Origin of the sequence: Mesorhizobium sp. AR07, assembly GCF_024746815.1 — a bacterium.
Classification (GTDB): Bacteria; Pseudomonadota; Alphaproteobacteria; order Rhizobiales; family Rhizobiaceae; genus Mesorhizobium.
The window spans coordinates 4,513,630-4,571,300 of sequence record NZ_CP080525.1; the positions used below are offsets into that span (position 1 = coordinate 4,513,630).

Here is a 57,671-nt window from a genome sequence, read left to right on the forward strand (position 1 = left end):
ACGGACGTTGCGTCTGCCCACGCGGAACCGCGCTTGAGAACGGCGCCTGCGTCAAGTCCTCCAAGCCGGGCTGCACCATACCGGGTTCCGTCCCGGCATCGGACGGCGGCGGCTGCTACTGCCCCAAGGGCACGCATCTCGACAGACAAGCCAATGCGTGTGCGCGGGACAGGCCGAAACCTGAGCAGTGCACCATCCGTGGCCAGGTCCACAATGCCGATGGCGATTGTGTCTGCCCGAATGGTACGGAGGTCAGGGGCAATGCCTGCCGACCGATCCGGCCGAAGCCCGACCAGTGCACCGTCCGTGGCCAGGTCCACAATGCCGATGGCAATTGCGTCTGCCCGAGCGGAACGGAAGTCAGGGGCAATGCCTGCCGACCGATCCGGCCAAAGCCCGACCAGTGCACCATCCGTGGCCATGTCCACGACGCCAACGGCAATTGCATCTGCCCAAGGGGTACCGAGGTGCAGGGCAATGCCTGCCGGCGCACGCAGCCGCCGGTGCAGCAGTGCGACATACGCGGCCAGGTCCACAACAAGCGCGGCGAGTGTGTCTGTCCGCGCGGGACCGAGGTGATCAACGGCGCATGCCGCAGGTCCAGGCCGCAGGTGGAGTGCGCGCCGGGCTCGCAGATGATCAATGGCCAATGCCAGCCGATCATCAGGCGGCGCTGCCCGGAAGGCACGGTTGGGCGCTATCCAAACTGCCGGCCGATGCGCGGCCAACCATCGCTGGAGCTCAACCCCGGCCTGTTGAACCCGAACGTCCTGCAGCAGCTTCTGCCGCGGCGCAGGCCGCAGAACGACCAGCAACTGCAGGACAATCCGGCTGGAAACATCCAGAACTTCAAGCAGTAATCATCCAGCTGACACTGACCAGGAACCCGCCGGAGCAATCCGGCGGGTTTTTGGTTTGGCTCCGAGCAACGGGTGGCACGCCGCGGCGTCGCGCCGGCCTGTGCAGCCGCCGCGCGCCTGCGCCCTCGACAAGTCAGCTGGAGCGCATTAGGCAGTCGATCCAGAGCGGCCGGATGAAAAGGGCGCTCGGAAAGGCCGCACGATGAGCAAGAAGACCTTGATCGCACCATCGGTGCTGGCGTCGGATTTTTCCAGGCTCGGCGACGAAGTCGAAGCGGTGGCGGCGGCCGGCGCCGACTGGATCCATCTCGATGTGATGGATGGGCATTTCGTACCCAACATCACCTTTGGCCCGCCGGTCATCAAGGCGATACGCAACCGCACCAAGGCCTTCTTCGACTGCCATTTGATGATTGCGCCGGCCGACCCCTATCTGGCCGCTTTCGCCGAGGCCGGCTGCGACGGAATGACCGTGCATGCCGAGGCCGGGCCGCATCTCGACCGCTCGCTGCAGACGATCAGGAACCTTGGCAAGAAGGCCGGTGTGTCGCTCAATCCGGCGACGCCGGAAAGTGCGGTCGAATATGTGCTCGATAGGCTCGACCTGATCCTGATCATGACCGTCAATCCCGGCTTCGGCGGCCAGGCCTTCATTCCGGCGATCGTCGACAAGGTGAAGCGAGTCAAGGCGCTGATCGGCAACCGGCCGATCCGCATCGAGATCGACGGCGGTGTGACGGTCGAAACCGCGCCGCTGGTCACTGCCGCCGGCGCCGACGTGCTGGTAGCGGGCGCCGCCATCTTCAGGGGTGGCAGCGCCGAGGCTTACCGGGCAAATATCCAGGCGATCAGGACGGCGGCCGACAACGCAGCCGGCTAGAGCTTTTCCTGGAATTGCTCTTACCCACGGGCGTTCATTCCAATTGCTTGCCAACGGCCTCTCATGGCGGGCACGGTCCGTCAGAGTCCGATGCGCGAAAGCATCGGACTCTGACGAGAGGCCTGATTCGATCAGGCAGCGCCCTGCTTTGCGCGCGACAGAAAGATAATGGCGCGCGCATACAAAAGAACAGATGATCTGGCGTGCATACAAAACACGTTAAGTTTCCATGGGTTGTGGAAGTGCGCAAATTTGCGTGATCGGAGGGGAGAGGTTGAGCATATTTCTTTGTTCTTAAGTATAATACCGGGTGTACTGCTTGAGCGTCTACAAATGCGGGCTATGTGGTGCATGTACGGAAAGGGGCTGTTTTTCGGACTCGAATTGCCCAAGAGAAGAATGGGGACAAGGAGTCGCTTTGACATATGGAGCTGCCAATCTGAACGACGACGGCGCAGGACCCAAGAGCACACTTGCCAGCACGGTCTATCAGCAGCTGCGGGATGACCTTCTCGGCGGCGCTCTTGAAGCCGAGAGTAAGCTGCGGGTCGAATGGGTGGTTTCCAAGTATGGAGCCGGCGCTTCCCCTGTCCGCGAAGCTCTCAATCGCCTCGCATCCGAGGGGCTACTCGGCCGGCACGACCAGCGCGGCTTCTTCATCATGCCGATCAGCGCGTCGGAGCTAGAGGAGCTGACGCGCACCCGCTGCTGGCTCGAGGAGCGGGCGCTTCGCGAATCCATCGCTCACCGCACCGCCGAATGGGAAGAACAGGTCGTGCTGGCGCTGCATCGCCTGGGGCGCGCGTCACGTCTTTCGCCACAGTCCCACTCCTCGCTCAATCCGGATTGGGAGCGGTTGCACCGCATCTTCCATCGGGTGCTGATTTCGGCCTGCCGGTCGCAATGGCTGGTGGGATTCTGCGAGCAGCTTTCCGATCACGCCCACCGCTACCGGCAAATGGCCAATGACGGCGAAAGCATCCAGCGCGACGATTTCGGCGAGCATCGCCTGATCGCCGAATGCGCTCTGGACGGCAATGCCGACGGTGCCGTCGAGGCGCTGATCAATCACTACCAGCTGACCGCGGCCATGTGCATGGAACGCTTTATGGAAGGCGAAGAGTCGAAAGCGGTCGCCGGCAAGGCCCAACGCGCCCGGCGATAGCCATCGTTTTCCGCCAGGTCGTTTGCTTGCAACCCGTTGGCGTGGCGGGCGTGGACCGCTGTCCGCGGTCTTGACGGCGCGGCCAAGAACCGCGAACTCTTCGCCGCCCATGCATGCCGCGCGTGTGCAAGGCCCGCCGTTCCGCCACCCAGGGAAGACTTCATGAGCAATCATCTGTTCGACGCGTTCCGGTCCCGGATGCCGGCGCCAGGGCGTCTGCTGATGGAAACCGATGACGGCCGCTCGCTCACCTATGGCGATATGCTGGCGCGGTCGGCGCAACTCGCGCATGCGCTCCTGCAATTGGGTGTCGAACCAGGCGATCGGGTCGCCGTTCAGGTCGAGAAGAGCCCGGAGGCGGTCCTGCTCTATCTCGCTTGCCTGCGTGCCGGTGCCGTCTTCCTGCCGCTCAACACCGCCTACACACTGGCCGAACTGGAATACTTCTTCGGCGACGCCGAGCCACGCCTGGTCGTCTGCGATCCGGCAAGAGCGGCCGACATCGGCGCACTGGCTGAAAAATCGGGCGCCGTCACCGTCACGCTCGGCCGCGATGGCGAGGGATCGCTGGCGGATCAGGCCTCCCGGCTGCCGTCCGACTTCCACGATGTGGCGCGCAAGCCGAATGATCTCGCGGCCATCCTCTACACCTCGGGAACGACCGGCCGCTCGAAAGGCGCCATGCTCAGCCACGACAACCTCGCCTCGAACGCGCGGATACTGGTCGAGCACTGGCGCTTCACGGCCGACGACGTGCTGATCCACGCGCTGCCGATCTTCCACACCCATGGCCTGTTCGTCGCCACCAATGTCATCCTGATGGCCGGCGCCTCGATGCTGTTCGAGCAGAAATTCGATCCGGCCCGTATCGTCTCGCTTTTGCCGCGCGCCAGCGTCCTGATGGGGGTGCCGACCTTTTACGTGCGCCTGCTGCAACGGGACGGCCTGGACCGTCAGGCAGCGAAAGCCATCCGCCTGTTCATTTCCGGCTCGGCGCCGCTGCTGGCCGAGACGCACAAGGCCTGGCGCGCGCGCACCGGCCACGCGATCCTCGAACGCTACGGGATGACCGAGACCAACATGAACACCTCGAACCCCTATGAGGGCGAGCGGCGCGCCGGCACGGTCGGTTTCCCGCTGCCCGGCGTCGCGCTGCGCATCGCCGATCCCGAAAATGGGAGGCCGCTTGCCCAGGGCGAGGTCGGCATGATCGAGGTCAAGGGCCCGAATGTCTTCAGCGGCTACTGGCGCATGCCGGAGAAGACCAAAGCGGAGTTCCGCTCCGATGGGTTCTTCATGTCAGGCGATCTCGGCCTCATCGACGCCGACGGCTATGTCCACATCGTCGGCCGCGGCAAGGACCTGATTATTTCCGGCGGCTACAACATCTATCCCAAGGAACTCGAAAGCGAGATCGACGCGCTTGACGGCGTCAGCGAAAGCGCCGTCATCGGCGTTGCCCATCCGGATTTCGGCGAAGGCGTCACCGCCGTCGTCGTGCGGGCACCGGCATCGCAAATCACCGGAGCCGAGATTCTCGGCGCCATCGCCGAACGCGTGGCAAAATACAAGCACCCGAAGCGCGTGATCTTCGTCGACGAACTGCCGCGCAACACCATGGGCAAGGTGCAGAAGAATCTTTTGCGCGATACCTACAAGGGTCTCTACACGTCCTAAGGCTGAAGCTCTTCAGCCTGGATACAGCAGCTCGACAACATCCTCGGCGATCGCCAGGCTAGCGGTGAGGCCGGGGCTCTCGATGCCGAACAGATTGACAATGCGGCCGGCGCATGGTCGGCCGGGCGCCATTGGAGTTCCCCGCAAGTGCTGAAGCTTGACCACATCACAATTATAGCGCCAACGCTGAGCGAGGGGGTGTCGCATGTCCAAAACTGCCTCGATCTCGAAGTGCCTTTCGGGACCCGCCACGATTACATGGGCACCCACAATCACCGGCTTCAGCTCGGGAACTCTGTCTATCTGGAGATCGTAGCGCTGGACCCTGAGGGAACAGCGCCTGGCCGGCCGCGTTGGTTCGGTCTCGACAATCAAGAAAAAGTCAGATCGGACTGGAACGAAGGTCGTCGTCTGCGAGGGTGGGTTGCCAGCACGGATGCGATTGATTCCGTCGTTTCAACCCACCGCGCGATCTTCGGCGACAAGGTTCCCCTTCCGCCGGCCAACCCGACTTTCGATTTCGCCATCCCCGGGGATGGCTCGCTCCCTCTCGACGGCGCGGCCCCCTCGATCATCGACCACCAAGGCGACCCCACCTCGATGGCCGCAATTCCCGATCTGGGTGCGCGCCTCCGTTCGCTCACCCTCGAGCATCCAGATTCCGCCGCCATCAAGGCGCTGTATCGGGAACTCTCCATCGATCATCCACCAGCGATCGTTCAAGCCCCCAAAATACGCTACCGGGCGCTGATCGAGACACCGGCCGGATTGAAGGAGCTGACCTGACCCAGTCGCGGGGTTGAGAATGTCCGCATGAGGCGCCTGATGCCGACGCTCTGAAAGACCGCTTTCTAGTGCAAAGCGGCTGCAAACACCTTGGTGCCGCCGATCCAGACGCTCGCGATGTCGAGATCGTCCGACAGCGCAACGATATCGGCCGCCGTGCCATTGGCGAAGCGGCCGAGCCGGTGCGACTGGCCGATCGCCTGCGCCGGATAGAGCGAGGCCATGCGCAACGCCTCCGACAGGTCCAGTCCGACAACCCGGTGGACGTATCGAACGGCCGAGATCATATCGAGATCGGCGCCCGCCAGCGTGCCGTCGGCCAGCCGCAGGCTTCCATCCCTGCGATAGATCGTGCGGCCGTTGAGGGTGAACGAGGTCATGTCGGTGCCGATCGTCGCCATGGCGTCGGTGACCAGCACGATCCGGGCCGGTCCCTGCTTGGCCCGCAGCGCGATCTTGATGGTGGCCGGATCGACATGGATGCCGTCGGCGATGATGCCGGCCGACAAGGAGCCGATGTCGATGGCCGCGCCCGCCAGCCCGGGCTCGCGGTTGCCGATCTGGCTCATCGCGTTGAACAGATGGGTGACCATCGAGGCGCCGGCCGCGGCAAAGGTGCTGGCGGTGGCGTAGCCGGTGTCGGAATGGCCAAGGCTGACGATTACGCCGGCCTTGGTGAGCGCCGCGACGCGCGCCGGTTCGACGGATTCCGGTGCGATGGTGGTGAGCAGCACCGGCAGCTTTTGCCGCGCCGCGATCAGCATCGCCTGGTCGGCGTCAAGCATCGGCCGGATCAGCGCCGGATCATGCGCGCCCTTGCGGGCGATCGACAGATGCGGGCCTTCGAGATGCAGGCCGAGGAAACCCGGCACTTTCTGTTGCATTGCGGCTTCGCCGGCGGCGACGGCCGCGGCGGTGATCTCAGGCGTGTCGGTAATCAGTGTCGGCAGCAGCGCCGTGGTGCCGAAGGGCGCATGCGCCCGGCAGATGGTTTCGAGCGAGGCGACATCGGGATGGTCGTTGAGCATGACGCCGCCGCCGCCATTGACCTGGACGTCGACGAAGCCCGGCGCCAGCATGCCGCCGCCGGTCTCGACGACGCGGACATCGGAGGCAACGGCCCCTCGGGGCAGGATGGCCTCGACGAGACCGTCACGAACGACGAGCGCGTGGCCGTCATGCCAGTCGTCGCCGTCGAAAATCCGGGCGCCAGTCAGGGCAAAGCGGTCGCTCATACTGTCTCCGTCACCTTGCGAAGATTGCGTGGCGTGTCCGGGTCGAGGCCGCGATGACGGGCGAAGGCCTCGACGAACATGTAGAAGGAGACGATCAGCGTCAGCGGATCGGTCAGCGGGTTGCCGGTGGCGACATGCGGCAGGCGCACGGCGCGCTGGGCAAGCGCGGAGGTGACGAACACCGGCGCGCCCTTGGCCGCCAGGCTGTCGGCGGCTTCGGCGACGGATGGTTCGGATGCATCGCGCGCGGCCAGAGCCAGCACCGGAAAATCGGGGCCGATCAGCGCCAGCGGGCCGTGCATGACTTCGGCGGCGCTATAGGCCTCGGCATGCATGCCGCAGGTCTCCTTGAACTTCAGCGCCGCCTCGTTGGCCATCGCCGCCGATGGGCCACGGCCGAGGATGAACAGCGACTTCTGCTTCTCGATCGTTTCGGACAGCACCGTCATCCAGTCGCAGGCGATCGCCTTGCCGAAATGCTCGGGCAATTGGAAAAGGGCGGCCAGCAGCGCCTCGTCGCCGGTGGCATGCGCCATCAAGGCGAGGCCGGCAACGGCGGAATTGATGAAGGTCTTGGTCGCCGCCACGCTGCGCTCCGGCCCGGCCAGGATATCGATTGCGTAATCCGAGGCACGCGCCAGCGGCGAATCGGCGGTGTTGGTGATGGCGATGGTCAGCGAGCCGCCGGCTCGTGCCGTCTCGGCCATGGCGACGATGTCGGGGCTCTTGCCCGACTGCGAGATCGCCAGGCAGGCCGAGCCGCCGAGCCTGAGCTTGGCGCCGTAGATCGAGGCGATCGAAGGCCCGACCGAAGCGACGGCAAGGCCGGCGGTCAACTCGACGGCATATTTCATGAAGGTGGCGGCGTGATCGGACGAGCCGCGCGCCACGGTGACGACAAACTGCGGGTCGCGTTCGCGAATGCCGCGCCCGGCCTCGGTCAGCACCGCGCCGGAGCCGTCGAGCAGGCGGGCGACGGCCTGCGGGATCTCCTCGATCTCGCGCCGCATATGGGTCATGTCAGTCGTCATGGTCGGCCCTCTTCGCTCGGCCCTGTCAGCCGCAGTTCGGCGACGAAATCATAGGCGTCGCCCCGGTAGATGGAGCGGGTGAATTCGATCACCTTGCCGCTCGCCAGATAGGAAATGCGTTCGATGTGCAGGCCGGCAACGCCCGGCGGCACTTCGAGCAGGCGCGCATCGCCGTCGCCGAGATTGGCGGCGGAAATGCGCTGCACCGCCCGCACCGGCCGGTTGCCGGTCGTTTCCAGCGCCGCATAGAGCGAGGAGCCTATCCCTGCCGGGTCGGGCAGCACGCTGGCCGACAGCGAGGCGCGTTCGATCGCCAGCGGCGTGTCATTGGCAATGCGCAGGCGCGCCACGCGCGCCACCAGTTCGCTCGACGACAGGCCGAGCACCATCATCTCGTCGGGCGAGGGCGCGTAAAGGCCGCGATCGAGCCAGGCCGAGCGCACCGCCATGCCGCGCCGCGCCATGTCCTCGGTGAACGAGGTCAGCCGCGACAGCGACTGCTCGACGCGCTCCATGCGCGGCGCCACGAACGTGCCGGAGCCATGGCGTTGCACCAGGATGCCGCCCTTGACCAGGTCCTGCACCGCCTTGCGCACGGTGACGCGCGAAATGTCGGCCTTGGTGGCGATGTCGCGCTCCGAGGGCAGTGCGTCGCCTGGGCCGATCAGGCCGCGATTGACGGCGTCCTCGATGCTCTTGCGCAGTTGCAGATAGAGCGGCGCGCCGCTTTGCGACGACTGTTTCAGCGTGGCGAAGATCTGGTCGGCGGCGTCGCTCATCGAGCCGCCTCCGCTGTCCCGGCGAAAAGGCGGGCGGCCATCTGCACGGCGCCGCCCAGCGCGTCGTCGAGCGGCGGCTTCAGCAGCGCCCGGTAGCGCGCGGAAAGGCGCGGCGCGTAAAGCGGCGCCAGCCCGCCGAGCAGGCAGAGCGGCGCGTCGTCCGAGAGGTCGAGCGCGCCGAGCGAGGCCTCGACATCGGCGACCACCCTGTCGAGAATCCAGTTGGCAACGCTGTCGCCCTTTTCGGCATGCTCGAACACTTTTGGCGCGAAGCCGCCGAAATCGCCGGGCTTGGCATTGGTGGTGAATTCGACCACGTCCTCCGGATTGTTGCGGAAAACCGCCAGCATGCTCTGCGTCAGCGGCGAGCCTTCGCGGACGCCGTCATAGGCAAGCAGCGTCTGTTCGAGCAGGTCGCGGCCGATGCGCGCGCCGCTGCCCTGGTCGCCGACCTGAAAGCCCCAGCCGCCGATGGCGCGCGATGTGCCGTTCTTGCGCGCCATATAGGCGGTGCCGGTGCCGAGGATCGCCATGGCGCCGTCACCGGAGCCGACAGCCCCTTCCAGCGCGATCTCGGCATCGGTCTCGACGCGGCTGATGCTGAACGGCAGGATGGCCTCGAGCTGCTGCCGGTAGGTGCCGACATTGGCGCCGGCGAGGCCCAGAATGGCTGGTGTTTCCGGGATCAGCTCCGGGTCCTGCCCGGCGGCGATGAACGCTTGCCTCGCCGCTTCGACGATGTTCGACCGGGCTCCGGTCAGATCGGTGCGGATGTTGGCGGCGCCGCTCTTGGCGCGACCAATGACGCTGCCGTCCGCTGTTGCCAGCGCCGCCCTGCAGCTGGTGCCGCCGCCATCGATACCGAGCACGAAATTCACGTGATTTCTCCTCCGGACGGATAATACCAATAAAATACCAATAGCCAAGGATTAATTTCCGTTTCAAAAAGATTAAGCCGCATTTTATTGAAAAGCCTACACATTTCGTCGGCTCAGCGATTTCTGGCCCGCGAATCCGTTAATGCGTGTGGACAAGTGGTATTTTTTTGGTATTGTTTCCACATTGGAGGAACCGGGATGGCCGAAACGCGCACCGAAGCGCTTCACCAGAATGCCGAGGGGCTGGATATCCAGACCCCGGACGCCATCCTTTCCTATTTGGCCGATGCGCAGATCGAGGCCGCAAAGGTCGTGCGCAATGCCATTCCCTCCATCGCCAGGGCCGCCGAGATCATCGCCGGCCGGCTGAGGGGCGGCGGCAAGCTCGCCTATGCCGCGGCCGGCAGTTCCGGCCTGATGGCGCTGGCCGATGCGCTGGAGCTTCCGGGCACCTTCGGCATTCACCGCGACCGCATCGCCATCCTGATCGCCGGCGGCGACGAGGCTTTCAGGATGCTGGCCGGCGGGCCGGAAGACGACACCGAGGAGGCCGCGACGGCGATAGCCGATGCCGGGATCGGCAAGGGCGACTGCCTGATCGCCATTTCCGCCAGCGGCACGACGCCCTATGCGGTGCGGGCCATCGAGGAAGCAGCCCGTCGCGGGGCCGCCACCATCGGCATCGCCAACAACAGGGGCTCGGCTCTGCTGCGGCAGGCTGAAACCGCCATCCTGCTCGAAACGCCGCCGGAACTGATCGCCGGCTCGACGCGCATGGGTGCGGGCACCGCCCAGAAGATCGCGCTCAACATGCTGTCGACGCTGACCGCCGTCCATCTCGGCCATGTGCATGACGGCTACATGGTCAACCTGATGGCCGACAACATCAAGCTGCGCGACCGCGCGGCGCGCATCGTCGCCGCCGTCAGCGGGCGCGGCAGGGACGAGGCGGTGCGGCTGCTGGAGAAGAGCGGCGGCGCGGTGAAGACCGCCATTCTGCTCGCCGCCGGCGCCGACAGCGCCGATGCGGCCGAGAAACTGCTGGAAGGAACCGGCCAGAAGCTGCGGCCGGCGCTTTCCGCGATCGAGGGGAGCAAGGGGCGCAAAACCCCTGTTCTCATCAAAACCGAACCTGAAAAAGGTCAACAGGGAGACTGAGCATGACAACGAAACTACTGACGGCACTGCTTCTGGGCACCAGCATTCTCGGCTCGGCCGGGGTGGCTTATGCCGGCGACGTAACGCTCAACATCGAAAGCTGGCGCGGCGACGACCTTGCCATCTGGAAGGACAAGCTGATCCCGGCCTTCGAAGCCAAGAATCCCGGCATCAAGGTGGTGTTCGCACCATCGGCGCCGACCGAATATGACGCCGCACTCGGCGCCAAGCTCGCCGCCGGCTCGGCGGGCGACCTGATCACCTGCCGCCCGTTCGACAAGTCGCTTGAACTGTTCAAGAAGGGCAACCTTGCCGATCTCTCGGCACTGCCCGGCATGGAGAACTTCTCGCCGGTGGCCAAGTCCGCCTGGCAGACCGACGACGGCAAGGCGAGCTTCTGCGTGCCGATGGCCTCGGTCATCCATGGCTTCATCTACAACAAGGACGCTTTCGACAAGCTCGGCATCAAGGTGCCGCAGACCCGCGACGAGTTCTTCGCCGCGCTCGACAAGATCAAGGCCGACGGCACCTACATCCCGATGGCGATGGGCACCAAGGATCTCTGGGAAGCCGCGACCATGGGCTACCAGAACATCGGCCCGAACTACTGGAAGGGCGAGGACGGCCGCGCCGCGCTCATCAAGGGCACGCAGAAGCTGACCGACAAGGACTGGGTCGCGCCTTATGCAGAACTTGCCAAGTGGAAGCCTTATCTCGGCGACGGCTTTGAAGCGCAGACCTACCCGGACAGCCAGAACCTGTTCACGCTTGGCCGCGCCGCCATCTACCCGGCCGGTTCATGGGAGATCGGCCTGTTCAACACCCAGGCCCAGTTCAAGATGGGCGCCTTCCCGCCGCCGGTCGAGAAGGCCGGCGACACCTGCTACATCTCCGACCATACCGATATCGGCATGGGCCTGAATGCGGCGTCGAAGAACGCCGATGCGGCCAAGACCTTCCTGTCCTGGGTCGCCTCGGCGGATTTCGCCACCATCTACGCCAACGCGCTGCCGGGCTTCTTCAGCCTGAACTCCTCGCCGGTGAAGATGGCAGACCCGCTGGCGCAGGAATTCGTCTCCTGGCGCGGCAAGTGCAAGTCGACGATCCGCTCGACCTACCAGATCCTGTCGCGCGGCACGCCGAACCTTGAGAACGAGACGTGGGTTGAATCGGCCAACGTCATCAACGGCACCGACACGCCGGAAGCTGCCGCCAAGAAGCTGCAGACCGGCCTCGACAGCTGGTACAAGCCGGCGAAGTAAGAGCTCAGGCAACGAGGCCGGCCGGGCGTCTGCCTGGCCGGTCTCGGATTATCCTGTCTTCAGATTGCGCCTATTCAGATAGCGATTGTCGGCACCGCCTCTCGGCCTTACCCTTGCTCTTCTTGGGGAAGGCTAGCTGATCAGTCGCAGGCCTTTATTCTTGCCGCACCGGGCAAGAATGTTCGGGCCGTGCATCGAGGCATCATCTAGATCAACACCCTTTGCAACCGAGAGACGGCGGGGACCGAACTCATGGCCGCAGATATCAGACCGAAACGACCGTTCCGCTGGCACATAGGCGTCTTCCTGGCGCCGGCGGTGCTTGTCTACACGGCAATCATGATCCTGCCGCTGGCCGGCACGCTGCAGCTGTCGCTGTTCCGCAACATCGAGCAGCACCAGGTCTTCGTCGGGCTGCAAAACTTCCGCACGCTGTTCGGCGACCCCAACTGGTCGGTGGGTTTCTGGAACGCGCTCAGGAACAACACCTGGTTCTTCATCATCCACATGCTGGTGCAGAACCCGATCGGCGTCATGCTGGCGGCCTTGCTGTCCAGCCCGAGGCTCAGATTTGCGGCCTTCTACCGCACGGCGATCTTCGTGCCGACCATCCTGTCCTTCGTCATCGTCGGCTTCGCCTGGAAACTGATCCTGTCGCCGCTATGGGGCGTGGCGCCGCACCTAATGGATCTTGTCGGCCTGAAAAGCCTGTTCACGCCGTGGCTCGGCAAGGAAGAATACGCGCTGACGGCGCTCAGCCTGATCTCGGTGTGGCAGTTCGTCGGCATCCCGATGATGCTGATCTATGCAGCCCTGCTGTCGATCCCCGAAGAGGTGATCGAGGCGGCCGAATGCGACGGCATTACCGGCCTGTCGCAGTTCTGGAAGATCAAGCTGCCGCTGATCCTGCCGTCGATCGGCATCATCTCGATCCTCACCTTCGTCGGCAATTTCAACGCTTTCGACCTGATCTACACCGCGCAAGGCGCGCTCGCCGGGCCGAACTATTCGACCGATATTCTCGGTACCTTCCTCTACCGCGCCTTCTTCGGCTTCCAGCTGCAGGTCGGCGACCCCAACATGGGTGCGGCGATCGCCACGATGATGTTCCTGATCATCCTTGGCGGCGTCTGCGTCTATCTCTTCCTCGTGCAGACGCGCCTGCGTCGCTACCAGTTCTGAGGGAGCCAATGTCAAGCTTGAGCACCCCCTTGTCGCCCGCAGCTCGTCAGGAGACTTTCCAATGAGCACGGCCACCCGTTCCCTGCCCCGCACCATCGGCGCCCACGCGATCCTGCTGACCTACACGGCGATCGCGCTGTTTCCGGTGATCCTCGTCATCATGAACTCGTTCAAGTCGCGCGCGGGCATCTTCGGCGCGCCGCTGACGCCGCCGACGCCCGGGACATTCGACCTGATCGGCTACACCACGGTCATCGGCCAGGGCGATTTCATCCATTATTTCCAGAACAGCCTCGTCGTCACCGTCGCTTCGCTGTTCTTCGTGCTTCTGTTCGGCGCCATGGCGGCGTTCGCGCTGTCGGAGTACCGCTTTCGCGGCAACTCTCTGATGGGGCTCTATCTGGCGCTCGGCATCATGATCCCGATCCGCCTCGGCACCGTCGCCATTCTGCAATTGATGGTGGCGAGCGGGCTGGTCAACACGCTGACGGCGTTGATCCTGGTCTACACCGCGCAAGGGCTGCCGCTCGCCGTCTTCATCCTGTCGGAATTCATGAAGCAGGTGTCCGACGATCTGAAGAACGCCGGGCGCATCGACGGCCTGTCCGAATACACCATCTTCTTCCGGCTGGTGCTGCCGCTGGTCAGGCCATCGATGGCCACGGTCGCCGTCTTCACCATGATCCCGATCTGGAACGATTTGTGGTTCCCGCTGATCCTGGCGCCATCCGAAGAGACCAAGACGGTGACGCTCGGTGCGCAGCTGTTCCTTGGCCAGTTCGTCACCAACTGGAACGCCATCCTGGCCGCGCTCTCGCTGGCGATCATGCCGGTGCTGATCCTCTACGTCATCTTCTCGCGGCAATTGATCCGCGGCATCACCTCCGGAGCCGTCAAGTGAGTTCGCAGACACCTCTTCGCGTCGTCGTCGCCGGTCTCGGCAATATGGGCCGCAGCCATGCGCTGGCCTATCACACCAATCCGGGCTTCCAGATCGCAGCACTGGTCAACCGCTCCGATGTACCGCTGCCGGACGGGCTCTCCGGCTATGGCATCAGGCGTTCCTTCGACGAGGCTTTGCGCGACGAAAAGCCTGATGTCGCCTGCATCGCCACCTATTCCGACAGCCATGCCGACTATGCGGTGAAGGCGTTCGAGGCCGGTTGCCATGTCTTCGTCGAAAAGCCGCTGGCAACGACGGTGGCCGATGCCAGGCGCGTCGTCGCGGCGGGCAAGGCCAATGGCAGGAAGCTGGTGATCGGCTACATCCTGCGCCATCACCCGTCCTGGATCAGGCTGATCGCCGAGGCGCGCAAGCTCGGCGGCCCTTACGTCTTCCGCATGAATTTGAATCAGCAGTCCTCGGGCCATACCTGGGAGACGCACAAGCAGTTGATGCAGACGACCTCGCCGATCGTCGACTGCGGCGTGCACTATCTCGACGTGATGCTGCAGATCACCGACGCCAGGCCGGTCGAGGTGCGCGGCATGGGGCTGCGGCTGACCGAGGAGATCGCGCCCACGATGTACAATTACGGCCATCTGCAGGTGCTGTTCGATGACGGCTCGGTCGGTTGGTACGAAGCCGGCTGGGGGCCGATGATTTCGGAAACGGCCTTCTTCGTGAAAGACGTGATTTCGCCGAATGGCTGCGTGTCGATCGTCATGAAGGAGGGCGTCAAGTCCGACGACATCGACACCCACACCAAGACCTCGACCATTCGCCTGCACAGTGCCGCGACCGGTCCCGACGGCAAGTTCGTCAAGCCTGACGAAATGCTGTCGATGGCAGGCGAACCCGGCCATCAGGATCTCTGCGATCTCGAGCAGGCCTTCGTGCTGAAGGCGATCCGCGAGGACCTGGATCTCACCAAACACATGGACGACGCGGTGAAATCGCTCGCCGTCTGCCTTGCCGCCGACGAGAGCGTGCGCAGCGGAAAGGCGGTGCGATTGTGACCAGGGAACTGTCGTCGGGGGGTGCATCCGCGCCCACATTCCAATCCGGAGGAACAAAGTGGGCTCGCTGAACATCGAGAACGTGAAGAAGGCCTTCGGGCCGGTCGAGGTGCTGAAGGGCATCAACCTCGAAGTGACGGACGGCAAGTTCGTCGTCTTCGTCGGCCCGTCGGGCTGCGGCAAGTCGACCTTGCTCCGGGTCATCGCCGGGTTGGAGGATTCGACCTCGGGGCGGGTGGTCATCGACGGCCAGGACGTTTCCGCCACGCCGCCGGCCAAGCGCGGCATCGCCATGGTGTTCCAGACCTATGCGCTCTACCCGCATCTGACGGTCAAGAACAATATGGGCCTTGGCCTCAAGCAGGCCGGCACGCCGGCGGCCGAGATCGAGCGTCGCATCGGCATCGCCTCGTCGATGCTGTCGCTGGAACCCTATCTCGAAAGGCGTCCGGCAGAACTCTCCGGCGGCCAGCGCCAGCGCGTCGCCATCGGCCGCGCCGTGGTGCGCGAGCCAAAACTGTTCCTCTTCGACGAGCCTTTGTCGAACCTTGATGCGGCACTGCGCGTCAACACGCGGCTGGAGATCGCGCAACTGCACCGCCGGCTCAAGGCGACGATGATCTACGTCACCCATGACCAGGTCGAGGCGATGACGCTGGCCGACAAGATCGTCGTGCTGAATGCCGGCCGGATCGAGCAGATCGGCGGCCCGATGGAGCTCTACAACTCGCCGGCAAATGAATTCGTCGCCGGCTTCATCGGCTCACCGAAGATGAATTTCGTCGACGGCGCCCGTCTCGGCGAAACCGCCAAGACCATCGGCGTGCGGCCGGAACACCTGACCGTCGATCCGAAGTCCGGCGCCTGGAAGGGCACGGTCGTCCATGCCGAACATCTCGGCGCCGACACCAATCTCTATCTCGACTGCGAGAAGGCCGGGCTGATCACCGTGCGCATCTTCGGCGTCTACGACGCCGAGCCGGGCGCCACGCTCTATGCGACGCCGGATCCGGCGAGGACTTATAGGTTTGGCGCGGATGGGAAGACGATCAAGTAACTGGGCGCAGCGGCGGGTCTTGCCTTCTCCCCTTGTGGGAGAAGGTGGCCGAGCAAAGCTCGGTCGGATGAGGGGTGTTGGAAGGATCGCCACCTTGAAGAGGTAAGCGCCTCAAATCCTTCGATGTTTTTAACGCCGCGTTTCGTCCAGCACCCCTCATCCGTCTTGTCGCTGCGCGACAATCCACCTTCTCCCACAAGGGGAGAAGGTAAGGAGCGGTTGCCTACACGTCAGCCTTGAACGTCTGCTTCTGCTGGCCGAGCCCTTCGATGCCCAACTCCACCACATCACCAGCCTTCAAGAACACCGGCGGCTTCATGCCGAGGCCAACGCCGGGCGGCGTGCCGGTGGAAATGATGTCGCCGGGGTGCAGCGACATGAACTGGCTGAGGTAGGACACCAGGAAGGCGACGCCGTAGACCATGGTCTTGGTCGAGCCGTTCTGCATCGTCTTGCCGTTGACCGTCAGCCACATCTTGATGTTCTGCGGGTCGGCGACCTCGTCCTTGGTCACCAGCCACGGGCCGATCGGCCCGAACGTGTCGCAGGACTTGCCCTTGGTCCACTGGCCCTGGCGTTCGGTCTGGAAGGCGCGCTCCGACACGTCGTGGGCAACGCAATAGCCGGCGACATAGTCGAGTGCGTCGGCTTCGCTGACATATTTTGCTGTCTTGCCGATAACCACGCCGAGCTCGACTTCCCAATCGGTCTTCACCGAGCCGCGCGGGATCAGCACGTCGTCGTCCGGCCCGACAATGGCCGAGCTTGCCTTCATGAAGATGATCGGCTCCGGCGGCACGGTGGCGCCGGTCTCGGCGGCGTGGTCGGAATAATTGAGGCCGATGCAGATGAACTTGCCGGTGCCGGCAACGCAGGCGCCGATGCGCGGGCTGCCGGAAACCGCCGGCAGCGACTTCGGATCGAGCGTGGCCAGCGTCGCCAGCGATGCCGGATCGAGCGCCTTGCCGCCGATATCGGCGACATGGCCGGTAAGATCACGGATCGTTCCATCCGCATCGAGCAGGCCGGGGCGTTCGCTCCCTGCCTCGCCATAGCGCAGCAGCTTCATGGTATGCTCTCCTCAGTCAGTTTGGTTCAGATCGACCAGCCGCCGTCGATATTATAGGCCTGTCCGGACGTATAGGTGGCGCCGGCCAGATAGACGGCAAGGTCGGCGATTTCTTCGGGTGTGCCGAGCCGGCCCATAGGCTGGCGGGCGATGAAGGCGGCGCGGGCGGCGTCGTAATCGCCTTGCGCATGCATGCGGTCCTGCAGCGACGGGCTTTCGACTGTGCCGGGACAAATAGCGTTGCAGCGTATGCCCTTGGCGACATAGTCGGCGGCAATTGCCTTGGTCAGGCCGATGACGGCGGCCTTGGTGACGCCATAGGCGAAGCGGTTCGGCACGCCCTTGCCGGCGCCGGCGACCGACGACATGTTGATGATCGATCCGTCGCCGCGTTCCAGCATGCCGGGCAGCACCGCCCGTATGGTGCGGATCATGGCGCGGACATTGAGGTTGAAGGCGAAGTCGAGATCGGCGTCCTTCATCTCCAGGATCGAGCCGGAATGGACGAAGCCGGCGCAGTTGAACAGCACGTCGACCTTGCCGATCTCGGCAAAGGCGGCATTGACGGCCTCGTCGTTGAGCACGTCGAGCTTGCGGGTCTTGATATCGGAGGTCTTGGCGAGTTCGGCCAGCAGCGCCTCGTTGATGTCGGTGGCATGGACGGTGGCGCCTGCCTTGGCGAAGGCCAGCGCGCTCGCCTTGCCGATGCCTTGCGCCGCTGCCGTGACGACAACGACCTTGCCTGCCAGATCCGCCATGCTCTTCTCCTCGCCTGCTTTGGATCGTCCGGGTCTATCGGCAACCGGCCAGGGCGTCATGTGCCAGTAAGGCACCATCGTGCGGCCTGCGTGCCTGTCAGCCCCCGGATAAAGATGTTTTTTCTCGTTAAAGAACACGCATCCGTGCGTCAAGCCCGAACACGATCACCATCGCGGCAATCGCTTTAGGCTTCGAACTCGCCCGTCACCTTTTGCGGACGTTGGCGCCGCCCCTTGTGTGTTTGGAATATGCATAATGGAGGGTGCCACGAACCGGTGGATGTTCCGGTTCGTGGCGGCGGTCGAGAGCCCGTCGCCCCTCAGGTGGCCTAAACCGTAGGTGAGCTGGGGCCCGACCGCCTTCTTTGTGAACCCGAACAGTTGCAAGGGGCAAGCCCCCGCACACAAGGAAGGGATTGAGGAGATGGCTGAAGAGACGGTTCAGGACGTCGGTATTGACGTCGCCAAGTGGTGGCTCGATGTGTCGGTGTTTCAGACGCTAGAACGAGCCCGTTTCGACAACGACAAGGACGGCTGGGCCGAGCTGATCAAGTGGCTGACGGGTCGCAATGTGCGCGCCATCGGCATGGAGCCGAGCGGCGGCTATGAGCGCGGTGTGGCCAAGGCGCTGCGCAAGGCGAACCTGCCGGCCAGGAACGTCAATCCGCACAAGCTGCGCCACTATGCCCGCGCCCTTGGCCGGCTGGCCAAGAACGATCGCATCGATGCGCTGCTGATTGCGCGCTACACCGCCGAACTGCCGACCCGGCCGGTGCGCTGTGACCCAATCGCCGAGCAACTCGCCGATCTGGTCGTTGCCCGCAGGCAGCTCAGCGACGACAAGGTCAGCCTCGCCAACCAGCTCGAGCAGATACGCGAGCCGACGGTCAAGCGCATGTTCACCCGGCGGCTGCGGCGCATCGAGCTCGATATCGCTCTGCTTGCCAAACGGATGGCCGAACTCGTCGCCAGCCAGCCAGCGCTCGCGGCCAGGGATCGCCTGATCCAGTCCTTCTGCGGTGCCGGCCCAGTGTTCAGCCACACCGTGCTTGCTCTGGCTCCCGAGATTGGTGAGGCCTCGCGACGAGAGATCGCAGCCCTTGCCGGCCTCGCGCCCTACGACTTCGACACCGGCACTTTCCGAGGCAAGCGCAGCATCTGGGGTGGCCGTCATGACGTGCGCAGGGTGGTCTACATGGCAGCACTCACCGCCAGTCGCTCCAATCCTGTGCTCAAGGCTTTCCATCAGCGCCTCATTGCAAACGGCAAGGCGCCGAAAGTCGCTCTCATCGCCGTCGCGCGAAAGATACTGACCATCCTCAGTGCCATGATCCGAAACAACGAACCGTGGAACCCAGCCCGACCCTGACAAACACAGTTGCTCACCTGCCTGCCGGCATCCTCTCCCCGTATAGTGACGGGGAGAGGGGCGCTCTCATCGGCAGTTTCGCCAATCACCCGCGTTGCAAGAAGGGCACCAAGGTTGCGGCCAGCCCCCTTCTCCCCGTCACTATACGGGGAGAAGTGCCCGGCAGGGCGATGAGGGGCGGCGCCAGCTTCCGCAACTGATGGTCTCCGCCGAGTCGGAACCTGTCGTTGGGCCTGAAGCGATTGCCCTGACGATCACCATCGTGGCAGCGGCATACAAACGATCAGGCGGCACCAAAACCGCTGCGCACCCCCGGTCAAGCCCGAGGGCATGCTTTTGGGCGACATGCATTAATCACCGTAAGGCGCCCAGACGTTCTTCACTTCCACGGCGCGGCGCAGGAAGGCATCGCCGGCCGCTTCGTCGGACGCCCAGTCCAGCCCGCGGCCATTGCCGCTCCAGACGCGCTTGAGGTTGCCGATCGACTCGGCCTCCGCCTTGGCGCAGGTGTCGGCATCGGCGAACACCCAGAGCCCGTCGACATCGTCATGCCTGGCCAGCACGCCGGCAAGTTCGGCCGTGCTGCCGGTGACGATGTTGATGGCGCCGGCCGGAACGTCGGAATATTCGATCACCTGGTAGAGATCGGTTGCGACCAGCGGATAGCGTTCGGACGGCACCGCGACCACCGTGTTGCCCATGGCCAGCGCCGGTGCGATCAGCGAGATCAGGCCAAGCAGCGGCGAGGCGTCGGGTGCGACGATGCCGACGACGCCGACCGGCTCGTGCAGGGCCAGCGTCACGGTGCGGGCCGGCGGCTGGTGCACGCGGCCCTCGAACTTGTCGGCAAGGCCGGCATAGAGGAACAGCCGCTCGATCGACTGGCCGACCTCGTCGCGCGCGGCCTTGGCCGTAGCGCCGGTCAGCTCGGTGAGACGGGCGGCAAACTCGCCGGCGCGGCCGGAGAGGTTCTCGGCCAGATAGTAGAGCACCTGGGACCGGTTGTAGGCGGTCGCCTCCGGCCAGGCTTTGCAGGCCCGCGCCGCCGAAACGGCGTCGCGGATATCCTTGCGGCTGCCAAGCCCGACTTCGCCGGCGAGCTTGCCCTTGGCGGTGGCGACAGCCAGCGAATAATTGCCGTCAGGCCGAATTTGCTTGCCGCCGATGAACAGCTTTGCCGTGCGATCGATCGCGTCGCCATCTGATTGCTCGGCGGGCTGCGCGGAAGATATCGCCGGTTTGATGACCGGGCCGAGCGGCAGTTTCGCCGCCAGATACTCGAACATGCCTTCGCGCCCACCCTCGCGGCCGAAGCCGCTTTCGCGGTAGCCACCAAAGCCGCAGGCGGCGTCGAACATGTTGGTGCCGTTGACCCAGACGACGCCGGCCTTCAACTGCGGCGCGACGTGCAAAGCGAGGTTGACGTTTTCGCTCCACACCGAGGCGGCGAGCCCATAGCGCGTGTTGTTGGCCAGCTCGATCGCTTCCTCGGTGTTGCGGAAGGTCATGGTCGCCAACACCGGGCCGAACACCTCTTCTTGGGCAAGGATATTAGCCGGCGAAACACCTGTAGCGAGCGTCGGCAGGTGGTAGTAGCCAGAGGGCGGTAGTGCTGCGTCCGGCTGCCAGCAGATGGCGCCCTGTCTGGCGCCTTCGGCGACCAGTCCCTTGACCCGGTCAAGCTGGGTCAAATCGACCAGCGGCCCGATATCGGTGTTCTTGTCGAGTGGGCTGCCGACGCGCAGCCGGCTCATCCGCGTCTTGACCTTGGCGATCAAGGCATCGGCAATGCCTTCCTGCACCAGCAGCCGGGAGCCGGCGCAGCAGACCTGGCCCTGGTTGAACCAGATGCCGTCGACCAGCCCTTCGACGGCGCTGTCGAGATCGGCATCCTCGAAAACGATGAAAGCCGATTTGCCGCCAAGCTCCAGCGACAGTTTTTTGCCCGACCCGGCAGTCGCTTTCCTGATGATCTTGCCGACTTCCGATGAGCCAGTGAAGGCGATCTTCTGGATGCCGGGGTGATTGACGATCGCGGCTCCCGCTTCCGGACCGCCCTGGACGATGTTGACGACGCCCTTCGGCACGCCGGCGCGCTCGCAGATCTCGGCGAACAGGATGGCGGTCAGCGGCGTGAACTCGGCCGGCTTCAGCACCACGGTGCAGCCGGCGGCAAGCGCCGGCGCGATCTTCCAGGCCAGCATCAGCAGCGGAAAATTCCACGGAATGATCTGGCCGACGACGCCGACACCCTTCTGGCCGGGGAAATCCCTGTCCAGCGCTTGCGCCCAGCCGGCATGGTGGATGAAATGGCGGATGGCCAGCGGCACGTCGATGTCGCGGCTTTCGCGGATCGGCTTGCCATTGTCGATCGATTCCAGCACCGCGAACAGGCGCTGGTGGCGCTGCATGGCGCGGCCGATGGCATAAAGCACCTTTGCGCGCTGGTAGCCGGTGCTGGCGGCCCATTTCGGCAGCGCCTTGGTGGCGGCCAAAACCGCAGCATCGATGTCGGCGGCATTGGCATCAGACACTTTGGCCAGCAGCTTGCCGGAAGACGGCTCGCTGGTCTCGAAGGTCTTGCCGCCGGAAGCGGCTTTCCAGTCGCCGCCGATGAACAGCGCCTTACCGAAATCACGCGCGGCAAGCCAGGCATCGGCCTCGTTGCGGGCTTCCGGCGCCGGGCCGTAATCCATGGCGTGATAGCGGTCGAGGATGTTCATGGGGCGCTCCAGATAGTTGTCGCGGAAGGCATTCTTTCGCGCCCCCCTCTGGCCTGCCGGCCATCTCCCCCACAAGGAGGGAGATCGACCTTCGCGCCTGTCAGCTGACATTCTGCAACGCCGGCGATTGGCGAAATCATCGACGACAGCCAATCTCCCCACAAGTGGGGGAGATGGCCGGCAGGCCAGAGGGGGGCGCGAAGGAACTCCACGTTCAAGGCCTCACGCGCCTCAAGCCATCGCGTGGCGGTGATTGGCCGAATAATGGCCCGTCAGATGATGCTCGAGCTGTCGCTCGATGTCGGTCAAAAGGCTCGAGGCGCCGAAGCGGAACAGGTCGGGCTCCAGCCAGGGCCGGCCGAGTTCCTCCTTCATCAGCACCAGCCAGTCGAGCGAGGCCTTGGCCGTCGAGATGCCGCCGGCCGGCTTGAAGCCGATGAGATAGCCGGTCTCCTCGAAATAGGCCCTGATAGCGCGCACCATGGCGAGGCCGACGGGCAGCGTCGCATTGACGCTTTCCTTGCCGGTCGAGGTCTTGATGAAGTCGGCGCCGGCCATCATCGCCACCATCGAGGCCAGCATGACATTGCGCAGCGTGGCGAGGTCGCCGGTGCCGAGAATGACCTTCAGATGGGCGTCACCGCAGGCGGCACGCATCGAGACGATCTCATTGTAAAGCTCCCGCCACTTGGCGCCGAACACCAGCCCGCGCGGAATGACGACGTCGATCTCGTCGGCGCCGTCACGCACCGAAGCCTCGATTTCCTGCAGGCGGGTCGACAGCGGCGCGAGGCCGTGCGGAAAGGCGGTGGAGACGGCGGCGACATGGATGCCGGTGCCGCGCACGGCGTCGACGGCGGTGGCGACGAAGGGATGGTAGACGCAGACCGCCGCCGGGCGAATGATCTCGCCTGCAATACCGAGGCCCTCGACAATGTCGCGGCGGAACGGATTGATCGCCTTGGCGCAGAGCCGGCGCACGCGCTCCTCGGTGTCGTTGGAGTTCAGCGTCGTCAGGTCCATGCAGGCGACGGCGCGCAGCAGCCAGGCCGCCTGGTTGTCGGCCTTGATCGAGCGCCGTTTGGTCAGGCTGGCGACGCGACGTTCCAGCGCCGAGCGGTTAACGCTGCGCACCGATTCCATGAAGCCGAGGTCGAGCTTCATGCCGGGGTTGCGGGCAATGCGATGGTCCAGCGGGACGGGGGTGTTGGCGGCGGCACGCGCTGGCAGCGGCGTCACCTTGGAGGCGCTGGCGCCAGGCTCGGCTTCGCGGATTGTGCTCATCTCCTGCCCTTTCATTCGGCGATCGCCCCGAAGATAGCCCGTGAAGTCGTACTTCACGAGTCCTTCAGCGGATCATAGCCGAAAAGGCTGGTCAAAAGTGCAGGTTTGAGGGCGTCGGCCTCAGCCGACGAAGGCGCGCTCGACCACGAAACTCGCCGGATGATGCAGCGAGCCTTCCTCGAAGCCGAGGCTTTCGGCCAGTTCCTTGACATCCTTGAGCATATGCATCGAACCGCAGATCATGATGCGGTCGGTCTCCGGATTGAGCTTGTCGATGCCGAGGTCGGTGTAGAACTTGCCGGACCCGATCAGCGCGGTGATGCGGCCCATGCGCGCTGACTCTTCGCGCGTGGTCGAATTGTAGAGGGTGACGCGGCCGCCGGTCAGCTCGCCGATCAGCGGGTCGCTTTCGAGCCCCGCCACCAGCTCCTGGCCATAGGTGAGTTCGGCATTGTCGCGGCAGGTGTGGGTCAGCACTACCTGCTCGAATTTTTCGTAGGTATCGGGGTCGCGCAGCAGGCTGGCAAAGGGCGCGATGCCGGTGCCGGTCGAGATCATGAACAGGCGTTTTGCGGGGGTCAGCGCGTCGACCACCAGCGTGCCGGTCGACTTCTGCCGCATGATGACGGTGTCGCCGACCTGGATCTTCTGCAGTTCCGAGGTCAGCGGGCCGTCCGGCACCTTGATCGAGAAGAATTCCAGCTCGTCGTCCCAGGCAGGGCTGGCCACCGAATAGGCACGGAACACCGGCTTTTCGGCATTGGGCAAGCCGATCATGACGAACTCGCCGGAGCGGAAGCGCAGCGACTGCGGCCGGGTGATGCGGAAGGAGAACAGCCGGTCGGTGTAATGCTTCACCGAGACGACGGACTCGGCATAGACATTGGCCGGTATAGGAAACTGCAGCGGGCGGGCGCCGGCGGTGTTGAGCGCGGATGTGGTGTTCATCAAGTCCAACCTTCTTGCCCAACCGTGGACGCGGGCACCAAAAATTTTCCTGCGCGCCCGAACCATTCAGGTCCCGGCGTGCTGCTCGCACGCTCCCAAGCGGTAAGCTCTTGTGTCCGGAATTTATTAGTATACAAACGATATTTGCGTCAAGATACCGCCGCGAAACACCTTTCCAAACTGTGACATATCCGTAGTCCGCGCATTTCGGGTTTCGACAATGAAAGAGAATTTTTCGGTGCAGCAGCCGGATTCCCTGGGCAGCGTCGTGGCCGGCATCGATGTCGGCGGCACCTTCACCGACCTGCTTTTGATCGATGGACGCGACGGCGGCCGGGTGCATATCGCCAAGACGCCGACCACGGTCGACAATCAGGCGTTCGGCGTGGTTTCGGCGCTCGGTGCCACCGGATTCGCCATCGGCGGCATCGACCTCATCGTGCACGGCACCACCACCACCACCAATGCCGTGCTCGAGCGCCGGCTGGCGAAAACCGGGATGATCACCACGCGCGGCTTTCGCGATGTGATCGAGCTCGGTCGGCGCACGCGGCCGCAGGCCTATGGCATGACCGGCAGCTTCGTGCCGATCATTCCGCGCAATCTCAGGCTCGAAGTGTCGGAGCGCGTCGAAGCGTCGGGCACGGTGCGCACGCCGCTCGACGAGGCCGAAATGCGCGCCGCGGTGAAGACGCTGATCGAGGCCGGCTGCGAGTCCCTCGTCATCCATTTCCTCCATTCCTACGCCAACCCGGCGCATGAGCGGCGCGCCGCCGAAATCGCCGCCGAGTTCTGGCCGAATGGCTACATCACCACGGGCCACGCGCTGCTGTCGGAAGCGCGCGAGTTCGAGCGCGGCGTCACCGCTGCGGTCAACGCCTCGGTGCAGCCGATCCTCGAGCGCTATGTCGAGCGGCTGCGCAAGGAGCTGGCGGCAAAAGGCTATGCCCGCGACTTCCTGATCATGAACGGCAATGGCGGCATGATCTCGGCCCGCTTCGTCACACGTGAGTCGGCCAAGACCGTGATGTCCGGTCCGGCCTCCGGCGTCATTGCCGCCGCCTATACGGGAAAACGCGCCGGCTTCGAAAACCTCGTCACCTACGACATGGGCGGCACATCGACCGACGTGGCGTTGATCCGCAACGCCGAGCCGGCGGTGTCGAACGAGATCGAGATCGAATATGCCATGCCGATCCACGTTCCGATGGTGGCGGTGCACACGGTCGGCGCCGGCGGCGGCTCGATCGCCCGCGTCGACGCGGCCGGCCTGATCCAGATCGGCCCGGAAAGTGCGGGCGCCAATCCCGGTCCGATCTGCTACGGGCGCGGCGGCCTCGAACCGACCATCACCGACGCCAATTTGGTGCTCGGCCGGCTGGCGCCGAAGAAGCTGCTGGCGGTCGAAAACCCGGTCACCGTCGAGCACGTCACCGGGATTTTCGAGAACAGGATCGGCAAGGCCACGGGCCTGTCCGGCGTCGAAGCGGCCGGCGCGGTGCTCAGGCTCGGCAACATGAAGATGGCGGGCGCCATCCGCATGGTCTCGGTGTCGCGCGGCCATGACCCGCGCGATTTCGCGCTGTTTGCCTTCGGCGGCGCCGGTCCGTTGCATGCGACAGCCCTGGCACGCGAACTCGGCCTGCCCAAAGTGCTGGTGCCGGCGCGGCCCGGCATCACCAACGCGCTCGGTTGCGTCGTCGCCGACCTGCGCCACGACTTCGTCAACACGGTCAACCAGCCGGTTGCCGTTCTCGATGAAACTCAGCTTCACGCTGTATTGGAACGGCACCGAAACGAAGGCGAGGAGCTGATCGGCAAGGAGGCGGTGAAGCCGGAGACGATCCGCGTCAGCCACTCCGCCGACATGCAGTTTGTCGGCCAGACGCACATCATCAACGTGCCGCTGCCGTCGTCGACGATGACCCGGCACGAACTGCAAGCCCTGTTCGAAAAAGCCTATTTCGCCCGCTTCAAGGTCGAGCTGCCGGAAATCCGCGCCAACCTCGTCAACCTCAACACCTCGGTCACAGGTGTGCGGCCCGCGATCGATCTGTCGCGATTGATCGACCCGGCCGGGCGCGCCAAAACGCTTGACGAGGCGCGCCGCGAGATCCGGCCGGTCTGGTATGGCGGGCGCTGGCACGACACGCCTGTGTACGTCAGGGAAAAGCTGCCGCTCGACGCGGTCATCGAAGGCCCTGCGATCCTCGAACAGATGGATGCGACGACCGTGCTCGAACCCGGCGACCGGGCGCACGGCGACGCCGACGGCAACATCATCATCGACATTGGCGAGGCCTGATATGGCAAAACTCGACGCCATCACGCTTTCGGTCCTCCAGGCGGCCTTGCAGCAGGTCTGCGACGAGATGGACCTGACGTTTTCGCGCGCTGCCTTTTCGCCTGTCATCGCCGAGGCCAACGATCGCTCCGACGGCATCTATTCGGCCGTCGACGGCTCGCTGATCGCGCAAGGCAGCCAGGGCCTGCCGGTGTTTGTCGGCGTCATGCAGTATTCGACCAGGACGGTGATCGAGATGATCGCCGACGGCCGCTGCCTACCGCCGGAGCCCGGCGACATCTACATCGTCAACGACCCCTATCTCGGCGGCACGCATCTGATGGATGTGCGCTTTGCCATGCCGGTCTACCGGGCAGGAAAGATCTTCTGCTGGCTGTCCAACACCGGCCACTGGCCCGATATTGGCGGTTCGGTGCCAGGCGGCTTCTCGGCCTCGGCAACCGCGGTCGAGCAGGAAGGCCTGCGGCTGCCGCCGGTCAAACTGTTCAAGAAGGGCGTGCTGGATCCGGAAATCTACGCCATCATCTGCTCCAACATCCGCGTCGCCGACCAGCGCATCGGCGATATCAGAGCCCAGGCCGCGGCATTGCTGATTGGCCAGGACCGGCTCAATGGAATCCTGGATCGTTACGGAGACGAAACTGTCGTCGAGGCGATCGCCGAACTACGCAGCCGCGCCGCCGAACAGATGCGCGCCAACATATCCGCCATCCCTGACGGCACCTACCGCTCGAAGGCCTTTGTCGATTCCGACGGGGTGGTCAACGAGCCGCTGACCATCGCGCTTGCCATCGAGAAACAGGGCGACACGCTGACCTTCGATTTCGCCGGCTCGTCAAAGCCCTGCGCCGGGCCGATGAACAGCGTGCTGGCGACAACCTTGTCCTCGGTCTATCTCGCCATGCGCCATATTTTCCCGGACGTGCCGATCAGCGCCGGCGCTTTCGAGCCGCTTGAAGTCAAGCGGCCGGAAGGCACCTTCCTCGACGCCAAATATCCGCGCCCCGTCTCGGGCTGCGCCGCCGAAGTGTCGCAACGCATCGCCGAAGCGGTGTTCGCGGCGATGGTGCAGGCGCTGCCGAACAAGGTGACCGCGGCGCCCGCCGGCTCCAGCGGCAATTTCGCGCTCGGCGGCAACGATCCGGCGCGCGGCCGCGACTACGTCATGTACCAGATCTCCGGCGGCGGTTATGGCGGCAATGCCGGCCATGACGGGTTGACCAATGGCTGCTCGACCATCGGCATCTCAAAGTCGCCGCCGGTCGAGATTATGGAACAGGCGTTTCCTGTGCTCTACCGCCACTATGCCTTGCGCGAAGGCTCGGGCGGCGCCGGCAAGCATCGCGGCGGTTTCGGCCTCGCCTATGAGGTCGAAATCCTGCGCGGCGACGCCCGCGCTTCCTTCGTCATGGACCATGGCCGTTTCGGCCCGCAAGGCGCGCTCGGCGGCAAGGACGGCGCGGTCAATACTGTGACGGTCTTCCGCAACGGCGAGGAGCACGTACCGCCGCATCTCTCTAAAGAGCAGGACATCGCGCTCAAGGCCGGCGACCGCGTGCGCGTCGGCACGCCGGGCGGCGGTGGTTATGGCGATCCGCTGGAGCGCGATCCCGATCTGGTGCTGCGTGATGTGGCGCTGGGATACTACACACCAGCGGAAGCCGGCGAAAAATTCGGCGTTGTCCTGTCGGCAGGCGAGTTCGCCGTTGATCGGAAAGCGACGGACAAGCAACGCGCCGGCTAACACTGCCGGCGGCTTGGATCGCTTGCCGCGCCGTGATCGGCGCATGACATGTCGTTTCCGTCTCCGCCGGAGTCACGAAAGACCGTAGACTTCTCGCTCAACGGAGATCTGGAGCATGCGTCTTTTCGGTCGTTTCGTGCTTGCCGCTTCCGTCGCTCTTGCCCTTGCCACCGGTGCTGCGTCCGCCCAGGACAAGAAGCTCAGGATCGGCACCGAGGGCGCCTATCCGCCCTTCAACTACGCCAATGCCGACGGCACGCTGGGCGGCTTCGACATCGACCTTGGCAAGGCGCTGTGCGCCGAGATGAAGACCGAATGCGAGTTCACCGTGCAGGATTTCGACGGCTCCATTCCGGCGCTGCAGGCTGGCAAGTTCGATGCGATCATCAACATCACCATCACGCCCGAGCGGGCCGAGAAGGTCGAGTTCACCCACAAATACTACCAGACGCCGCCAGCCATCGCGGTGCCGAAGGAGTCGACCATATCAGGCACCTCGCCGGACGATCTGAAAGGCAAGGTGCTCGGCGTGCAGACCGCGACCATCCACCAGAAATTCGCCGAGCAGAAATACGCAGGCTCGACCGTCAAGGCCTATCCGACCGGCGATGACGCCCGCACCGACATGGCCAATGGCCGCTTGGATGCGATGATGGATGGCTCGATCATCTTGACCGAATGGCTGAAGAAGCCCGACGGCGCCTGCTGCAAGCTGCTCGGCACCTTCACGGCCGACCCGGCCATTCATGGGCCGGGCGTCGGCATCGCGCTGCAGAAGGGCAACAAGGAACTGGCCGACAAGCTCACATGCGGCCATCGATGCACTGCGCGCCAATGGAAAGTACAAGGAAATCAACGATAAATACTTCTCGTTCGACGTCTACGGCAACTGAGACCGCCTCGGGATCGCAATGAACAATGGAGACTTTCTTGGCTGAGCGGCGCTCCCCCTTCTACAGCAGCATCGTTGGACTGGGCGCGACCATGGGTCGGGTCGGCGGCGATTTCATCTCGGCCAAAACCTATTCCGGCATCGCCGACGAGCACCTGAACACCCGCAGGAATGTCGGCGTCCAGGATCTCAGCACCATGGGCAAGATGGACATCAAGGGGCCCGACGCTGAGGCGCTGGTCAACCATGTCATCGTCAACGATGCCGCGGCGATGAAGCCGGGCCAGGTCCGCTATTCCACGGTCTGCCGCGAGGATGGCGGCATCATGGATGACCTCACCGTCTTCCGTCTGGCGCCGGAGCATTTCATGCTGGTCACCGGCTCGGTCAACCGCCTGAAGATGCTGCCCTGGCTGTTGCATCATGCGCAGGGCCGCAAGGCTTATGTCACCGACACCACCGCGGCGATTGCCTTCCCGACCATCCAAGGCCCGCGCTCGCCAGAACTCTTGAAGGCGTTGATCACGGATGCCGATCTGGATGGCCTCAAGCGCTGGTCTTTCACCTCAGGGCGTATCGGCGAAACGAAAGTGCTGATCTCGCGCACCGGCGTGACCGGCGAACTCGGCTTCGAACTGTTCGTGCCGGCCGACGAGGCGGCCTCGGTCTGGGACGCGTTGATGCGAACCGGCCGCGATTTTGGCCTCAAACCCTATGGCGTGCTGGCGATGTTCACGCTCGGGCTGGAAAAGGCCTATCCGGCGCATGGTATCGACATGGACGAGACCCGCACGCCGTTCCATGTCGGCCTCGACCGCTGGATCAAGTTCGACAAGGGCGATTTCGTCGGCCGCGAAGCACTGCTCAAGGTCCGCGACAAGGGCCTCGACGAGCAATGGGTCGGGCTGATCCTCGACGGCGACAAACCGGCGGCGACGGATGCCAGGGTTCTCGCCGATGGCGAGGATGCCGGCATCGTAACCTACAGCGACCACGGCTATTCCCTCGGCAAGGTGCTGGCGACGGCGCATCTGCGGCTGCCTTTCACCGCTGTTGGCACCGAGCTCAACATCGACATCGACGGCAAGCCGACCCGCGCGGTCGTTGCACCGATCCCGTTCTTCGATCCCGAGGGGGTCAGGTTGCGAGGCTAGACGCTTGCTTCGGAAATCGTTTTGGTCTCCCCTCCGGGCTTATGGTATGATCTCCAGATGAAATCTCCCAGCTCAAGAATCAGTCGTTCAGCCAAGACCGGCCAGTTCGTACTGACCAGTGTGCGCGGTGAGAAGATCAGCGCGGTGGAAGGCATGAAGCTGTCGCCGCGCATGAGCGAGGTCCTTAGCCAAGGTGCGCGCCGCGGGCTGTCCGGTGATGAGCGGCGTTCGCTCATCAAGGAAGAAATCCGCAGGAAATAGTCATACAGTGTCACTCTGGTCAGCCGTCGGCGCTGCCCCTCACCTGCCTGCCGGCATCCTCTCCCCGTATAGTGACGGGGGGAGGGGCGCTCTCATCGCCGATTTCGCCAATCACCAGCGTTGCAGGAAGAACGCCAACATTGCGGCCGGACATCTCTCCCCGTTCTACGGGGAGAGATGTCCGGCAGGACAGTGAGGGGCGGCGCCAACGGTAAGATTGTTTCGTGAGCAGGTCCGGCCAATCCGAATGTTCAGCCGGCTCATCATCTTCGATCCAGCCTCGCCACCAGTCGGTCGCCCGCCCATTGGATGCCGCAGACCAGGATAATCAGCACGATGACCACGGCGATCATGACGCTGGTCTCAAACCGCTGATAGCCGTAGCGGATGGCGAGGTCGCCGAGCCCGCCGGCGCCGATGGCGCCGGCCATGGCCGAGGCACCGATCAGTGTCACCAGCGTCACCGTGAAGCCGGCGACGATGCCGGGCAGCGCTTCGGGCACCAGCACCTCACGGATGATCGTCCAGCGATTGCCGCCCATGGCGCGCGCCGCCTCGATCAAGCCATGGTCGACTTCGCGCAGCGACACTTCGGCGATGCGGGCATAATAGGGCGTGGCGGCGATCGACAGCGGCACGATGGCCGCCCAGGTGCCGATCGAGGTGCCGACGATCAGACGCGTCACCGGGATCAACGCGACCAAAAGGATGATGAAGGGTACCGAGCGGAAGCCGTTGATGACGGCGCCGAGCGCACGGTTCACCCACGGGCTTTCGGCAATGCCGCCGCGATCGGTGGCGACCAGCGCAAGCCCGAGCGGCAGGCCGAAGACCAGCGAGATGAGGCCGGATGCGGCCGTCATCAGCACGGTTTCCCAGATCGAACGCAGCAGAAGCTCAAACAGGATTGGCGACATGGCCAAGCACCTCCACCCGCGCCTGGCGGGATTTCAGGAATGTGATGACTTCAGCGAGATGACTTGCATCGCTGCCCGAAACAGAAAGGAACAGCGTGCCAACGGGCTGCTGCTGGATATGGTCTATGCCGCCATGGACGAGGCGGAAGGAGCCTGGAACGGCAGTGGCGAGGTCGGACAGCAGCGGACCTCGCGCGGCCTCGCCGGCCACGTCCACGCGCAGGATCGTCTCCGTCCCGGCCGATGGCAGCAGCCGGGCTGCGAGTTCGGCCGGCAGCTGCGGCCGGATGGCGCCGAGCAGGCTGCGGGTGATGTCGGAACGCGGATCGGCGAAGACCGACCAGACCGGCCCTTCCTCGACAATGCGGCCGGCGTCGATCACCGCCACCCTGTCGGCGATCGAGCGGATCACCTCCATCTCATGGGTGATGAGCAGGATGGTTAGGCCAAGCTGCCGGTTGATGTCTTTCAGCAGGGCAAGAATGGAACGCGTCGTCTCCGGGTCGAGCGCTGAAGTGGCTTCGTCCGACAGCAGCAGCGCCGGCCGCGCGGCGAGCGCCCTGGCGATGCCGACGCGCTGCTTCTGGCCGCCCGACAGCGACGCCGGATAGGCCTTGGCCTTTTCCGACAGGCCGACGAGGTCGAGCAGTTCGGCGGCGCGCCGCAGCCGTTCGGCCTTCGGCCGGCCCTCGATCTTCAGCGGCAGCGCCACATTGTCCTCGACCGTCTTGGCCGACAGCAGATTGAAATGCTGGAAGATCATGCCGATGCGCCGCCGCAACGGCTGCAGGTCGCGCTCGCCGAGCCGGCTGATCTCGCGGCCCTCGATGAAGACCTCGCCGGAATCGGGCTGTTCCAGCCCGTTCAGGCAGCGGATCAGCGTCGACTTACCGGCGCCGCTGCGGCCGATGATGCCGAGGATCTCGCCCTTGCGCACCGTCAGCGAGACACCGTCGAGCGCCGCCGTCGCGCCGAAGCGGCGCTTCAGGTCGACAAGGCGCACCACGTCTCGCGGTGTTGCGCCTGGCTGATCCGTGGTCTCGACGGTTGCGGCAAAATGCTGGTTCATGCGCGGATCCCAAAATGCGATTGCGGCCCGCGCCTTGCGCGGACCGCTTTCCCAGTTAAAGCAGGCACGTTAGCGCCCACAGTCCTCAATAGGCGCTAAGGCCGGTGCCCTTGTAGACCTTGTCGAACTCGGCCTTCACCGCCTCGTTCTGATAGGAAGCCACCAGCGTCTTCACCCAGGCCTTGTTCTCGTTACCGACCTTGACCGCGATGAAATTGCGGTAGGGATTGTCGGCGATGGGCTCCTGCGCGATGCGGTTTTCCGGCGTCAGGCCGCTTTTCAGCGCCCAGTCGGTGTTGACCACCGCCGCATCGAGATCCTCGACCGAGCGGCCGACAATGCCGGCGTCGAGCTCCTTGATCACCACCTTCTTGGCATTCTCGGCGATGTCGGCGGTGGTGGCGAGAATGCCTGTGCCATCCCTGAGCTTGATCACGCCCTCGTGCTGCAGCACGCGCAGCGCGCGGCCTTCATTGGACGGATCGTTGGGCACGCCGATCACCGCGCCCTCGGGCAGGTCGGCGACCGCTTTGTACTTCTTCGAATAAAGGCCGATCGGCCAGACGCCGGTATAGCCGACGCGCACGATGTGGTAGCCCTGCGTCTTGATCTGGTTGTCGAGATAGGGCTGGTGCTGGAAGGCGTTGGCATCGATTTCGCCGCGCTCGAGCGCCTCGTTGGGCTGGGTGTAGTCGTTGAACACCACGGTCTCGATGGCGAGACCCTTTTCGGCAGCCTGCGCGACGACGACCCGCCAGACGTCCTCGTCCTCGCCGCTGATGATGCCGACCTTGATCGCCTTCTTGTCCTCGGCGAACGACACGCTGGGCGCCATCAGGCTGCCGATGGCGACGGCTGACGCGAACAGCAGAGCCAGGCCTCCGCGCCGGTTGAGGGTTGACCAAAGGGAAGAGGACAAAGTGTTTCCTGAGTCAGTCATGATTGATCTCTGCGGTTGTGAAGTCATGGCGGCCGGGCGGATTGCCGAGCCTTGATCACATCGTCAGAAATTCTATCGATTTTATCAAAGAAAGCGTTTCGCCGTTCCCGTCAAAGCCGGGAATATTCTCTCAAAATTTTCAAGAGAGTGAGCACAAGACGCCGCCGGACCGACCGCGGCGGCTGCGTTGCGATCCCGCATGCCTTAGCGAAAGGTCAGATTCGCAGATCGCCCGGCCCTGACCTCAAAGCGCGATCCAGGCGGTCTTCAGATCAACATATTTTTCCAGCGCGTGCAGCGACTTGTCGCGACCGAAGCCGGACTGCTTGACGCCGCCGAGCGGCACGGTGATGTCGGCGCCGCCATAGGTGTTGACGTGGACGACGCCGGCATTGATGGCGCGCACCATGCGGTGGGCGGTGGAAAGGTTGGCGGTCCACACCGCCGAGGCGAGCCCGTAGACGGTCGAATTGGCAAGCCGCACCGCCTCCTCTTCGGTCTCGAAGCGCATGACGCCGAGCACCGGCCCGAACACCTCTTCGCGGGCTAGCTGCATCTCTTGCGTCACGTTTTCGAAGATCGTCGGCGCCATGTAGCTGCCGCCGGTCTCGGCGAGGATGCGTTCGCCGCCGGTGACCAGCCGGGCGCCTTCGACCGCCGCCCGGTCGACGAAGCCGAGATTCTTGTCCAGCTGCTCGGCGCTCGACACCGCGCCGATGTCGCTGGCGAGATCGAGCGGATCGCCGACCTTCAGCCGCTTGGTTGCCGAGAGAAGCTCGTCCATGAAGCGGTCATAGACCGACGCCTGGACGAGCAGGCGCGAGCCGGCGACGCAGACCTGGCCGGAATTGCGAAAGATGCCATTGGCTGAGACGACGGCCGCCTGTTTCAGGTCGGGGGCGTCGGCAAAGACGATGTTGGGCGATTTGCCGCCGAGTTCGAGGAAGACACGCTTCAGATTGGAGCGCGCGGAATAGTCGAGCAGCCGCCGGCCGACCGGCCCCGAACCGGTGAAGGCGATGGCATCGACATCCATATGCAGGCCGAGCGCTTCACCAGTGACCGCGCCACGGCCGGTCACGACGTTGAGCACACCGGCGGGAAGCCCGGCTTCGCTCGCCAGTTCGGCCAGCCGCAGCAGGGTGAGCGAAGCGATCTCCGGCGGCTTGACGACCACGCAATTGCCGGCGGCGAGCGCCGGCGCGATCTTCCAGGCACCGATCATCAGCGGAAAATTCCACGGCACGATGACGCCGACGACGCCGAGCGGCTCCTTGTGGATCAGCCCGAGCACGTTCTCTGCCGTCGGCGCGATCTCGCCATAGATCTTGTCGATTGCCTCGGCATAGTAGCGGATGGTGCCTGCCGCCGAGAGCGGTTCGGCCTTGTAGGCCATGCCGATCTCGGTGCCGTTGTCGCGCACGCCGAGCACGGCCAGTTCGTCGGCATGCTTCTCGACCAGCTCCGCGAGCCTCGTCAGCACCTTCTTGCGAAAGGCAGGTGCTGAGCGCGACCACGATGCCTTGTCGAAGGCCTTGCGCGCCGACCTGACGGCACGGTCGATGTCGGCGGCATTGCCGTCGGCGATGCCGGCGAAGGGGCGGCCGTCGATCGGCGACGTCACCGTCAGGTTCTCGCCGCTCATGCCATCGGCCTGCACGCCATCGATGAACAGGCCCCGCGCGCCGATTTCCGTCTTGCGCAGCGTGTCGATGGCATTCTGGCTGATCATGAGTGGCTGACTCCCAGGGAAACATGCAATGTGGTTGGGGCGCGGAATTCCCAGCCGCGAAACACCGGCTCCTTGCCCGACACCAGGCCGAGATCGGGAAAGCGTTCGAGCAGCAGCCTTACCGCAAGGCACATCTGCTCGCGCGCGAAAAACCGGCCCGAACAGAAATGATGGCCAAAGCCGAAGGCGGCGTGGTTGCCTTCGTCGCGGTTGATGTCGAAACGGTCCGGATCGGCAAAGCGGCTCTCGTCGCGGCTGGCCGAGGAGACAAGCGCCGCGACTGGGGCGCCGGCCGGGATCGTGGCGCCGCCAAGCTCGACCGCCCGCGTCGTCTGCCGCGTCTGCGTGCCGATCGGCGCCACCCAGCGCAAGCCCTCGTCGACGGCCTTCGGCACGAAGGTTTCCAGGTCGTCGAGGACCTGCCGCAATTGCCCGGGATGCGAAAGCAGGCCGGCGAGGATCGAGCCGGCGCCATGTCCGGGCTCCTGCATGCCGCCGAGCAGGATCACCTTGATGCTCGGCATCAGGAAGTCGATCGGGCGCGTTGTGCCTTCCGGCATGCCGTCATGCAGCATATGCGACAGCGCGGAATCATCGGGCGCGCCGACAAGTCTCTCCAGCGTCGGCAGGATAGCGTTGCCGACCTCGGCGCTGATCGCATCGGCGATTTCCTGCCGCTTCGGATCGTTCTCGAAATTGATGGCGCCCTGGGCAAGGCCATAGAACCAGCGGCGCAGCGTCGGCATGTCGATGTCGGCAAGGCCGAGCGAGCGCGCAAGGCTGAGCGTCGACACCGGCTCGAAATAGTCGGCCATCAGCTCGGCGGCGCCCTGTTCGGCGATGCGGTCGAGATAGGGCTCGGCGATCGACCGCACGAGGTCGCCGGCATAGGCGGCGACGGTGCGCGGCCGGTATTTCGGGTCGACACCCTGGCGCAGCTGTTTGTGTGTCTCGCCATCGGTGGTCAGGATGGTCGGCTTGCCGAAGGAGCGCTCGACCGGCGATGAGCCGACGACGGCGGAAAAGATGTCGGGCGATTTCGCCACGCTCTCGACATCCTTCCAGCGGGTGACGAACCACAGATTGACCGCCGGCACGAAAGCCACCGGCGCGCTGCGCCTGAGCTCGGCATAGATCGGGTACGGATCGGCTTCCAGCGCCTCGACGGTGATGTTCTCGGCAAAGCTCAAAGCCGCCACTCCCTTGCGGTGTGAGGGGGCGGGCACCCCGCCCCCTTCTGCTTCGCTCAATCTTTCAACGGCTGACCGAGGTTTTCGAAAGCGACCGGATCGCGGCTCTTCAGCGCGCTCGCCAGCAGCAGTCCGATCACAGCCGCAATCAGCACCAGTCCCGGCAGCAGCACGCCGAGGAAGCCGCTGGCGCCCGACAGGCCGCCGAAATTGATGACGATCAGATAGATGATGACGACGAAGGCGATGAAGGTCAGTCCGGGCAGGATGGTGGTCTTCAGTGCGTTTTCGTGGGCCGCCGGGTTGGCCCGGAAGTACATCACCACGGCCAGCGAAGCCACCGCCATCATGACGATGACGCCGAGCGTCGCGACATTGGTCAGCCACGAAAACAGCGCCAGCACCGGATCGAGGCCGAGCGCGGCGAACAGCCCGACGACGATGGCCGCGAGCACGCTCTGGATGACCGAGGCGACATGCGGGCTCTGGTGCACGGAGTGCGTCACGCCGATCGTCTGCGGCAGAAGCTTTTCGCGGCCCGAGACATAGATGTAGCGGGCAACCGCATTGTGGAATGCCAGCACACCGGCAAACAGGCTCGACACGAACAGGATGCTCATCGCATGCGACAGCATCGTTCCGGCGTAACGGTCGGACAGGCCGAACAGGAAGGTCGTCGGATCCTGCAGTCCCTGCAGCGTCGGCAGCAGCTTGTCGACACCGGCGCCGACCGCCATCAGCCATGCCGTGAGCATGTAGAAGACGCCGATCAGCAGGACGGAGAAATAGGTGGCGCGCGGAACCGTGACCTCAGGATCGCGGGCTTCCTCGGCATAGATGGTCGTCGCCTCGAAACCGATGAAGGCGGCAAAGCAGAACAGGATGGCGATGGCCGGCGCGCCTGATGTGATTTGGCTCCAGCTGAACGGCGCCGCCGACAGGCCGCTATCGCCGCCGGTCTTGAGGATGGCGATGTCGAGGATCAGCACCACCAGATATTCGCACAGCACCAGCACCGTCAGGATCTTGGCCGACAGGTCGACCTGCCGGTAGCCGAGCACGGCGACCAGCGCGATGGCGATGAAACTCCACACCCACCAGGGCAAGTTGATGCCCCAGCCGGCGAACAGCCCGGCGGTCGCGGCGCCGAGCAGGCCCATGACGCCGATCTGCATGGCGTTGTAGGACAGAATGGCGATCAGCGCCGTGGCGCCGCCGGCTAGGCCGCCGAGCCCGCGCGCCGCATAGGCATAGAAGGCGCCGGCATTGCCGACATGGCGCGACATCGTCACATAGCCGACCGCGAACAACAGCAGCAGGATGGTCACGATGAGATAAGTGCCGGCAAAGCCGGCGCCGTTGCCCATCAGCATGCCGAGCGGCGTGCCGCCGGCGACCGCCGTGAGCGGAGCCGCCGCCGAAATCACCATGAAGGTGATGGCGCCGACGCCAAGACTGTTCTTGCGCAGCCTGTTGGCTGGCGCCTGTTCCGAAACTGCTGACATTGGTCCCTCCTGTTTGCAAACCGGATCAGTTTGCCGGCCAATCGGCCTGTCCCATGCGCTCTGGATGCCGGTTCATTATTTGAACCCTTATTTTGAATATAGACTTGCAAACAAAGCCGATGCCTGTCAAGTTAATTCACACGTTAAATGATTGCTGGGAGGCGAAATTGGGTACGGTTGGCAAGGCGATTTCGCTGCTGGAGCTGTTCACCGTCGGCGAGCCCGAGCTCGGGCTCGCCGACCTGGCGCGCCGGTCGGGCTTCGACAAGGCGACGACGCGGCGGCTGCTGATCGCGCTGACCGGCCATGGCTTCGTCGAGCAGGATGCCGGCACGCGGCACTATCGCCTCGGCGCGGGTCTGTCGCGGCTGGCGCGCATCCGCGAGGCGCGCTTTCCCTTCCTGCAGACAGCGGTTCCCCTGGTGCGCGACCTCGCGAGTTCGACGGCCGAGACCGTGCATCTGTCGGAATTCGGCGTCGATATGCTGGTCACCGTCCATGTCGAGCATCCGGCCTGGGCAAACCGGGTCAACATCGATATCGGCCAGCTTCTGCCCTTGCACTCCACCGCATCCGGCGTCGCCTATCTGGCCTTCGCTCGCGACGAGACCGTCAAGGCGTGCCTGACGGGTTCCCTCAAGGCCTTCACGGCGCACACACTGATCGAGCCGGCCGCCATTTCCAGATCGATCGGCGAGACGCGCGACCGCGGCTATTCGATCTGCGATCAGGGTTTTGAGGCAGGCGTGATCAGCGTCGCGGCGGCAATCCGCGCGGCCGACGGCTTTGCACTCGGCACCATCGCGGTCGCCGCGCCGAAGGCCAGGACGACGGCGGCTGATATCGCGGAGCGAGGGCTTGCGGCGATGGCCGCGGCACGGGAGATTTCGATGCGCCTCAATGGCGACAACCTGCAAACCCTGAGGAGGCAGGCGTGATGTCTGCAAAGACGGCAACAGCGCCCCGCATCCTGGTCATTGGCACGGGCGACACCAAGGCCGACGAGCTCCAGTTCATGAAGCAGTGCATCGAAGCGTCCGGCGGCAGCGCCGTGATGATGGATGTCAGCGTGCTCGGCGATCCGCCCTACAGCCCGGATCACGACAAGCATGCCGTTGCGCGCGCCGTGGATGTGACGATCGCCGAGATCGTCTCGAGCGGCGACGAGAACACCGCCATGACGCTGATGGCCGGCGGCGCCGTGCAGCTGACGCGCAAGCTTCACCAAAGCGGCGAGATCGACGGCTTCATTGCCATCGGTGGCTCGATGGGAACCGATCTGGCGCTCGACGTGGCGCTTTGCCTGCCGCTCGGCGTGCCGAAATTCGTCGTCTCGACCATCGCCTATTCACACCTCATTCCGCCCGAGCGCGTCGCGCCCGACCTGATGATGATCCTGTGGGCGGGCGGGCTCTATGGTCTCAACAGCATCTGCAAGGCAGTCCTGTCGCAGGCCTGCGGCGCGGTCGTCGGCGCGGCGAAGATCATGCTGGCGTCGCGCGCGGCGGGGCAGGCCACGGGACCGACCATCGGCATGACCTCGCTCGGCGGCAGCTGCCTGCGCTACATGAAGACGCTGAAGCCGGCGCTGGAACGGCGCGGCTATGATGTCGCCGTCTTCCACACCACCGGAATGGGCGGCCGCGCCTTCGAATCAATTGCCGGACAAGGGCATTTCTGCGCGGTGTTCGACTTCAGCCTGCAGGAAATCACCAACCATCTCGCCGGCTCCGTCGTCAGTTCCGGCGCCGACCGGCTGGAAAATGCCGGCGCCCGCGGCATCCCGCAGATAGCGGCACCCGGCGCGGTCGACATGGTCGATCTGCCGACCTGGCAGGATTTGCCGGCCAAATTCGTGCAACGCCCGTTCCACGCCCACAATAGGCTGATCGGCTCGGTCACCGTCGATGCCGACGATCGCCGCCAGGTCGCCAGAACCATCGCCGCCAAGCTGGGTGCGTCGAAGGGGCGCTCCGCTTTCATCCTGCCTGCCGGCGGCATCCAGGAATGGGACATGCAGGGCGAGCCGCTTTACGAGCCGGAGGCCCTCGCCGCCTTCGTCGACGAAATGCGCAAGGCCATGCCTGCCAGCGTGGAGTTCCACGAGATCGACGCCCACATCAACAGCGACGACTTCGTCGGCAAAGCGCTCGAAATCTTCGACCGCTGGGTCGAGGAAGGCATTGTTCCGCGCGGTGTTCCAGCCAAGGGAGTGGCCGCGTGAGCGCTGTTCCGGCCCAGGCGCTGGTCCTCGATTTCGGCGGCGTCGTCACCCGGACGCTGTTCGAGACGCATGCCTTGACCGAACAGGCGCTCGGCCTCACCGAGGGAACGCTGCAATGGCGCGGGCCGTTCGATCCGGACAGCGACCCGCTGTGGTGTTCGATGCAGGCCAGCGAGATCAGCGAGCGCGACTACTGGCGCACGCGTACTCGCGAAGTCGGCCGGCTCGTCGGCGAGGACTGGCAGGCGATGGAAACCTTCGTCCGGCGCGCGCGGGGCGCGGAGCCGGAAAAGGTGGTGCGACCCGAGGCCGACAATGCCATCCGCGCCGTCCATGCGGCCGGCTTTCGCCTGGCCATCCTGTCCAACGAGCTCGACCTGTTCTACGGCGCTGACTTCCGTCGGCGGCTGCCGCTGCTCGACCTGTTCGACGCAATCGTCGACGCCACCTATACCGGCATCCTCAAGCCCGACCCCCGCGCCTACGCCTTCGTCACCGAGGCGCTCGGCCTGCCTGCCGATGCTTGCGTCTTCGTCGACGACCAGCAGCGCAATGTCGATGGCGGCAGGGCAGCCGGCATGCGCACGGTTCATTTCGACGTTGCCCGGCCAGCACTTTCCTATGCCGAAGCCCTCGGCCATTTCGACCTCGTCACAGCCGTCTGAGACCATTTGCGGAGCCTGTCATGCGCGACATCAATTTCCTCACCGAGACAAACGCCAAGCCGATCTGGCATCCGATGGCGCATCCGGCCGAGATGCGGGCCAACCCGCCGAAGATCATCATGAAGGGCGAGGGCGTCACCGTCACCGACATCGACGGCAGAAGCGTGCTCGACGCCGTCGGCGGCCTGTGGAACGTCAATCTCGGCTACAGTTGCGACCCGATCAAAAAGGCGATCGCCGACCAGCTCGGCGCGCTGCCCTACTATTCCGGCTTTCGCGGCACCTCGACCGGACCGGCGATCGAGCTCGCCTACGAACTCAGTGAATGGTTCGAGCCGGAGGGCATGGTGCGGACGTTCTTCACCTCGGGCGGTTCGGATTCGGTCGAAACGGCGCTGCGGCTGGCCCGGCAATACTGGAAGATCCGCGGCCAGGGCGATCGAACCAAGTTCCTCGCCCTGAAGAAGGGCTATCACGGCACGCATTTCGGTGGCGCGTCGGTCAACGGCAACGCCAATTTCCGCCGCAACTACGAGCCGCTGCTGCCGGGCGTCTTCCACATCCCGGCGCCATGGACCTTCCGCAACCCGTTCGACGAGACCGATCCGGCGCGGCTGGCGAAACTCTGCGCCAAGGCGCTGGAGGACGAGATCGCCTTCCAGGGCGGCGACACCATCGCCGCCTTCATCATGGAGCCGGTTCTGGGTGCCGGCGGCGTCATCGTTCCGCATGAGAGCTTCATGCCGCTGGTGCGCGAAATCTGCGACCGCCACGAGATCCTGCTGATTGCCGACGAGGTGGTGACAGGCTTTGGCCGCTCGGGCGCCTGGTCGGGCTCGCGGCTGTGGGGTGTGAAGCCGGATTTCATGACCATCGCCAAGGCCATCACCTCGGGCTATTTCCCGCTCGGCGCCACCTTGATCGGCGCCAAAGTGGCCGACGTGTTCGAGGCCGACAAGACCAGCTTCGGCTCGATCGGCCATGGCTATACCTATTCCGGTCACCCGGTCGGCTGCGCCGCGGGGCTGGCGGCACTCGCCGAGACCAAGCGGCTTCGCCTGAACGAGAACGCGGCCGCGCGCGGGGTCGAACTCGCGACGGTGCTGGAAGGGCTGAAGGCCAGGCACGCTATCGTCGGCGATGTCAGGTACAAGGGCCTGATGGCGGCGCTGGAACTGGTTTCGGATCGCGCCACCAAGAAGCCTTCCGACAAGAAGACCATGGCCGTGGTTTCGGAGGCGGCCTATGAAGCCGGCGTCATGCTGCGCGTCTCCGGCAACAACATCATCCTGTCGCCGCCGCTGATCATCAGCGCCGCCGACGTCACCAGGATCGGCGAGGCGCTCGATGCAGGCCTGTCGAAGGTCTGACGAGCAAGCTGTCATAATGGAGTTTCGGTACGAAGATGGCCTATTCGCAGGAAAAAGTGGCTGAGCAGGCGCTGGTTAGCCGGCGCTCCCGCCTGCTCGGCGCGAAATCGCAATTGTTCTATGACGAGCCCGTGCATCTGGTGCGCGGCGAAGGCGTCTGGCTCCATGACGCCGACGGCCGGAAATATCTCGATGCCTACAACAATGTCGCCCATGTCGGCCACTGCCATCCGCATGTGGTCGAAGCCCTGTGCCGGCAGGCAAGCCTGCTCAACACCCATACGCGCTATTTGCACACCGCCATCCTCGACTATGTCGAGCGGCTGACCGCGACTTTCGATGCCAGTCTCTCCACCGCCATCCTGACTTGCACCGGCAGCGAGGCCAACGACATCGCGCTGCGCATGGCGCAGGCCGCGACCGGCCGCATGGGCATCATCGCCACCGACGCAACCTATCACGGTAACACGACAGCGGTTTCGCAGCTCAGCACCCGCATGCCGCCGGTCGGCGGCCGCGTCCGCCATGTCAAGCTGGTGCCGGCGCCGGACAGCTATCGCCATCCCGACGCAATGGCCAATGGCAAGGCGTTTGGCGACGCGGTGCGCGAGGCCATCGCCTCGCTGGAAAAGGACGGCATCGGCCTGTCCGGCATGATCCTGTGTCCGCTGCTCGCCAATGAAGGTTTTCCGGCACTGCCGTCCGGATTCTTCGACGACGCCGTGGCGGCGGTGCGCAAGGCCGGCAGCCTGGTCATCGCCGATGAAGTGCAGCCCGGCTTCGGCCGCATTGGCAGCCATTTCTGGGGTCATCAGCGCGCCGGCTTCGTTCCCGACATCGTCACCATGGGCAAGCCGATGGGCAACGGCCACCCGGTCGCCGCCGTGGTCACATCAAGGGATATATTGGCGACCTTCCGCAACGCCTTCCGCTACTTCAACACCTTTGGCGGCAATCCGGTTTCCTGCGCGGTGGCCAATGCCGTTCTCGATGTGCTGGAACAGGAAGATCTCGTTGCCAACGCACGCGACGTCGGCGCCCATGCGCTCGGGCTGCTGCGCCCGCTGGCCGATCGCCACGAATGCATCGGCGAGATCCGGGGCGCCGGCCTGTTCTTCGGCGCCGAACTGGTTCATGACCGCGGGACACGCGAACCCGCGCCCGACATTGCCGAGCAGGTCGCCAACCGCATGCGCCACCGCGGCGTGCTGATGGGCAAGACCGGCATCCACGGCAATGTGCTGAAGATCCGTCCGCCAATGCCGTTTTCCCGCGCCAATGCCGATTTCCTGATTGGCGTACTCGACGAGGTGCTTGGCGAAGTCGGCGGGGTGCCGGCGTGAACGCTGTTGCAACGCAATCCGAGCCGGAGACGGAAGCGGATGTCACTGAGCTTGCCAGGCGTGCGCTCGAACATTGGGGTGTTCGCGATGGCGAGCCGGAGCTGCTGAAATACCGCGAGAATGCCGTGTTTCGAGTCCGCTTGCCCGGCGGCCAACCGGCCGCCATGCGCATTCATCGGCTCGGCTATCACTCAGATGCCGCCTTGCGCTCGGAACTGCAGTGGACGGCTTTCCTGCAATCCGCCGGGGTCGCGACGCCGTCTCCGATAGCTGCGCTGAGCGGCGAGCTGTTCGTACCGGTCAGCAACTCTGCACAGACGACGTCCCGTCAGGTCGATTGTCTCTCCTGGCTGGAGGGCCGCGCCGTCGGCGCACGAGGCGTGCCGCTGGATTACACGCCCGAGCAGGCAAGGCAGGTCTTCACGGCGATCGGGCGAACCATCGCCCATATGCACACCATCACCGCCGCCTGGACCCCGCCCGCCGGCTTCGCCCGCCATGCCTGGGATTTCGACGGCTTTTTTGGCCCGAGCCCGATCTGGGGCCGCTTCGAGACCTCACCCTTTCTCGATGCTCCTCGCCTCGATCTGGTCCTCCAGGCACGCGAAAAGGCTGTGAAGGCACTGTCGGAGCATGAACGCAGCGCCCGCAATTTCGGCATCATCCACGCCGATCTGGTGCGCGAGAATGTGCTCATTCGCAACGGCGCGATCCGCATCATCGACTTCGACGATTGCGGCTATGGCTGGCACCTGTACGACCTTGCCGTTGCCCTCTACCAGAACCGTGAGGAACCGATCTATCCGTTGATCGAGGCCGCTCTGCTCGACGGCTATCGGCAGGAGCGGGAGCTGACGGCACAGGACATCGCCGCGCTGCCGCTGTTTTCGGCCTTGCGCGCCTTCGCCTTTCTCGGCTGGGTGCAGAGCCGCGTCGAAGGCGACATCACCAGGGATGTCGGCAAGCGCATGTCGGCCATCGCAGCCGATGTGGTGATTGCCTATCTGCGCGGCGCATAAACCGACCGCACGACGGGTGCAGGCAGGACCGTCAGCTCTTTGCGAAGTGAATGCTGACCGTGCCCGAACTGCCGAAATCGGCGACGATGGTGTCGCCGGGCCGCGCTTCGACCGGGCGCACGAACGATCCTGACAGCACCATTTCGCCAGCCGCGATCGACAGGCCGTAGCGGGCAAGCCGGTCCGCCAGCCAGACAATGCCCATCGCCGGATGGTTCAGCACGCCGGCGCCAAGCCCGGTCTCCTCGACCTCGGCGTTGCGCGAGACGATGGCGCCGATCCAGCGCATGTCGGTCTCCTGCGGCCGCTGCGGCCTGCCGCCGATGACGATGCCGGCATTGGCGGCATTGTCGGAAATCGTATCGAAGAAGGTGCGCGCCTTCTTCGTCTCCGCATTGACGCGCTCGATGCGCGTGTCGAGGATTTCGAGCGCCGGCGTGATGTAGTCGGTGGCGTTCAGCACGTCGAAGATGGTCACGCCGGGACCCTTCAGCGGCGCCTTCATGACGAAGGCGATCTCGGCCTCGACACGCGGCTGGATGAAGCGGCCGGCGGGGATCGTCGCGCCATCGCTGAAGAACATGTCGTCGAACAGCACGCCGGAATCGGGCGTGTCGATGGCGAGCGCGTACTGCATCGCCTTGGAGGTCAGGCCGATCTTCCAGCCCTTCGGCTTCAGCCCGGCGTCGATCTTGCGCCTCACCAGCGCCGCCTGGACGCGATAGGCGTCCTCCATCGTCGCTCCGGGAAAGTCGAGGCTGAGCAGCCGGATCTGGCGGCGCGAACGCTCGGCCTCGAACAGTCTAGCTGCGGCATCTTCAACCTGTTCCGGGGTCATGCTGTTCCCTCGTCGACGACGCCGTTTCTGAGAGTGCCGATGCCTTCGGCTTCAACCTCGATCACATCGCCAGGCTTCAGCCAGACCGGCGGGTCGAAGCGAGCGCCGGCGCCCGTCGGCGTGCCGGTGACGATGACGTCGCCGGGCACCAGCGTGGTGAAGGTCGAGACATAGGCGATGATCTTGCTGAACGAGAAGATCATTCGGCTGGTGCGGTCCTGCTGGCGCAGCTCACCATTGACGCGGGTGGTCAGCGCGATGTCGGCGATCTGCGCCTCGTCCGTGAACGGCACCAGCCACGGGCCGATCGAACCGCTGCGGTCGAAATTCTTGCCTTGCGTGACGTTGAACTTGGCATGCCGCACCCAGTCGCGGATGGTGCCCTCGTTGCACAGCGACAGCGCCGCGATGTGGCCGAGCGCGTCGGCTTGCGTGATGCGCCGGCCGGCCTTGCCGATGACGATGACGACCTCGCCCTCATAGTCGAGCTGCTGTGATTCAGGCGGCCGCACCAGCGGCGCGCCATGGCCGACGAACGAGCGGGGGAAGCGGATGAACAGCGACGGGTTCGAGGGTGCTGCCTGGCCGTCCTTATACTCCTCGTTGCGGTCGGGATAGTTGACGCCGACGCAGATGATCTTTTCCGGCGAAGGGATCGGGATGTCGTAGGCGATGGCGTCGAGCGCGAAATCGGCGGGGAAGGCGTCCGCCTCTTCCGCCAGCCGACGCAAGGCGCCGGCCTCGATGACTTCGCGCAGCGTCGGCCACTGGCCGTGGCGGGCCGACAGGTCGACGACGCCCTTGCCGGTGATCGCGCCATAACGCGCCTTGCCGCCGACGGTGAAGGTGGCCAGCCGTGCGGGACTCATGCTGGGACTCCGCCGTTGGTGGTGTTGGATGGACGCAGGTCAGGCGCTCTACGGCGCCCCCCTCTGTCCTGCCGGACATCTCCCCCACGAGGGGGGAGATCGGCTGACCGTTCGGGCGGCGCTTTTGTTCCTGCGTTGGAAATTGGCGAAGGCAGAGATGACATCCAATCTCCCCCCAAGTGGGGGGTGAGGAGTGGTCCGCGCAGCGGACGGGAAGCCAATTGCTTGGCTTTCCGAACGACGAACGCCCGGAGCGATAGCGAAGGGCCGGGTCCGGCAGGACAGAGGGGGGCGTGACGGAACGCAGACATCAACCAACCCATCACGGCGCAATGATCGGCGAAGCCGTCAAATCCGGCTGGCGCGCCGTGGCGCCTGCAAAGACGCTACCCTCCTCGAACCAGCTCTTCGGCGCCGGCGCGCCCCACAGCGTCTGCCGCTGCGGGTCCTTGAGGTCCCACTTGATCGGCTCGAGGTCCGGATCGACCGTCTGGTAGTCCGAACAATAGATCTCGATGCGATGATTGTCCGGATCGCGCACATAGAGGAAGAAGGCATTGGAAATGCCGTGCCGGCCGGGGCCGCGTTCGATGTTTGCGAGGTAGCCTGTCGTTGCCATCAGGTCGAGCAGGTCGATGATGTTGAGCGGCGTCGGCACCCAGAAAGCGACGTGATGCAGGCGCGGCCCAATGCCATTGGTGAAGGCGATGTCGTGGACGCCGCCCTTGCGGTGCGTCCACGCCGCCCACAGCTTTCCGGTTGCGGCATCCTCGGTGTATTCGGTGACGCGGAAGCCTAGCTCGTTGTAGAAGGCGACGGACTCGTCGACATTGGGCGAGAAGCAGTTGAAGTGGTCGATGCGCAGCGGCTTGACGCCCTTGTATAGCGCATATTTCTGGTGGATCGGCGGCAGCCGCTCCATCTCAGCATAGAATTCGAGCGGAATGCCGTGCGGATCACGGGTGCGGAAGGTGCGCGACTGGTAGGGCCGCTCGACCCATTCCACCGGCAGGCCTTTGCCCCCAAAGAAGTGCTCGGCCTTGTCGAGATCGTCCTCGGAGAACAGCTTGAAGCCGAGGTCGCGCGCCTCGGCGGCTTCAGCCTTCTTCAGCACGATGCAATGGTGTCCGCGCTCTTCCAGCGCCCTGAGATAGATGCTGTCCGATGTCTCGTCGGTGACCTGCAGGCCGAGCGTGTCGACATAGAAGGCGCGGGACCTGGCGAGGTCGGTCACCGCCAGCTCGACATGGCTGAGCCGCACGATGTTGAATTCAGGGTAGAGATTGGGCTTGGGCAAGGGCATTTGATTTCCTCTGATCAGCCGCCGAGTTTCTGGATCGCGTGCGCCGTCGTGGCGAAGGCTATGTTCTTCGTCTCCATGTAGAAGTCGAAAGAGTGGTCGCCGCCGTCGCGGCCGATGCCGGAATTCTTGACGCCGCCGAACGGGGTCGGCAAATGGCGCACATTCTCGGAATTGACCCAGATCATGCCGGCATCGAGCGCGTCGGTGAAGCGGAAGGCGCGGGTAACATCGGAGGTCCAGAGATAGCCGGTCAGGCCGTATTGCGTGTCGTTGGCCAAAGCCAGCGCTTCCGTCTCGTCGGCGAACGGAATGGCGCTCAGCACCGGCCCGAAGATCTCCTCCTGCGCAATGCGCATGCCGTTGGAGACATTGGTGAAAAGGGTCGGGCCGACATAGCAGCCGCCGCCCGGCCCATCGACCTTGCCGCCGCCGGCGGCGAGCGTCGCACCCTCCGACTTGCCGATGTCGATATAGGACAGCACCTTCTTTTCATGCACCGGATGGATCAACGGCCCGACCACCGTCTTGGGATCGAGCGGGTGGCCGACGACGATGCGCTTCGCCTTCTCGGCGACCCCGGCGGTGAAGCTGTCATAGACCGAGGCCTCGACCAGCAGCCGCGACGACGAGGTGCAGCGCTCGCCGTTCAGCGAATAGATCATGAAAACAGCAGCATCAGCGGCGCGCTCGAGATCGGCGTCGGCGAAGACGATCACCGGGTTCTTGCCGCCGAGCTCGAAATGCACGCGCTTCAGCGTGTCGGCACCCTGTTTCATGATCATCGAGCCGGTGCGGCTCTCGCCGACGAAGCCGATCGCCCTGATGTCGGGATGCTCGGTCAGTGCCTTGCCGGCGTCCTCGCCCAGACCGTTGACCAGGTTCCACACGCCCTTGGGCAGCCCGGCCTCCTCGGCGATCTCCACCAGCAGGCGAGCAGTCAGCGGCGAGAACTCAGCCGGCTTATGAACCACGGTGCAACCGGCGGCCAGTGCCGGCGCGATCTTCCAGGTCGACAGCATGAACGGCGTGTTCCACGGCGTGATCACGCCGACCGGGCCGATCGGCACCCGGGTCGTCAGGTTGACCTGGCCCGTCGTCCGCAGCGTCTCGCCGTCGCGTGCCTCGGGCGCACGGTCGGCGAAGAAGCGAAAATTCTCGGCGCCGCGCAACGCCGCCTTGGCCATGAACTTCAGCGCCTGGCCGGTATCCATGCATTCGACGAAGGCGATCTCCTCGGCACGCGCTTCGATCGCGTCGGCTATTCTGTGCAGCAGCTTCTTGCGCGCCTCACCCGCCATCGCCGCCCAGGCCGGGAACGCCGCCTTCGCCGCCTTGGCAGCGCGGTCGATGTCGGCGGCGCCGCCCCGTGCGATGTTCGCCAGCGGCTTGAGGTCGACCGGCGACAGCGTTTCGAATGTCGCGCCGTCGAGCGCCGGCACCGCCTCGCCGCCGATCTGGTTCAACACGCCGTCGCGCTTGAAACGGGCCAGATAGGCCTCGGCCTTCTTCAGATTGCCTTGCAGGTCGGACATATCAGCTTCCGTCACTTGCCGCGCAGTCGCGGGTGGATTGCGTTTTTCTTCCAGCTCAACACCGGGTCGATTTCCCGGATCTCGAGCGACAGGGCGAAATGCGGCGTCTTGAACAGCGCCGCCAGATGCTCGCTCACCGCCGCGAAGACGGCCTCGCCGGTCCGCTTCTTCTCATCGGCGCTGCGCCCGATTCCCAAGCGAAACGACATGTCGAGGAAGGCGTTTTCCGCCAGCCTGTCGGCCACGGCATAGGCATCGGCGCGAAAGGCGCGCACCCGCACGGCGCCGGTCTCGAACAGCCCGGTGTCCAGCACGGTGCGCAACACCAGCGCGCACAATTCGTCCATGTCGACCTTGGCATCGAGATTGGCCGAGTACTCGATGGAGAAGTGCGGCACGGCGTTTCGCTCCCCTATCACTTGTCTCGTTGTAGTTAACGCGTTAATTACATGTGCCATCCGCGAAGTCAAGTCTTGCATCGCGCTTGGCGCAACGATACGGGATGGCAAGGACGGGCTTTGGCGGCGGATTCGGCCGAGGCCCGCTTTCGATCGCAAGCCAGCGTAGGAGATTCTTTTTCTTGCTGCCTGAAAACACCCGTCGTTCCCTGCCAATGGCGCTGCTGCACGCCCGCGAAGCGGTGATGGCGCGGTTTCGCCCGATGCTTGCGGCGCACGACGTGACCGAGCAGCAATGGCGCGTGCTGCGCGTGCTGAGCGAAGCCGGTTCGGTCGAGGCGACCGAGCTTGCCGATCGCGCCTCCGTGTTGCCGCCCAGCCTGACGCGCATCATCAAGGCGCTCGAGGGACGCAATTTCATCACCCGCAACAAGGCGGAAGGCGATGGCCGCCGCGTCGTGCTGACCATTGCGCCAGCCGGTTCCGCCCTGATCGATGCCCTCTCTCCCGAGCGTCGCGTCATCTACCGCGACATCGAACAGCGCTTCGGCCACGAGAAGCTTGAGCAGTTGCTCGACCTCCTGGAGAGCCTGATCGACGGCGAGAGCTGAGGTCCTCGGGCTCCTCGGCGCAGAAGTTCTGGCGCCCCGGCGCACGGGTGGATGTGCTTGCGTTGAAGGGCCGTGTGCCTTGGATTGGCGAAAACGCCCATCGCTTCGTCATCCACGGGCGGAGCAAGGAGCGCAGCGACGCAGCGCAGACCCGAGGATCCATGCCGCGACCTCAGAGCGCTGCCGCGGTCCAGAATTCCGCGCCGCTGCACTCTACGGCTGAGATCGCGGCATGGATCCCAGGGTCTCCGCGACGGAGCTTCGCTCCTGCTTCGCCCTGGGATGACGAAGTTGGGAAGGCTTCGCCTCCACCCATATAATTCCGTCAGCGCTGCTAAATTGCACTCACCCGCCAAAACTGCCGAGCCGCGTCGGCTGCGTGTAATTGCGATCGACATAGAGCAGCGCCGAGCCGCCGCTGCCGTGGCGGACGTCGATGACGCGGCCGATCATGACATTGTGCGTGCCCACGACATGCACGGTCTCGATCTCGCAATCGAAGTTGACGATCGCATCCGAGAGTGCCGGCGTACCGGAGGTCAGCGTCTGCCAGCGTGCCGCGGAGTAGCGCGCTTCCATATCCCGGGTCGCGCCGGCGAACTTTCCCGCCAGATGCATATGGTCATGCGTCAGCACGTTGACGCAGAAGCGCCGGTTGGACAGGAACATGGCGGCCTGCGTCGAACGGCCGTTCATACACACCAGCAGCGTCGGCGGCTCGTCGGAGACGCTGCACATGGCGGTGGCGGTGAAGCCGCCGCGTCCGGCCGGGCCGTCGGTGGTGACGATGTTGACCGGCGCGCAGACCCTTGCCATGGCGTCGCGGAAATCGGCTTTCGAAATCTGCGTGGCCATCGGCGTTCACCCCACCGGGGAGGAGAGCGGATTGAGCCAGGTATCGCCTGTCCATCCGTTCTCGTCATAGTCGGCCATGCAGGTATCGACCAGTTCTTCCATCGCCTTCAGCCGGCCGCCGCGTTCGGCGCCCTTCAGCACCTGCAGGCGCACTTCCTCCGGCGCGCCGGCATAGTTGAGTTCGTAGAGCGCGTGGCGGCCGCCGAACTCGGTGCCGGTCGCATCCCACAACAGCTTCATGATCTTGATGCGCTCGATATGGCCCATGTCGTTGGAGCCGCGCACATACTGCGCGAGATATTTGTCGATCTTGGGGTTGTTGAAGTCGCGCACCGACGACGGCAGGTAGATCAGGCCGGACGCGATCACCCGGCGCACGGTGTCGATGACGCGTGGATAGGCTTCCGACATGAAGGTCCGGTAGGCAAGCGCCGCTTCGAGGTTTGGCAGCACCGCGCCATTCGCCCAGGGGATCGGATTGTAGGCCATGGCGTTGGAAAAGCTCCAGAACATGTGGCGCAGCGCGATGACTTCGCCCAGTGCCGCTTGGTTGCCGCGGAAGGCGTCGCCACCGGTGGCTCGCAGCGCCTTCGCCAGCAGACCGGCGAGGAAGTCGAGCTTGACGGCAAAGCGCGTGCAGCCCTGAAAACAGTAGCCGTGCATGAAGCCGGAGGCCGGGTGGAAGGACAGGATTTTCTGCGCGTCGCGCAGCACCAGCACGTCCTCCCAGGGGATGAAGACATTGTCGAGCACCAGGATGGCGTCGTTCTCGTCGAAACGCGACGACAGCGGATAGTCGAAGGGCGCCGCCACCGTGTTGGCCGTCTGCTCGTAGGAAACGCGGCAGAACATCTTTATCCCCGGCGCGTTCATCGGCACGATGAACATCACCGACAGCGACGGATCCTCGGTGACCGTCGCCGAACTCTGCGCCAGGAAATTGTAGTGCGTCAGCGCCGAGGACGTCGCCACCACCTTGGCGCCGGACACGTAGATGCCGGCGTCGGTCTCCTTGGTGATGTGGACGAAGACGTCCTTGACCTGTTCGGCCGGCTTGTGGCGGTCGATCGGCGGGTTGACGATGGCATGGTTCATGAACAGCGCCGCTTCCTGGGCGCGTGTGTGCCAGGACAGCGCGTTGTCCTTGAACGGCCCATACCAGTCGGCATTGGCGCCAAGCGTGTTCATCAGCGCCGCCTTGTAGTCGGGCGTGCGCCCCATCCAGCCATAGGACATGCGTGACCACTCGGCGATCGCCGCCTGCTGGGCGACAATCTCGGCGGAGGATTTGGCGACGCGAAAATATTTGTGGGTGTAGCCGCCCGACCCGGTGTCCGTTGGCGAGGTCAGGGTATCGCGCCGCTTGGCATCATGCAGGGCGTCATAGAGGCGCGCCAGCGACCGCGCCGAATTGCGCATCGCCGGGTGCGTGGTCACGTCGGCAATGCGCTCGCCGTTGATATAGACCTCGCGGCCATCGCGCAGGCTCGCCAGATACTCGGCCCCGGTGAACGGGCGCCGCTTGTCGGCACGGAAGTCTTCTGATCGCATGATGTTCCTCCACTTGAGGGCCAACCCTAGCGCCCCGGGCATGGATCGGTTATGGACGGAATGGCAAAACCGATTGGACTTTTTCCGGCGCCATGAGCCAGAACTCCATCCCCGATTTCTTCGTCTATGGCGAGCCGGTACGGCCGCTCGATGTCGGTTTCCTGCATGTCGAGACGGTGCTTGCCCGCGGCAGTATCCACCATGGCGAGGTCGCGGCGCACAAGCATCCGCAGATGGGCCAGATCAGCTACTGGACGAGCGGCTCCGGAACCTATCGCATCGAAGACCGGTCCTGGGACTTTTCGGCGCCCGCTGTCAGCTTCGTGCCAAGCAACGTCGTGCACGGCTTCTCGATCGGGCCCGGCACCGACGCCATCGTCGTCTCGGTCGCCGATGATGCGCTTGCCGCGCTTGCCGGCCACAGCCTGCTGCCGCTGGACCGGCCGGTCTTTGCCGACGGCCTGCCGCACCATGCCGCGTGGACAAGACTGGCGGCGGTGCTTGACATGATCGCCGCCGAATATACCGAGGCGCAGGCCGGCAACGACAAAGTCCTACCGGCGCTGATCGCCGTCGCGCTCTCCCACATTGCCCGTCTCAGTCCCGGCGGGACCACCTCGACAACCTCTTCCGAAGCTTCGCTGGCGCTGGGGCTACGCCGTCTCGTCGACGCGCATTTCCGCGACAACTGGCCGGTCGACCGCTATGTCGAGACCCTTGCCACGACCCCGCATCTGCTCGACAAGGCCGCCCGTGCGGTGCTGGGCAGCGGCGTCAAGCGGGTCGTCAGCGAGCGGCGGCTGCTGGAAGCCAAGCGGCTCTTGCTGTTCACCATACGCACGGTCGAGGACATCGCCTACGAAATCGGCTTCGACGATCCGGCGTACTTTTCACGCTTCTTTCGCGCGCGGGTCGGCGAGGCGCCGGCCGCCTGGCGCCGCAAGCAGTTGCAAGGGCATTGATGGTTATGGATGCGGGCCTTGCGGCCCGCATCCATTTTGCCGGCTAGCGTCCCTGTTGCTGGCGCGCTTCCCGTTTCTTGCGCCACGGCGCATTGGCCTCCCAGTCGCCGGCCATGATGCAGCCATAGGGCATGACCTCGTCAACGATCTCCGCCAGGCCGAAATGCTCGATCTGGCGGCGCATCGACGCCGCGTTCTTGTAGGCGCTCGGCAGCTCCGAAATATCCGTTACGCCGGAGAAGAAGCGGGCATCGATGCCCTTCGTCTCCTGAGCGAAGATATCGGCGTCGCCGCGCCCCGCCTGCATGCGCCGGTGCTGGGTGCGCGAGAAATTGCGCCCGGCGCCGTGCGGCGAGAAGCCAAGTCCGTGCGCGGCGTTCTTGCCGCGCACGATCAGCACCGGTTCCGCCATGTTGAGCGGGATCAGCGTCAGATCGGTCGCGTCGTCGGCCCAGTTGTCGAAGGCCGGCGTCGCCCCCTTGCCGTGGTAGAACAACCCGTCCGAACGGCGGAAGACGAAGTTGTGCTCGTTCCAGAACCGGTCCGACACCTTCGCCGACAGGCGCTTGGCCGTCAGGTCGTGGATGAGCATGTGGTTGCCCTTGGTCCATTCGCGGATCGTCTGCAGGGCCTCCCAATACTCATCGCCTTCCTTGGTGTCGGCCGGAATCCAGGCATTCTGGGGCAAGGTTTCCGGCGACAGGATCTTGCGCACGCGCTCGGCGATCTTCATCCCCTTGCTGTACAGCCGCGCTCCCGGCGAACGCGAGCCATGGTGGGTGACCAGTGCCGTCTCGCCGCTCGACTTCAGCGTGCCGACATAGGCGAAATGGTTGCCGTCGCCCTGCGTGCCGAAATGCTCGATCGCAGCACTGGTGACATCGCGCAGCAAGGGGTTGGCCTCGAAACGCTCGAAGACCTCCTGGGCCGGCCGGATCTGCTGGCCGCGCGGGCGTCCGCCCGGTCCGAAATGGGTTACCGCGTGGACGGCATCGAGGAGTGCTGCAGGCGCCACGCTAGGAAACACCGAAATCGCCATCGAGCAGCAGATGTCGGCCGAATGCATGCCGGGATGGATCGCCTCGGACACCGCGACACCGCCAACCGGAATGGTGCCCAACGGACCGGCCGGGCAGGCATCCGGCATGATGGCGCCGGCACGGATCACCGGCGTGCGCATCAGCTCGGTCATGCTACGCGTCACCGCTTCGACATTGGCGGCCTCATCAGGCGTTTCCGCCGCGATGTTCAGATGCAGCGGCACGGCGGCAGCCGCATGCAACGGCACAGCCGGCGGCGGCGCGAAGGTGCGCGCGGCCTCCAGCGCATCGCCCTGCGATCCGCCGCTCTCCAGCACCGCGTTCGCGGCGGCCAGCGCCTTGCCGAACCACTTGCCCTGCGGCATTCCGGCGTCGATCAAATCCTGTCCACTCAAAATCTCGGTCATGTCTTTCACTTTCGGTACGACTGCCTTGGCAGCATTGCGTATTGCGAACGGACGACAAGGGAATACGAGACATTTTTCCGCCACTTCGCACGATGCGAAGGAGGGACACGAACCCTCACGCCTTTCGGCACCCGCTTGCCTGTTTGTCACAATTCCGGACGGAAAACCGTTTCACACTTTTCCTGGAATTGCTCTGCAGCGGGCTGCGTCTACCTGTAGTCTCGCAGGCATTCGTCCTTTTCATTCGGTCTGGCGACAAGGATCGGCAAGACAATTACTGAGCTACTTTCCGTCCCGGAGGGATGAAAGGGATGGCTTGAACATCCGACCTTCCGCTACTTTCGTAGCGGACGCTCTATCCCTGTAGTCCTGCCTGCATTCGCCATTCATTTCCTTTTCTCTGACGAGCGACGAGTCGATGCCAGAAACCAACCGATCAACTGATCGACGGGCGGAATCGAACCGCCAGATACCAATGTATTCCCGCAGGCATTCACCCTGTTCAATCGGCTGGCGACAAGGGTCGGCAAGACGGTGACTGCGCCACCCCGCTCCGCAGAGCGAGAGAGTGATTTGAACACCCGACCTCCCGCCTTTTCGGCGGGCGCGCTACCTGTAGTCCTGCCTGCATTCGCCATTTTGTATTTGTCGCCGCGGTGACAAGAAATGATGAAACACCAGGAGTCCCGCTCGTGCCAGAGAGCGCCTGCAAGGTGAGGAGTCGAACCTCACGGAGCATCCCGTTTCATGTTGCTGTAGTTCCATCCAGCATTTGCCGCGGCAATTTTCTCTCAGTGTGACGACAAGTCTGTTGTGAAACGCTTCTCCCTGCTCTGTCCGCTGAGCTACGGAGCTGTCGCTCCGGCGGGGATCGAACCCGCGACCTGGAAGTTCTGTAGTTCCACAGGCATTCGTCACGCCTTGTGTTCATTTCCTTTCTTCCTCGAGTGCGACCAAAGCCGCGCAAAAATCGTCGGGGCATGACGACAAGGTTTGACGAAACGTCCCGCTCTACCGCTGAGCTACGGGTCCATAGTGGCGGACCCGACGGGATTCGAACCCGCGACCTGGAGGTGAACAGCCTGTAGTTCCATCGGCATTCGTCATGCCCTGATCTTGTTCCGGATGGTCCCGGCGGACGCGCCGCCGGGACCATTGTCAGAGTTCGACCTTCTCGATCGTGCGCACCCAATGGTCCGGGTCGCCGCTCGAGGACAGCATCGTCCCGACCACGTCGAAGACGCGGTCGGAGAAGCCGCCGACATTCAGGATGTCGGCCTGCGACTTGGCCTGCGTCGTCGCATTCGACTGGATGTCGATGCAGACCAGCTTGGCCTCCGGGTTCAACGCCTTCAGCTTGCTCCATTCCTGCATCATCACCGTGCCCTGATGCGCATGCGCTGATGCATCCACCCAGGACTGGTTGTCCGACACGAACACCACCAGGTCGACCTTCGCCTTCTCCCGCACCAGCCGTGTCAGCGGAGCCGAACAGTTGGTTCCGCCACCACCGATAGCGGCAAGCTTGGCGGCGTTGGTCATCACCGTGTCGCGAGCATTGAGGCTGATATCAACCACATCGTTCTCGAACGGCAGGACCATCGCCGTGGGATTGCGGCGCAGCATCGCGGCGGCCACCAGGGCAGCCACGTCGATGCAGCGCACTGCCGACGTCGTGCCCTTGCGATACCCGGTCACCGGCGAGGCCATGGAGCCCGAAACGTCCGGGCATACGACCACATTGCCATTGATCCGGGGAACGTTGCAGAGCGCTATCTCCATCGCATCCTGCAACGCGTCCCTGATCACGCCGGGCACCTTCGCATCGGTCATGGTGAACGCCACCATGAGCTGATACGGGAACACCCGGGCACGCCGGACCTCTTCCGGATCGCGCAGACGCGCCGCCAGCCTCTCGGCAAACCCATCCACTTCGAACACGCCGTTGCGGGCGAAAGTGTTCAGGTTCTGCCGCAGCATCTGCCATCCGGCCGTCTCCGCGATCTGCACCCAATGCGCGGATGTAAGCGGCATCGAGGTCAGCATCTGGAACGGCATTTCCGGCACCGGAGACGACGGATCGCGCTTGAACGCCTCGAAAGCCTTCACCGCCTCCGGCAAGGCCGCGAATTCATGCGGCTTGCCGATGAGATAGCCATAAAGCGCCTCGCGCGATGCCGATTTTGGCTTCGGGTGAACCATCTTGATGACATCGGCCAGCGACGGATCATTGCCGACCGCGGCCCGCATGATCTCGAAGTCGGCCGCCTGCTCGAGCCAGGCCTGAACCAGGCGCTTCGGCCGCGAGCCGAGCGACTTGCGCCCGGTGGCGCCCGAACGCATCACCTGCACGAAGGTGCGCAGCATCTTGCCGTTCCTGACGATCCGCCCGAAGGCGCGGTTGAACTCGTCGCCCTGCATGCAGGAGAGAACGGCCAGCAAAAATGCCGGCATATCCTTCATGTAGCCCTGCTCGAAAGCGTGGACGGCGGTGCGCGCCAAAAATCCCGGCTCGACCTGCCAGGCGAGTTTCAGCACCTCGTCCAGCTGCTGACTCGGCTCGGCATAGAAAGTCGCGTTGAACGTTCCCGTCGCCGCCAGCTGCGCCAGAGCCTGGTGAGGCGACAGGCGATAAGCCTGGGCATCCTCATGGTTCCGAGCGTCAGCCGGCGGGAGCAGCTTTCCTGCAATCGTCGCAAACACGGATTTGTTCGCCATTGTTCTCATCCTTCATTTCACACCGGCAGCAGTACAAGCGGCGTGCCAGTTTGAAGTGAGGGTTCGGTTTTGAGAGACTGGTCTGACATAAGCCATTGATTTATTTAGAAACAAATTTTCACGACGAGATCGTATCCCATTGAGCCAGTTTACGATGGCGGCAGAATAGTGATATGATAAGATTGTACCTTATATTA

Annotated in this window: 48 protein-coding genes and 1 pseudogene (1 of these 49 running past the window's edge); 25 read left to right on the forward strand and 24 right to left on the reverse strand. The window is 64.4% G+C overall.

The features are described 5' to 3' along the window. The 5 genes from BPNPMPFG_RS22900 to BPNPMPFG_RS22920 all read left to right on the forward strand — a co-directional run. Positions 1-860, forward strand: the 3' portion of a protein-coding gene (locus tag BPNPMPFG_RS22900) for a DUF11 domain-containing protein (protein ID WP_258590919.1). Its footprint begins 3,016 nt before the window's first position; only the last 860 of its 3,876 coding nucleotides appear in the window; its start codon lies off the left edge, out of view; the stop codon is at positions 858-860. A gap of 202 nt (positions 861-1,062) precedes the next feature. Continuing rightward, complete coding sequence (gene rpe / locus BPNPMPFG_RS22905; RefSeq protein ID WP_258590920.1) at positions 1,063-1,740, forward strand: ribulose-phosphate 3-epimerase; 678 nt, start codon at positions 1,063-1,065, stop codon at positions 1,738-1,740. 418 nt (positions 1,741-2,158) lie between these two features. Continuing rightward, entirely contained in the window at positions 2,159-2,905 is a 747-nt protein-coding gene (locus BPNPMPFG_RS22910) for a GntR family transcriptional regulator (protein WP_258596875.1), read from the forward strand. A gap of 162 nt (positions 2,906-3,067) precedes the next feature. After that, positions 3,068-4,582, forward strand: a complete 1,515-nt coding sequence (locus BPNPMPFG_RS22915) for a malonate--CoA ligase (RefSeq protein ID WP_258590921.1) — start codon at positions 3,068-3,070, stop codon at positions 4,580-4,582. Between the two features lie 147 nt (positions 4,583-4,729). Next, positions 4,730-5,368, forward strand: coding sequence for a VOC family protein (locus BPNPMPFG_RS22920; protein ID WP_258590922.1), 639 nt, complete (start codon positions 4,730-4,732; stop codon positions 5,366-5,368). Between the two features lie 65 nt (positions 5,369-5,433). Here the strand turns inward: BPNPMPFG_RS22920 and nagA are convergent, their stop codons facing one another. The 4 genes from nagA to BPNPMPFG_RS22940 are packed head-to-tail and all read right to left on the reverse strand — an operon-like array spanning position 5,434 to position 9,291. Next, on the reverse strand, positions 5,434-6,603 hold the full coding sequence (gene nagA / locus BPNPMPFG_RS22925; protein ID WP_258590923.1) for an N-acetylglucosamine-6-phosphate deacetylase: 1,170 nt from the start codon (positions 6,601-6,603) through the stop codon (positions 5,434-5,436). Next, positions 6,600-7,634: an SIS domain-containing protein gene (locus BPNPMPFG_RS22930; RefSeq protein ID WP_258590924.1), complete on the reverse strand. Its 1,035-nt coding sequence runs from the start codon at positions 7,632-7,634 to the stop codon at positions 6,600-6,602. Before BPNPMPFG_RS22930 ends, nagA begins: the two co-directional genes overlap by 4 nt. After that, entirely contained in the window at positions 7,631-8,413 is a 783-nt protein-coding gene (locus BPNPMPFG_RS22935; protein ID WP_258590925.1) for a GntR family transcriptional regulator, read from the reverse strand. Before BPNPMPFG_RS22935 ends, BPNPMPFG_RS22930 begins: the two co-directional genes overlap by 4 nt. Continuing rightward, on the reverse strand, positions 8,410-9,291 hold the full coding sequence (locus BPNPMPFG_RS22940) for a glucosamine kinase nucleotide-binding domain-containing protein (protein ID WP_258590926.1): 882 nt from the start codon (positions 9,289-9,291) through the stop codon (positions 8,410-8,412). The genes BPNPMPFG_RS22935 and BPNPMPFG_RS22940 overlap by 4 nt, the downstream gene beginning before the upstream one ends. Positions 9,292-9,489: 198 nt before the next feature. Here BPNPMPFG_RS22940 and BPNPMPFG_RS22945 point away from each other — a divergent pair, with 198 nt between their 5' ends. The 6 genes from BPNPMPFG_RS22945 to BPNPMPFG_RS22970 all read left to right on the forward strand — a co-directional run bounded on the left by BPNPMPFG_RS22945 (position 9,490) and on the right by BPNPMPFG_RS22970 (position 15,909). Beyond that, entirely contained in the window at positions 9,490-10,449 is a 960-nt protein-coding gene (locus BPNPMPFG_RS22945; RefSeq protein WP_258590927.1) for an N-acetylmuramic acid 6-phosphate etherase, read from the forward strand. A 2-nt stretch (positions 10,450-10,451) separates the two neighbouring features. Beyond that, positions 10,452-11,711 carry an ABC transporter substrate-binding protein gene (locus tag BPNPMPFG_RS22950; RefSeq protein WP_258590928.1) on the forward strand — a complete coding sequence of 420 codons (1,260 nt, stop codon included), beginning with the start codon at positions 10,452-10,454 and terminating at the stop codon, positions 11,709-11,711. Between the two features lie 252 nt (positions 11,712-11,963). Next, positions 11,964-12,893 (forward strand): carbohydrate ABC transporter permease, encoded by a 930-nt coding sequence (locus BPNPMPFG_RS22955; RefSeq protein ID WP_258590929.1) that lies wholly within the window; start codon positions 11,964-11,966, stop codon positions 12,891-12,893. Between the two features lie 61 nt (positions 12,894-12,954). Then, on the forward strand, positions 12,955-13,794 hold the full coding sequence (locus BPNPMPFG_RS22960; RefSeq protein ID WP_023718923.1) for a carbohydrate ABC transporter permease: 840 nt from the start codon (positions 12,955-12,957) through the stop codon (positions 13,792-13,794). Next, positions 13,791-14,852, forward strand: coding sequence for a Gfo/Idh/MocA family protein (locus BPNPMPFG_RS22965; protein ID WP_258590930.1), 1,062 nt, complete (start codon positions 13,791-13,793; stop codon positions 14,850-14,852). Before BPNPMPFG_RS22960 ends, BPNPMPFG_RS22965 begins: the two co-directional genes overlap by 4 nt. A gap of 58 nt (positions 14,853-14,910) precedes the next feature. Next, positions 14,911-15,909 (forward strand): ABC transporter ATP-binding protein, encoded by a 999-nt coding sequence (locus BPNPMPFG_RS22970; RefSeq protein ID WP_258590931.1) that lies wholly within the window; start codon positions 14,911-14,913, stop codon positions 15,907-15,909. Positions 15,910-16,132: 223 nt separating this feature from the next. Here the strand turns inward: BPNPMPFG_RS22970 and BPNPMPFG_RS22975 are convergent, their stop codons facing one another. Beyond that, on the reverse strand, positions 16,133-16,978 hold the full coding sequence (locus BPNPMPFG_RS22975) for a fumarylacetoacetate hydrolase family protein (protein WP_258590932.1): 846 nt from the start codon (positions 16,976-16,978) through the stop codon (positions 16,133-16,135). Between the two features lie 26 nt (positions 16,979-17,004). Continuing rightward, positions 17,005-17,736 (reverse strand): SDR family oxidoreductase, encoded by a 732-nt coding sequence (locus BPNPMPFG_RS22980; protein WP_258590933.1) that lies wholly within the window; start codon positions 17,734-17,736, stop codon positions 17,005-17,007. Between the two features lie 424 nt (positions 17,737-18,160). Between BPNPMPFG_RS22980 and BPNPMPFG_RS22985 the strand changes: the two genes are divergently transcribed. Then, on the forward strand, positions 18,161-19,105 hold the full coding sequence (locus tag BPNPMPFG_RS22985; RefSeq protein WP_258590634.1) for an IS110 family RNA-guided transposase: 945 nt from the start codon (positions 18,161-18,163) through the stop codon (positions 19,103-19,105). Between the two features lie 350 nt (positions 19,106-19,455). On the opposite strand, the gene BPNPMPFG_RS22990 is transcribed toward BPNPMPFG_RS22985, so the two are convergent. The 3 genes from BPNPMPFG_RS22990 to BPNPMPFG_RS23000 form a co-directional block, all read right to left on the reverse strand. Continuing rightward, positions 19,456-21,828 carry an aldehyde dehydrogenase family protein gene (locus BPNPMPFG_RS22990; RefSeq protein ID WP_258590934.1) on the reverse strand — a complete coding sequence of 791 codons (2,373 nt, stop codon included), beginning with the start codon at positions 21,826-21,828 and terminating at the stop codon, positions 19,456-19,458. A 231-nt stretch (positions 21,829-22,059) separates the two neighbouring features. After that, the gene (gene deoC / locus BPNPMPFG_RS22995; protein WP_258590935.1) at positions 22,060-23,112 is read right to left on the reverse strand and encodes a deoxyribose-phosphate aldolase; all 1,053 of its coding nucleotides are present in this window, start codon (positions 23,110-23,112) and stop codon (positions 22,060-22,062) included. A 120-nt stretch (positions 23,113-23,232) separates the two neighbouring features. Then, positions 23,233-24,060 (reverse strand): ferredoxin--NADP reductase, encoded by an 828-nt coding sequence (locus BPNPMPFG_RS23000; RefSeq protein ID WP_258590936.1) that lies wholly within the window; start codon positions 24,058-24,060, stop codon positions 23,233-23,235. A 220-nt stretch (positions 24,061-24,280) separates the two neighbouring features. Between BPNPMPFG_RS23000 and BPNPMPFG_RS23005 the strand changes: the two genes are divergently transcribed. The 5 genes and pseudogenes from BPNPMPFG_RS23005 to BPNPMPFG_RS23025 all read left to right on the forward strand — a co-directional run bounded on the left by BPNPMPFG_RS23005 (position 24,281) and on the right by BPNPMPFG_RS23025 (position 30,416). After that, positions 24,281-26,365 (forward strand): hydantoinase/oxoprolinase family protein, encoded by a 2,085-nt coding sequence (locus BPNPMPFG_RS23005; protein WP_258590937.1) that lies wholly within the window; start codon positions 24,281-24,283, stop codon positions 26,363-26,365. A gap of 1 nt (position 26,366) precedes the next feature. Continuing rightward, entirely contained in the window at positions 26,367-28,109 is a 1,743-nt protein-coding gene (locus BPNPMPFG_RS23010; RefSeq protein WP_258590938.1) for a hydantoinase B/oxoprolinase family protein, read from the forward strand. Between the two features lie 115 nt (positions 28,110-28,224). Continuing rightward, a pseudogene (locus tag BPNPMPFG_RS23015) lies at positions 28,225-29,002 on the forward strand (ABC transporter substrate-binding protein). A gap of 37 nt (positions 29,003-29,039) precedes the next feature. Beyond that, entirely contained in the window at positions 29,040-30,155 is a 1,116-nt protein-coding gene (locus BPNPMPFG_RS23020) for an aminomethyl transferase family protein (protein ID WP_258590939.1), read from the forward strand. 57 nt (positions 30,156-30,212) lie between these two features. After that, the gene (locus tag BPNPMPFG_RS23025; protein WP_258590940.1) at positions 30,213-30,416 is read left to right on the forward strand and encodes a hypothetical protein; all 204 of its coding nucleotides are present in this window, start codon (positions 30,213-30,215) and stop codon (positions 30,414-30,416) included. 263 nt (positions 30,417-30,679) lie between these two features. Here BPNPMPFG_RS23025 and BPNPMPFG_RS23030 read toward each other — a convergent pair whose 3' ends face one another. The 6 genes from BPNPMPFG_RS23030 to BPNPMPFG_RS23055 all read right to left on the reverse strand — a co-directional run bounded on the left by BPNPMPFG_RS23030 (position 30,680) and on the right by BPNPMPFG_RS23055 (position 37,769). After that, positions 30,680-31,333, reverse strand: a complete 654-nt coding sequence (locus BPNPMPFG_RS23030) for a methionine ABC transporter permease (protein WP_258590941.1) — start codon at positions 31,331-31,333, stop codon at positions 30,680-30,682. Further along, positions 31,314-32,402, reverse strand: coding sequence for a methionine ABC transporter ATP-binding protein (locus BPNPMPFG_RS23035; RefSeq protein WP_258590942.1), 1,089 nt, complete (start codon positions 32,400-32,402; stop codon positions 31,314-31,316). The genes BPNPMPFG_RS23030 and BPNPMPFG_RS23035 overlap by 20 nt, the downstream gene beginning before the upstream one ends. Positions 32,403-32,487: 85 nt before the next feature. After that, positions 32,488-33,342, reverse strand: coding sequence for a MetQ/NlpA family lipoprotein (locus tag BPNPMPFG_RS23040; protein ID WP_258590943.1), 855 nt, complete (start codon positions 33,340-33,342; stop codon positions 32,488-32,490). Positions 33,343-33,586: 244 nt separating this feature from the next. Continuing rightward, entirely contained in the window at positions 33,587-35,074 is a 1,488-nt protein-coding gene (locus tag BPNPMPFG_RS23045) for an aldehyde dehydrogenase (RefSeq protein WP_258590944.1), read from the reverse strand. Further along, positions 35,071-36,264 (reverse strand): cytochrome P450, encoded by a 1,194-nt coding sequence (locus BPNPMPFG_RS23050; RefSeq protein ID WP_258590945.1) that lies wholly within the window; start codon positions 36,262-36,264, stop codon positions 35,071-35,073. Before BPNPMPFG_RS23050 ends, BPNPMPFG_RS23045 begins: the two co-directional genes overlap by 4 nt. Before the next feature lie 56 nt (positions 36,265-36,320). Beyond that, a complete protein-coding gene (locus tag BPNPMPFG_RS23055) occupies positions 36,321-37,769 on the reverse strand; it encodes an APC family permease (RefSeq protein WP_258590946.1) in 1,449 nt (482 codons plus the stop codon). A gap of 167 nt (positions 37,770-37,936) precedes the next feature. Here BPNPMPFG_RS23055 and BPNPMPFG_RS23060 point away from each other — a divergent pair, with 167 nt between their 5' ends. Genes BPNPMPFG_RS23060 through BPNPMPFG_RS23085 form a run of 6 tightly spaced genes read left to right on the forward strand, consistent with a single transcriptional unit; the run spans position 37,937 to position 44,390 of the window. Beyond that, on the forward strand, positions 37,937-38,707 hold the full coding sequence (locus BPNPMPFG_RS23060; protein WP_258590947.1) for an IclR family transcriptional regulator: 771 nt from the start codon (positions 37,937-37,939) through the stop codon (positions 38,705-38,707). Then, complete coding sequence (locus BPNPMPFG_RS23065) at positions 38,707-39,993, forward strand: Tm-1-like ATP-binding domain-containing protein (protein ID WP_258590948.1); 1,287 nt, start codon at positions 38,707-38,709, stop codon at positions 39,991-39,993. Before BPNPMPFG_RS23060 ends, BPNPMPFG_RS23065 begins: the two co-directional genes overlap by 1 nt. After that, on the forward strand, positions 39,990-40,658 hold the full coding sequence (locus tag BPNPMPFG_RS23070; RefSeq protein WP_258590949.1) for an HAD family hydrolase: 669 nt from the start codon (positions 39,990-39,992) through the stop codon (positions 40,656-40,658). Before BPNPMPFG_RS23065 ends, BPNPMPFG_RS23070 begins: the two co-directional genes overlap by 4 nt. Positions 40,659-40,678: 20 nt before the next feature. After that, a complete protein-coding gene (locus BPNPMPFG_RS23075; RefSeq protein ID WP_258590950.1) occupies positions 40,679-42,028 on the forward strand; it encodes an aminotransferase class III-fold pyridoxal phosphate-dependent enzyme in 1,350 nt (449 codons plus the stop codon). A 35-nt stretch (positions 42,029-42,063) separates the two neighbouring features. After that, a complete protein-coding gene (locus tag BPNPMPFG_RS23080) occupies positions 42,064-43,371 on the forward strand; it encodes an aminotransferase class III-fold pyridoxal phosphate-dependent enzyme (protein ID WP_258590951.1) in 1,308 nt (435 codons plus the stop codon). Further along, positions 43,368-44,390: a phosphotransferase enzyme family protein gene (locus BPNPMPFG_RS23085; RefSeq protein WP_258590952.1), complete on the forward strand. Its 1,023-nt coding sequence runs from the start codon at positions 43,368-43,370 to the stop codon at positions 44,388-44,390. The genes BPNPMPFG_RS23080 and BPNPMPFG_RS23085 overlap by 4 nt, the downstream gene beginning before the upstream one ends. A 31-nt stretch (positions 44,391-44,421) precedes the next feature. On the opposite strand, the gene hpaH is transcribed toward BPNPMPFG_RS23085, so the two are convergent. The 5 genes from hpaH to BPNPMPFG_RS23110 form a co-directional block, all read right to left on the reverse strand. After that, entirely contained in the window at positions 44,422-45,228 is an 807-nt protein-coding gene (gene hpaH, locus BPNPMPFG_RS23090) for a 2-oxo-hept-4-ene-1,7-dioate hydratase (RefSeq protein ID WP_258590953.1), read from the reverse strand. Next, on the reverse strand, positions 45,225-46,097 hold the full coding sequence (locus tag BPNPMPFG_RS23095) for a fumarylacetoacetate hydrolase family protein (protein WP_258590954.1): 873 nt from the start codon (positions 46,095-46,097) through the stop codon (positions 45,225-45,227). Before BPNPMPFG_RS23095 ends, hpaH begins: the two co-directional genes overlap by 4 nt. Positions 46,098-46,419: 322 nt before the next feature. Then, the gene (hpaD, locus tag BPNPMPFG_RS23100) at positions 46,420-47,400 is read right to left on the reverse strand and encodes a 3,4-dihydroxyphenylacetate 2,3-dioxygenase (RefSeq protein ID WP_258590955.1); all 981 of its coding nucleotides are present in this window, start codon (positions 47,398-47,400) and stop codon (positions 46,420-46,422) included. 14 nt (positions 47,401-47,414) lie between these two features. Next, positions 47,415-48,932, reverse strand: coding sequence for a 5-carboxymethyl-2-hydroxymuconate semialdehyde dehydrogenase (hpaE, locus tag BPNPMPFG_RS23105; protein ID WP_258590956.1), 1,518 nt, complete (start codon positions 48,930-48,932; stop codon positions 47,415-47,417). A gap of 11 nt (positions 48,933-48,943) precedes the next feature. Continuing rightward, a complete protein-coding gene (locus BPNPMPFG_RS23110; protein WP_258590957.1) occupies positions 48,944-49,330 on the reverse strand; it encodes a 5-carboxymethyl-2-hydroxymuconate Delta-isomerase in 387 nt (128 codons plus the stop codon). Positions 49,331-49,545: 215 nt separating this feature from the next. Between BPNPMPFG_RS23110 and hpaR the strand changes: the two genes are divergently transcribed. After that, complete coding sequence (gene hpaR / locus BPNPMPFG_RS23115; RefSeq protein WP_258596876.1) at positions 49,546-49,941, forward strand: homoprotocatechuate degradation operon regulator HpaR; 396 nt, start codon at positions 49,546-49,548, stop codon at positions 49,939-49,941. 345 nt (positions 49,942-50,286) lie between these two features. Here the strand turns inward: hpaR and BPNPMPFG_RS23120 are convergent, their stop codons facing one another. Beyond that, positions 50,287-50,796, reverse strand: a complete 510-nt coding sequence (locus tag BPNPMPFG_RS23120; RefSeq protein ID WP_027040156.1) for a flavin reductase — start codon at positions 50,794-50,796, stop codon at positions 50,287-50,289. A gap of 6 nt (positions 50,797-50,802) precedes the next feature. Beyond that, positions 50,803-52,347 carry a 4-hydroxyphenylacetate 3-hydroxylase N-terminal domain-containing protein gene (locus BPNPMPFG_RS23125; RefSeq protein WP_258590958.1) on the reverse strand — a complete coding sequence of 515 codons (1,545 nt, stop codon included), beginning with the start codon at positions 52,345-52,347 and terminating at the stop codon, positions 50,803-50,805. 92 nt (positions 52,348-52,439) lie between these two features. On the opposite strand from BPNPMPFG_RS23125, the gene BPNPMPFG_RS23130 reads away from it, so the two are divergent. After that, positions 52,440-53,309 (forward strand): helix-turn-helix domain-containing protein, encoded by an 870-nt coding sequence (locus BPNPMPFG_RS23130; protein WP_258590959.1) that lies wholly within the window; start codon positions 52,440-52,442, stop codon positions 53,307-53,309. A 43-nt stretch (positions 53,310-53,352) separates the two neighbouring features. On the opposite strand, the gene BPNPMPFG_RS23135 is transcribed toward BPNPMPFG_RS23130, so the two are convergent. Further along, positions 53,353-54,756 carry an RtcB family protein gene (locus tag BPNPMPFG_RS23135; RefSeq protein ID WP_258590960.1) on the reverse strand — a complete coding sequence of 468 codons (1,404 nt, stop codon included), beginning with the start codon at positions 54,754-54,756 and terminating at the stop codon, positions 53,353-53,355. Between the two features lie 1,158 nt (positions 54,757-55,914). After that, positions 55,915-57,474 carry a vWA domain-containing protein gene (locus BPNPMPFG_RS23140; protein WP_258590961.1) on the reverse strand — a complete coding sequence of 520 codons (1,560 nt, stop codon included), beginning with the start codon at positions 57,472-57,474 and terminating at the stop codon, positions 55,915-55,917. Between the last annotated feature and the right edge of the window lie 197 nt (positions 57,475-57,671).

Excerpts from the sequence above, each read along its gene's own strand:
- hpaE (WP_258590956.1), bottom strand. The coding sequence starts at position 48,932 with ATGTCCGACCTGCAAGGCAATCTGAAGAAGGCCGAGGCCTATCTGGCC.
- BPNPMPFG_RS23010 (WP_258590938.1), top strand. The coding sequence starts at position 26,367 with ATGGCAAAACTCGACGCCATCACGCTTTCGGTCCTCCAGGCGGCCTTG.
- rpe (WP_258590920.1), top strand. The coding sequence starts at position 1,063 with ATGAGCAAGAAGACCTTGATCGCACCATCGGTGCTGGCGTCGGATTTT.
- BPNPMPFG_RS23045 (WP_258590944.1), bottom strand. The coding sequence starts at position 35,074 with ATGATCAGCCAGAATGCCATCGACACGCTGCGCAAGACGGAAATCGGC.
- BPNPMPFG_RS23035 (WP_258590942.1), bottom strand. The coding sequence starts at position 32,402 with ATGAACCAGCATTTTGCCGCAACCGTCGAGACCACGGATCAGCCAGGC.
- BPNPMPFG_RS23125 (WP_258590958.1), bottom strand. The coding sequence starts at position 52,347 with ATGCGATCAGAAGACTTCCGTGCCGACAAGCGGCGCCCGTTCACCGGG.
- deoC (WP_258590935.1), bottom strand. The coding sequence starts at position 23,112 with ATGAGCACAATCCGCGAAGCCGAGCCTGGCGCCAGCGCCTCCAAGGTG.
- BPNPMPFG_RS22915 (WP_258590921.1), top strand. The coding sequence starts at position 3,068 with ATGAGCAATCATCTGTTCGACGCGTTCCGGTCCCGGATGCCGGCGCCA.
- BPNPMPFG_RS23025 (WP_258590940.1), top strand. The coding sequence starts at position 30,213 with ATGAAATCTCCCAGCTCAAGAATCAGTCGTTCAGCCAAGACCGGCCAG.
- BPNPMPFG_RS23005 (WP_258590937.1), top strand. The coding sequence starts at position 24,281 with ATGAAAGAGAATTTTTCGGTGCAGCAGCCGGATTCCCTGGGCAGCGTC.
- BPNPMPFG_RS22955 (WP_258590929.1), top strand. The coding sequence starts at position 11,964 with ATGGCCGCAGATATCAGACCGAAACGACCGTTCCGCTGGCACATAGGC.
- BPNPMPFG_RS22930 (WP_258590924.1), bottom strand. The coding sequence starts at position 7,634 with ATGACGACTGACATGACCCATATGCGGCGCGAGATCGAGGAGATCCCG.
- BPNPMPFG_RS22975 (WP_258590932.1), bottom strand. The coding sequence starts at position 16,978 with ATGAAGCTGCTGCGCTATGGCGAGGCAGGGAGCGAACGCCCCGGCCTG.
- BPNPMPFG_RS23120 (WP_027040156.1), bottom strand. The coding sequence starts at position 50,796 with ATGGCCACGCAGATTTCGAAAGCCGATTTCCGCGACGCCATGGCAAGG.
- BPNPMPFG_RS23065 (WP_258590948.1), top strand. The coding sequence starts at position 38,707 with ATGTCTGCAAAGACGGCAACAGCGCCCCGCATCCTGGTCATTGGCACG.
- BPNPMPFG_RS23055 (WP_258590946.1), bottom strand. The coding sequence starts at position 37,769 with ATGTCAGCAGTTTCGGAACAGGCGCCAGCCAACAGGCTGCGCAAGAAC.
- BPNPMPFG_RS22950 (WP_258590928.1), top strand. The coding sequence starts at position 10,452 with ATGACAACGAAACTACTGACGGCACTGCTTCTGGGCACCAGCATTCTC.
- BPNPMPFG_RS22935 (WP_258590925.1), bottom strand. The coding sequence starts at position 8,413 with ATGAGCGACGCCGCCGACCAGATCTTCGCCACGCTGAAACAGTCGTCG.
- nagA (WP_258590923.1), bottom strand. The coding sequence starts at position 6,603 with ATGAGCGACCGCTTTGCCCTGACTGGCGCCCGGATTTTCGACGGCGAC.
- BPNPMPFG_RS22980 (WP_258590933.1), bottom strand. The coding sequence starts at position 17,736 with ATGGCGGATCTGGCAGGCAAGGTCGTTGTCGTCACGGCAGCGGCGCAA.
- hpaD (WP_258590955.1), bottom strand. The coding sequence starts at position 47,400 with ATGCCCTTGCCCAAGCCCAATCTCTACCCTGAATTCAACATCGTGCGG.
- BPNPMPFG_RS23140 (WP_258590961.1), bottom strand. The coding sequence starts at position 57,474 with ATGGCGAACAAATCCGTGTTTGCGACGATTGCAGGAAAGCTGCTCCCG.
- BPNPMPFG_RS23000 (WP_258590936.1), bottom strand. The coding sequence starts at position 24,060 with ATGAACACCACATCCGCGCTCAACACCGCCGGCGCCCGCCCGCTGCAG.
- BPNPMPFG_RS23080 (WP_258590951.1), top strand. The coding sequence starts at position 42,064 with ATGGCCTATTCGCAGGAAAAAGTGGCTGAGCAGGCGCTGGTTAGCCGG.
- hpaR (WP_258596876.1), top strand. The coding sequence starts at position 49,546 with ATGGCGCTGCTGCACGCCCGCGAAGCGGTGATGGCGCGGTTTCGCCCG.
- BPNPMPFG_RS23030 (WP_258590941.1), bottom strand. The coding sequence starts at position 31,333 with ATGTCGCCAATCCTGTTTGAGCTTCTGCTGCGTTCGATCTGGGAAACC.
- BPNPMPFG_RS23040 (WP_258590943.1), bottom strand. The coding sequence starts at position 33,342 with ATGACTGACTCAGGAAACACTTTGTCCTCTTCCCTTTGGTCAACCCTC.
- BPNPMPFG_RS22990 (WP_258590934.1), bottom strand. The coding sequence starts at position 21,828 with ATGAACATCCTCGACCGCTATCACGCCATGGATTACGGCCCGGCGCCG.
- hpaH (WP_258590953.1), bottom strand. The coding sequence starts at position 45,228 with ATGACCCCGGAACAGGTTGAAGATGCCGCAGCTAGACTGTTCGAGGCC.
- BPNPMPFG_RS22945 (WP_258590927.1), top strand. The coding sequence starts at position 9,490 with ATGGCCGAAACGCGCACCGAAGCGCTTCACCAGAATGCCGAGGGGCTG.
- BPNPMPFG_RS23075 (WP_258590950.1), top strand. The coding sequence starts at position 40,679 with ATGCGCGACATCAATTTCCTCACCGAGACAAACGCCAAGCCGATCTGG.
- BPNPMPFG_RS23095 (WP_258590954.1), bottom strand. The coding sequence starts at position 46,097 with ATGAGTCCCGCACGGCTGGCCACCTTCACCGTCGGCGGCAAGGCGCGT.
- BPNPMPFG_RS22960 (WP_023718923.1), top strand. The coding sequence starts at position 12,955 with ATGAGCACGGCCACCCGTTCCCTGCCCCGCACCATCGGCGCCCACGCG.
- BPNPMPFG_RS22985 (WP_258590634.1), top strand. The coding sequence starts at position 18,161 with ATGGCTGAAGAGACGGTTCAGGACGTCGGTATTGACGTCGCCAAGTGG.
- BPNPMPFG_RS23135 (WP_258590960.1), bottom strand. The coding sequence starts at position 54,756 with ATGACCGAGATTTTGAGTGGACAGGATTTGATCGACGCCGGAATGCCG.
- BPNPMPFG_RS23130 (WP_258590959.1), top strand. The coding sequence starts at position 52,440 with ATGAGCCAGAACTCCATCCCCGATTTCTTCGTCTATGGCGAGCCGGTA.